Source organism: Pseudoalteromonas byunsanensis (genome assembly GCF_001854475.1).
Lineage (GTDB): Bacteria > Pseudomonadota > Gammaproteobacteria > Enterobacterales > Alteromonadaceae > Pseudoalteromonas > Pseudoalteromonas byunsanensis.
The window spans coordinates 1-57,671 of record NZ_MNAN01000007.1; the positions used below are offsets into that span (position 1 = coordinate 1).

Genomic DNA, 57,671 nt, shown 5'->3' on the forward strand with positions numbered 1-57,671 from the left:
GACTCAGTTCGATTTGCTTAAGTTGCTTAGCGCTCCGTGTCAGTGGGGTCGCATTATAGGGCGATCCTTTTTTTGATCAAGCTTTTTTTTCAAAAAACAACTCACCTGCCTACTTTATGAACAAAACTATCAAAAAAACGATTTTTTGCTTATTTTTAATGCAATTTCCTGTGCTATATCTATTTTTATTATTGCGAAGTTTATTAATCTAGTTAAGATAGCTTCTTTATTTGTTAAATTAATGTATATCCTCTGTTTATTGGTAACTCTATTATGAAATCATCGTCCCAAAAGTCTTTTCTTATTACAGCAGTACTCGCCGCTGTGGGGTTTGTCGTGATGCAATTTTTATTTTCTAGCATCCAGATCAACGCACCACTACTATTCGCACTTGGTATTGTTATAGGTGGCTTAGCCGTTATCTTTGCAAGCCCAAAACAAACACAAGATGACAAACTCGAAGTAGCAACCAAAACGCTTTATGTTGGTAATTTGCCATATAAAGCAAATGAAGGCGTTGTTCGCGATCTTTTTTCTGAACAAGGACAAGTTTTTAGCGTCAGGCTATTAAAGGATAAAAATACCGGAAAACGACGTGGCTTTGGCTTTGTCGAAATGGCTGAAAAGGATGCAGATCATGCCATTACTCAACTAAACGATAAGGAATTCCAACAGCGTACTCTTAAAGTACGTGCAGCAAAGCAAAAGCAGTTCGATAACGAAGAAGAAAATACTAACAGCTAAGTTCGATAGCCTTAGAGGCTATTCCTTCTTTGTTGGTCATTCCATTGGGTGCCGTTGCAAAAAATTGTAGCGGCATTTTTATATCATGATCATTGTGGTCTTTATCTTTTAGCAGAAATTGGACTCTCTGGGCTATCGCATGACCCGAGTCAATCAACTCAACCTGTTGACCATAGTATTGCGCTAGTTGCGCTCTAAGAATTGGGAAATGAGTACAACCTAAGACAATACAATCAACTTGTTTATCGATATTTATGTATTCTAGCTCACGGTTTAACTTATCGAGATCCAATGTTTGCTGCCAGTAATATTGCTCAGCCAAAGCTACCAAACGCGTCGATTTGTGTAAATCAACTCTACACCCTTGGGCATACTCTGCAATTAAGGCGTTAGTATATGCATTATTTGACGTAGCAGGCGTTGCTAGCAACGCGATACGCTTGCTTTTACTCCTTGCGGCAGCGGGTTTAACCGCAGGTACCACACCAACGATTGGTATAGATGTCAACATTCGCGTAGCGGCAAGAGCCTGAGTAGAGGCTGTATTGCAAGCAATAACGATAAGATCAACTTTACGCTCAAAGCAATCAATCCTCTTTATCAAACATGCAAGGCGAGATTGAATCGTTTGTTCTGATTGCAAACCATAAGGGAGTAGTGCGTTGTCCATTACATAGCTATATTGGGCATTGGGAAGTAAAGACTGAATATGGCTAAGTACGCTTGTACCACCTACCCCTGAATCAAAGACCAAAATGTGTGGCAAAACACCGCGACCCCTCTAATAAACTTGAGTCGCAGTGTGCCATGGAGAACACGAAAAATAAATTACTTATTAGCTGTCTTTATCACTATTTAGTTTGTTAAAGAACCCTTGAATATAATCCATAAACTCGTTTAGACGACTTTGTCCTTCATTTATCCATGCCATGATATCTGGTAACTGTTTCTCAATACCCAATTTTTTCCCTTGTTCGTGGATATTCTCCAACTGCTTATCCAGTGGCTGTAGTGATTTTTCTAAATCTTTGAGGGGATTAGACTGTTGATACTGGCTAATCGCCGCCGATGTTTTTGTTTGACGCAAGTCCATCGTAAAATTAGCAATCTGATCATTGTCTATGTTTAGTTCTTTTGCCTTTTCAAAAGCGTTGTCATATGCGCCTGAGAAGAAGTTATCACTTACATCGCGCACATCCTTCATCATTTCATTGATTGCTTGCTGCTCTTGTTGGTTTAATTCACCATTGATAACGATAGAGAAGCTCACTTCGTGCTGAGTATGTTGACCGACAGCTAAACCATGGTCATTACCTTTTTGACTGTAACTTGCAGCATTAGTTTGTGAACGAGCATCACTAAACGTGATCTTAACTTCATCACCTTCTGCAGTCGTGAAACTATATTCAGCCTGATTAGACAGACTCGCAAACTGAGCTTCGCTAACCTGCACTGATTCTGGCTTGGGATCAAACAACGACTTCTCAAACTCATCAAGCCCTTTGAAAATACCTTCTCTGGCTTTTTCTATTCCTTGTCCAATTTCATCATTAAACGCATTAACGCCTTTAAGTTCCTCAGTCGCCTCATCGATGCCCATTTGAACTCCCTTACGGGCAGCACCAAGCATCTCACGCAAGGTATCATCATCCTTACCATTTACCTTTGCTTTGCTGACCGCGGCCGTAACGAAATCCAACACATTTTTGGTAATAGCTTCGAAATCAAACAGAGGTTTTTCTTTCTCTTGTTTTTTTTCGATTCCCAATGCCTGTGCAAGTTTATCGTCAAGTACCATTGCTGCCAGCTTACTCTTGTCACCAGAGTAACTGTCTACATTAAATTTTGCACTAGGGAGTAACATCCCATGTTTATTTGCTTTGTTAATCAATCCTGGATTAAGTAGTTGATGTATCTGTCCGATTTTCATGTTCTGGCTCCAAATATCGCGTTCAGCCGGCTGTCATTACAGCTATTCGTTCTTAGTTATCGGCTAAAATCTGCAAAGCTGTAGTATATGTAGTATAAAAAAGAAACAATTTTTATGCGATAAACTGGACAAATCCGCAACGCTCCCTAAAATAGCGCGTCTCTATTTTGTAAGGTACTTTCTAATTATGGCTGTCATTCAAATCGATACTTCCACTTATACACAGCAACTGAACGAGAAACAGCAGCGCATCAGCGAGCAATTTGCCCGTTTTAACGCACCGACGCTTGAAGTATATGATTCGCCAACCACACAGTACCGCCAAAGAGCTGAATTTAGAGTGTGGCACGAAGGGGAAGACCTATTCCACATCATGTTCGATCAGCAGACCAAACAAAAGATCCGAGTTGACAAGTTTGACCCTGCCGCGCCATTAATTTCAGAACTTATGCAAGTCATGATGGATAAGTTACGCCATAACGAGGTGTTACGTCGCAAGCTATTCCAAATAGATTACCTCTCTACGCTAAGCGGTGAAATCTTAGTGAGCTTGCTGTATCACAAAGCGTTAGATGATACTTGGCAAGAGGCGATGCAACAGCTGCGCGCAGAACTACAACAGACGTACAAAATAGATTTTATTGGTCGAGCAAGGAAACAAAAGGTCGTTTTTGGCAGTGACTTTGTCACAGAAATTTTAAACGTCAATGGCAAAGAATATACCTATCAGCAGGTAGAAAATAGCTTTACCCAGCCTAATGCTAAGGTGAATGAGAAAATGCTTGCTTGGGCGCAGTCAATTTGTGCTCCCTTAGAAAATGATTTACTGGAACTTTATTGCGGTAACGGTAACTTTTCAATCGCACTAGCTGGAAGCTTTGATAAGGTACTGGCAACAGAGATATCCAAATCTTCAGTGCACTCAGCACAATATAATATTGCAGCGAATAAAGTTGAGAACCTTGATATCCTTCGTATGTCAAGTGAAGAATTTACGCAAGCTATGAAGGGAGAGCGCTCTTTCTCAAGACTCAATGGCATTAACCTGCAAGATTATAACTGCCAAACCATTTTGGTTGATCCTCCCCGAGCAGGGATGGATGAGATGACTTGCAGACTAGTTGCCAACTACGACAATATTATTTATGTCTCATGTAACCCAGACACATTAGAACGTGATTTAGAATTACTTTGTGAAACACATCGCGTATCACGAATGGCCATTTTTGATCAGTTCCCTTACACCCACCATGTCGAGTCTGGCGTATTCTTAGAGCGTAAATAGTCGCTCACTCTTTTTTGCAAAGGGCGTAAAGTTCCCTTTGCAAAAAAAAATTGTCACATTTTTGATTTTCCTGTGCCTTTGTAAGTAACATTTAAAACAAAGGTTTCGGTAAATGCACATATCAACCCAACATTCCTCCTTAAATATGGCGACGCGCCGTTTAGCATATGTGGACAAAAAAGTATCACTTGTGCACACTACTTACTTGCATCAGCACAAGGAGAACAAATGAACGTTTCTAGTTTCGAGCTTAAACTGATGGAGCAAGTAAACAAAGCACAGAGCGGTGACAAAAATGCTTTTGCCGAGCTTATGCAAAATACTTCAAGTGCCGTTCATAGCATCGCATTAGCGATGACTAAAGATTTAGATGCTGCACAAGATATTAGTCAACAAGTTTTTTTAAAAGTATGGCAAGACCTAGCCACACTAAAAAGTAGCCACAGCTTTTTACCTTGGCTTAGGCAAATAACTCGCAATACAGCATTGAATTTTATGCGGGAGCATAAGCGTTCATCTTATATTTTTGAAGATGAGTTGCAAACACGATTACAAGAACTGGTCGCTGATCCATATTCTCAAGAACTCACACTACTAAAATCAGAGCAGCAACGCCTCATTCATACACTCGTAAACAACTTACCTGATGAAAGTACAGAAGTCGTGATCTTGTACTATCGCGAAGAGCAAAATAGTAAAACCGTTGCCACTTTATTGGGGATCACAGACACAACGGTTCGTAAGCGTCTGCAAAGAGCTCGAGATATGTTAAAAGAGCAAGTACTGGCCAAATATGGGCAAATATTGCTATCAGCAGCCCCGATTAGTACTGCTAGCTTGCCGAGCCTGACTGCTTCATCAACCTCTACTACAGCAAGTCTGGGCATTAAGTCTGGCTGGTTCAGTAAAGCTTCATTTATTTTTTCAGGCGCTTTTTTAGGAGGTCTACTGGCACTTATGGCCAATGCTATTGCCACTCGCTGCACAGCAGCGTTATGCCATGAAGAGCAGACAAAACAGGCCGTTCAACAAACTGGCATGCTAAGCTCCATCTCAATTGCTGCTTGTTCACTGCTTATGATTTTGGGCTACATACTTACACAGGGATGGCTTATCCCCGTCACGGCATACGTGTTCTTAGCTATAACATTAACCATAAAACAATACAAAATTCATCAGTTGTTGTATCAAAACAATCAGGCAAACATAAAGGGACAAATATTGGGTGCGTCTGGCTTAGTTTTAGGAATGATATCTGGCGCAGTGGGCTTATTCTATGGCCTGCTTAATAGCGGTCGCTTTACAAGCCTTCTATAAAAGCTAAAAGCCTCACTGTATTGAAGTGAGGCTTTTTAATTTACTGAACGTGATTTACTTAGCGGCTAGATAATTTATCAAGGCGCTGATCTGTTCAGGTGTTGTGGTATTCGATTCACGTAACAACAGTTGATATTTACCATTAACGATAAATGTAGGCACCCCTGTTAGTGCTCCCTTTTCTTGCATTTGCTCTTGCATACGCGACATTTTTGAAGCTTTTGTGCGCACAGAGAAGCTCTTATAAAGCTTATCAAACTTTTCTGCGTCCACACCTTGTGAAACAAAGATGTCTTTTACATCAGCCACTTCATTAATCTTCCCACGTTTTGTATGAATGTGGGTGAACAGCGCTGAGATGACCGCGTCTTTTTGTGGCAATACCTCAGCAGTTGCCAATGCATTGGCCATCATTTTTTGTATTTCAGGATCACGAGAACCCACGAAATCTACGTGGCTCTTTTTGAACTTGACCCCATCGTCTAGCTTAGCTTTAAATTGTGCTATAAGTGGTTCAAACGCATTACATGCAGGGCAATAGAAAGAAAAGTACTCTGTCACCTCTGGCTTTTTAGTGCCTCTTTCAGACACCACTTTATAATGTACACCTTCTTCGTACTGTGCCGCATTGGCAAGCATTGGCAACATCAGGGCAACTAATGCTGCCTTCACTAACTTCAACATAAAATTCTCCGATTCTTATTTTTGTAGCAGATACTTAACTAACTCTTCCAGCTCAGCCTGGCTTTTAATTTCTTTCATGTTAACTTTGTATTTATCATTAACAATAAAGGTAGGAACACCTTTTAATGCGCCTAGCTTACTAAACAATTCTTGCTGATCCTGCATCTGTTTCTCTTGTGCTATCACCAACATGCTGCTTAGGCTGTCATCAAACTGCTTCTCGCTGATCCCATTAAGTGCAAGCAACTGCTTTACATCTTTAATATCATGTAAGTCAGCCTTTTTCATATGAATACTTTCAAAGATCTGCGCGGCAACTTCTTTTTCTTTACCTGCTTGCTTTGCAATGATGTATGCATAGCTTAGATTGCTTTGCACCTGTGCAGATGCACCGCCTAAAAAGTTTACATGACTTTTTTCAAACTCAGCACCTTCTGGCAAACTTGCCTCTAGTGATAATGCTACTGGCTCAAACTGGTAACAATGTGGGCAGTAAAAAGAGAAAAACTCTGTGACTTTCGGTGTTTCACTTTTTTTATTCTCTATCGTTTGATAGTGCTTACCATCAGAGAAGTCGGCTGCATTGACAGCAAACGCCAGTAAAGGAAGACACATTATCAATAATGATTGTTTTATCGTTTTAAACATGGATATCTCTCAATTTTTCTATGGAATTAATCTAAGCGCAGGCTCATGTAATGTCGCGAACTGTTCTTTCAGTGCCAGAATCTGTTGTTCCCAGTATTTGTCAGTTGCAAACCACGAAAAGTTCCGTGGAAAAGCAGGATCTTGCCACCGCGTTGCCAACCACCCCATGTAATGAACCATACGCATCGCACGCAGCGGCTCAATTAAACTAAGCTGCCGCTGCTCGAACGAATTAAACTCTTCATAACCTGACAGTAAAGTATCAAGCTGTATCACCTGCTCCTGCCTATCGCCATTTAACATCATCCATAAGTCTTGGATCATAGGCCCCTGTCGACAATCATCTAAATCAACAAGCATTAAGCTATCACCGGCCCACAGAATATTGCCAGCATGACAGTCTCCATGCAAACGGATCTGATCAACTTGATGATATTCTTGCTCTGTTTTTGTGATCAGTTGCTCCAGAATCGTCATGAATGGAGTTTCCAGATGCATTGGCACCATCTCACTTTTAACCAATGCTGCTTTAGCATTATGCAGATAATCCTGGCAATTAACACTTGGCCGGTGGGTAAACGAGGTGGTACCTGCCACACGATGCATGCGTCCGATATATCGTCCTAATATCTCCAAACTATCAAGGTTGTCCATTTCAAACTGTCTCCCACCTACACTAGGAAATAGTGCAAAGCGGTAGCCCTGATAGTGGAATAAACTTTCACCACTTATCTTAATTGGTGCAACAACGGGCACTTCAGCTTCTTGTAAACTAAATGCAAACTGATGTTCTTCAAGTATTTGCTCATCGCTCCAACGCCCAGGTCGATAAAATTTCACAACATATCGGAAATTGTCTTCAGCTATAAACTGATACACTCGATTCTCGTAACTGTTCAAAGCCAACAAACCAGACTCGGGATATATCGAAATACTCTCTATCGCGTCTAAAATAAAGTCGGGTGTTAAATTAGCAAAGCTGAATTCGCTCATAAATCTCTCTGTTATAAAAAAAGCGGGAGAACCCGCTTTTAAGTAATGGACCTTAGTGTACTGGACTATTTACCTTTAAAAAAGTTTGTCGCTTGTGTGATCCTAGATTGCGGCTTATCTATCGGATAAATTGCAAATTCAAATTCTGTTACCGGTTTTTTTAGGTCATAAGGGTCAATGATTAAAGACAGCGGCACATCTAATGAGTGACCAGCTTCAACGGTTACTTGCTGCTTACCTAGATACTCAAACTTTGTTAGACCAAGTACTTCAATATGAAATGTCTGTGCCTGTTGCGCCTTGTTAAGCACCTTGAGGGTATAAGTATTCTCAACTAACCCTTCGAAGTTGACCCGATAAAGCTGGTTTCTATCACGAATAATATCCAACTCCATTGGCTTTCGCATCGCAACGTTGGCAACCAATGCGCCAGACAGCACCAGTAAAATACACACATAACCAACTAATTTACCACGAATTGGTTTCGTTTTTTCAGCCGATGCCTCAAGGTTACGCTCAGTCGTATAGGAGATAAGTCCTCGTGGATAATTCATTTTGTCCATCACACCGTCACACGCGTCAATGCACGCACCACAGTTGATACATTCATATTGCAAACCATTGCGAATATCGATACCTGTCGGACAAACCTGCACACACAAATTACAGTCGATACAATCACCCAACTCGAGTTCGCTACGGTCCTGTTTGCGCGAGCGAGGGCCTCGCTCTTCACCACGTTTAGCATCATAACTCACAGTAAAAGTGTCTTTATCAAACATGGCTGACTGAAAGCGTGAATATGGACAAATATGCAAACACATGATTTCTCGCATCCACCCCGCATTGCCGTATGTACACACAGCAAAAACAAGAATACTCACTGTTGCATAGCCACTAGCAGAAAAGGTGAGAAGATCAGGCAATAGTTCGCGGATTGGAGTGAAATACCCTACAAAAGTGATAGCGGTGTATAAAGAAAACAACATCCAGCTACTGTGCTTTGCAGTTTTACGCCAAAACTTATCAAAGTCCATGGCGCGCTGATCAAGCTTTTTGCGCTGATTAGCCGAGCCTTCAAACTTTTCTTCAAACCAAATAAAAATAAAAGTCCAAACCGTTTGTGGGCAGGTATAACCGCACCAAACTCGCCCATAAAAGGTAGTGACTAAAAACAAGGCAAAGGCAGCAATCATTAAAATAAATGCCAAAATGGTCAAATCTTGCGGTAACAATGTCAGCCCGAAAATATTAAATCTCTGCTCGAACAAGTCAAAAAGTACCGCTTGCTGACCATTAAAACTGAGCCAAGGCAACAACATAAACGCTAACATGCCGACGAAACCAATGCGCTTTCGTAACAATTGGTGTAATCCTTGGACCGCACGCACGTATATTCGATTACGCGGGTTAAACCTGTCCGGCTGCAACTGATCAGGTGGTTGGATTTTTACCTCTGAAGGAATATTTTTGACTTTAATTTGTTTGTCCATCGAAGCTCCTTAGGCCGCTATGATCGACAGGTACTTGCTACAAGTAACCTCAACCAGAATAAGGGTATTATACGCAAGCTTGTTAGTTGATTGATACCAACAAATGCCACATTTAGTTCATAAAACGACAAGCTGTTCTAGAGATTTTTGACCACAAAAGCCGCTCGTTACACCAAAGGCCTTTCAGACTTGCTTTTCACTGCGCTATTTTATTACACTCCAAGCGACATTGTATTTAATGAGATCAAAGTTGCTGCGATTATGAAAAAGTTTCTAATATTTGTATTGGTTATTGTCGCACTATGTACAACAGACATCGAACTAATAAAACAACCCAGAGAACAATTAATTACAGATTTGATCTCAGTATTAAGTAAATCAACTAAAGTACAACGCCCAAGTGCGGCCTCCATTGCCCGTGCAAATATAGATGCACAACTCTCGCTTAATGAAGAGCAAACAGAGCATTTAGATGAACAATTGGCCGATGACACAGCTATGAGACAATTTTTTAAACAATATTGTTTAGAAAGAGAAATGAGCTTATATTTTTTCACAGACAAGCTTGAAAGTATTTGTGATATTGTACAGAGCGCTATGGGAAAAACAGGAACTTTATAATGGATTTCAGCCAACTAAATAAGCAACGCGCTGCTTCATTTAACAAACAGAAACAGCTACTTAAAAAACTCAGTGCCGGACAAACAATTTTGTGTGAGCAGTGTCAAAAACCGCTAAAGCTTAATTTAGCTGTTGATGCCGCGCAAAAAGGCCAAGTATGTTGTGACAAGGGTTGTACACTCATCGAACTAGAAATCGCTTAGAAAGCGTCTTCATCATCGTACAACCCACTCGCCACAGCAACTACTTCTATTAGCTGCGCATAGCCTTTTGCAAACTCACAGGCGAGATTGCTTTGTTGAGCAAGAAACTCGACTTCGTCGCAATTAAGCTGATCACAATAATCACTTACCTGAGACTGTGACAACGAGAAAAAAGCAAGTTGCTCGGTTGCAACTTGCAACGCTTCTTTAAGTTCACAGCTTAGAGCATCCGCCACGAGAAGAGCGTCAAAATAAGGTTGCGCCCCTGTTATAAACCCGATACTCCACTGATGACGCTGCTGGTAATCACTGAGCGCTGTCCATGGTAATTGATAGTGACCTGCAAAAACTTGCTCACTAATGTGATGATGTAAAGCCATAAACGCAAATACCACAGACTCATCTATCTTATCATCGGCTGCGCTTACATCATGTAACCATTGCTCTACATCAACCGCATTTGGACCACAGATCAAAGCGAACAAGTACCCTTGAGTCATCGTAAGCGACATTGCTTCGCTGCGCGAAGCTAAATAGTTTGCTAGCAATTTCTCATGTTCGGGTGTAAAACTAAAATCAAGCATAATTAACTTTATAAATTAACCGGATAACGTCCATCGGCATCTGGACGACCGAGAAACTTAACCGCATCATGCACTTCTTTTGGCAGTGACGCATCAGGCTTGATATTACCAGCTACACGAAATTGAAAATTCTCAGCCAATACCGCGTCAGCTTGCAAACCTAAGCGGTTTTCAGGGTCTACGAGTACCGAGATATCTCCTGACTTACAGCTCAAGTCACCAGCTAATTGGCCAATATCAAACCACCCCGTCAGTCCTTCAACCGTAATACCTGGGCTGCTGATCTCACCTTTTAGAGACTCACAATAAGGCATTCCACTTTGATACTGATCGATGTCGAGCAATACTCGCCCCTTGGCATTAACAGGTAGGGGCAGAGTAACCTGCGATATAGCCTGTTCAACACTAAAGCGAATAGACGCATCAGACAAGCTCACTGAGTGATCAAATAACCCTAAAGTGAAATCTCCCATGCCTGATATTTCTGACTTGTCACGTGCATTGCCAAAGCGAACATTACCTTGCATATCTCCCTTGAGCAAAGCTGGTGCATCAATACGCCAGCGTACATTGTTCAATTGCACGTTACTAACTCTTACTTCGCTCATTTGCCCCTGCCACAAAGTGCCCGTTACAGCACCTATCTGTAAGCTTGGTGGGATTTGCTTATTCGCTAACTGCAAAGCAACTGACGCCGGCATGTTATACAAAGTAAATAGGCTAAAAGCGACGATAAAAATGAGTACTAAACTAACTGTTTTTTTCATATCTAATTCTCTAACAACAAGCGGCTAACGCGCACATATCCTGGTGAACTATCTTGTGCCAGATCGAGACTATCAATTTTTACACCATATTTATTGCTCAATTCATCCAACCAAGCGATCAACTTATTGAACTCTACAGAGTCAATGGTCAATCTAAGAGCCTGATCACTGGGTTGCATTTTACTAATATTAATCTGATATTGATTCCGAGTGCGATTCACCAAAGCTGATAGATTGCCAGCTTGCATGGGTTTAGCACCGGGAGCGCTGCTTTTCAGCTTATCCATACTACTGCTAACCCATGCAGCAAGCTCTTGCTGACGCAGCTTATCACGCTCAGCATCCTCTACCGCGGCACTTAATGGCCTGAAAATCCCCATTACCAACACGAAAATGGCAAAGATAACCGCTGCAACAATCAGTAACTTCTGCTCTTGATCCTTAAGCGACTGCCAGTATTTTAATGCCTGCTGCTTCATGCATCACCTCTTAGTCGGATCTCGCCGATCACCACATCGCCATCGTTATTTAGTGAACCTTGTTGTACATCCAAGCCTCTTTGTTCAAGAATTGCTTTCACTTGACCAAAAACTTGGAAACCATCAGCTCTTGCACGGATCCTAAGCTCATTGCGACGACGGTCATAACGCAATGTTTCAGGCGTAAAGTTTTCCACTTCGCTGTATACCGCCACAAGATGGTTAGTTAGCTCCAAAAAGCCACCATGCTCAGTACCACTTAACTTATCCAGCTCACTCTTAATCTGATTTTTCAATAGATGTGGACGAACGACTTTCCCTGGAAAGGCTTGTTGATAAGTTGCTACCGCCTGCGCTTTATATTCGTCAGCCTGTTTTTGTAGCATAACCAACTGAGTGCCCTTCACAACAACAAAGCAACCTACCGCAATGCCTGCAGCAAGCAAACCACTACGCCAATCTTTCCACCATTGCGGCTGCTTTTTCTTCGTAGCAAACACGCCTTGTCTCAAGTTAAATGAAACTTTATCCAACTGTTTTGCAAACAGTGCTAATGGCAAATCATACTCTGCTTCTTTAGCCTCTTTTGGTGCAACCTCAGGCAATCCATCTGCGGGGCTGTAATGCACTATTTTGCTCGGTTGTAATGCATAGAGATAATCAGCACCCCAAGTTTTTTCGATAGCACTGATATGCCATTGTCCAAAACGACATAACCACTGCTGACCGAGCTCAATCATTGAAAGCTCTTTTTCTTGCTGTTCTGGTAATAGCAATGCATCAGGCAGCACTCGAGCAGGTTCAATATCATGCTCTTTGAATAGTGTCAGCCATTCTTCTAGCCAGTTCTTATTGCAAATTGCTACTTCAATACTGTGTTGTTCGCCTTGTAATACCGGCTGGCCAGTCGCAATAAACAGTTCATCAATATCACAAGCGACTTGTTCTTCTAACATAAAAGGCAAAGCCTGCTCTAATTTGCGATTCCATTTTGCGGGCAATGGTACATTCTTTAATTGCACTTGAGATGCGCTCAACAGGAGCGTCACTTCTCGATTCACAGCCTTCTCAGCTAACTGAGGCAGCTGCTCTGCGCTTTCTAATTCTCCACTGGCAATAATTTGCTCATCTATTGATGAGAAAATCAACCAATGTATTGGGTTTTTATGTGACTGACCCGTTCGGATCACTAATTTTTCTGTCACTGTACGCCTCCAAATTTTCGCGCCAGTATGGTTGCTTGACCTTGATTTATTTGAATAATTGAGGTCATTGAAAAGCGCCTGTCATCAAACAATGCTTTTGCGCGTAACTTAAAATAATTACTATCTATGGTAAATAATTCTTCACTTGCTTTATCTATTTGAGCACCTTGGTTTCTCGCCTCGGTGAAAAACTCTTCAACACTATCAAAACCCTTTTCTGGACGGGCTGAAATAATCGCTTCAGCACCCGATGAACTTAAGCCTTCTAACAAGGCACTGAGCAACAGGGCTTGTTCTGGTTTTACTGTGTTGACGTTAACCTTAAGCTCCGTATTTCCAGGGATCACACACACATAAGGCTTGATTTTCTCCATAACCAGCGGGTTGAAGCCCTTAATTACCCGTAACTCAGACTCTGACGCAAGTAGGTTATTAGCACTCAAATAAGGGGTAGTACGTGACATATATTCATCTTCCTCCGCACCTGAGCGAAAGGTGATACTGTCTTCATCCAACCAGTCGTAAACGCTATCCGCCAGCGCTTCTTCGCTTTCATCCAGCGGCAAATCTTCAATATTTGTCAATAATGACAACAGCGCTTTATGCGCAGGGTTCGTGTCGGTACTTGAAGCACCTTGCTTCTTTGGCGCACGTAACGCATTCAAATTTAAACAAGCTTGTAAGTCACTCACTTCACCGCTTAAAGTGCCGTGATCAACGGGATATGGAACCTCACTCAGTGCCCAAGGTTGACCTAGATGCACCTTTTCTGGGTCATCTTTTTTACTTTCAAGCAGAACTTTCTTCACGAGTTCTTCGGCGCCATAGCTATACCATTTAGCTTGCTGATGGGTTTGTATATTCTGTGACCTTTGTACTTGTACCATTAAATTGGCCGCCATTTCCGCCGCCACAGTCGCCGCCAGTGCGACAATGAACAGAACGATAATAAGCGCTGCGCCACGCTGTTGCCTCATCTTCTGCTCCCTCTATCCCGATCATCCTGAGGCTTGTCCTCTACCCCTTGTTGATCACGTCCCGTGCCAGTACTGCTGCTGCTGGGTGCTTGTTGTTCTTTACCATTACCAGGAGTTAAGAACAGGCGTCTGATAGGGGCGGTATCTTTGAGTTGCAAAGTGACTGCGACTGCCAGTGGCAAAGCCTTTTTATTCCAGTCTTCCTGCCATTTTTGCTTATCATCAAGAAACTCAAATTTGAGCTCCTCAACATTTTCTATCACAACTTGTGAGCGCGGTTCTGCGCCATCTAATGCATCAACATACACGCGGTAAATACGCTCTAACTTGTCATCTATTACTCGGTAACCAACCGCCTGTAATTCTGAACGAGGTAAGAGACTAATGGGGTTAGTCCAGCCATCACGAACAAAAGCAATGCCATCAAACTGGCTCTGTAATTCAAAACGCCCATGTAACACATAGCTTGGATTAAGATCTCCAGACTCATTGCGCACTTCTCGCTTCGTCATCTGACTAAAATCTTGATCCATCAAACGAAACGTTGTTTGTAAAGACTCCAACTCTGTAATAGTTTCTTCTGATGCTTCTTTTGCTTTAATGGTTGAATCTAGGATCTGATGTGTCCCCATCACCACAAAAGCCAATATTCCCAGTGCAACCATTACTTCAAGTAACGTAAAACCGCGCTGGCGCATCATGATTTGTCCTTGAGCATAAAGGTTGTCAGGTCATACACGGAATGCTTAAGATCTTCGTCGCTAAATATTTCTATGTTGACTTTCACAAAACTAGGATCTGCTGTTGCTGTCACTTTTTGCTGCCAATACCAGACTCGTTCGGCTAACTCTTCTTCGCCCTTAAGGCCGTTTTTGCCTTTCCAGTCACTGCCTCCAGCGCGCATTTCTACCAGCTTATTCTCCGCAACCCAAGAAGCATACGTTTGTTCCTCCAATGCAGAGATATGAGTAATGTGCTCACCCGTCGCCTGCATAGCCGCGATACCAGCCATCGCGCATATACTCATTGCGACCATCACCTCTAGTAAGGTGAAGCCTTTGGCTGTATTACCTACAACGCTTCTTGCCAAGCCTATTACACGTATCATTCTTCGGGTTCCTTGCGAAGCTTCACCGGCGCCATAAACTCACCTTCGATGAAATAAACAGGCTCGCTTTGCTGTGCTAACTCAACAGTTAACTGAAACGCGCTCACTTCGCCTGACGACAGTATCAATACTTGGGGTACTTTGAGTTTTTTTAGTTCCAGTAAACTCTCATCATCGCTGGTCCCCATTAATTCACGCCAGTTTGCCTGCTCAAGTAAATTATCCTGCGACCAAGATAGATCTTCTATGTTCAGAGCAACCCGATATTCTTCACCAAATTCAATTGGCTTGTATAACTCTTCGGCTTCAAACGTTGCCCATTTATCGCCATCAAATACCAGCATCTCGAGTACATTCTTATCAAGATGAAAGCCCAGTTCAACCTGATTTAATACCGCAAACTCAGATGCCATATTTATCACGCTATGGGTCCGTAAAGCCTGCTTTTCCAACTCTTCCTCGATATCACCGCCAAAGCTGTATGTCACCATCTTGGTGGCAAACGCGATGATCACAATTACCACAAGGATTTCAATTAAGCTGAATCCTCGTGGTTGAGTCGTGCTGGAGTATGAACGTGATAAAGGCTTCATAGGGGCTTAGCGCTGTTCTTCTTCATCCCAGTTACCAATGTCATCATCGGTTCCAACTTCACCGTCTGGACCCATAGAGAAGATGTCTACTTTCCCCATTTCTCCAGGGCTGACTAGCTGATAAGGATTGCCCCATGGATCTTCAGGTAATTTAGAGATAAAACCACCATCTGGAAAACGTTTAGGTACGGGATCAATCGTGGTCTGTGTTACCAGCGCTTCTAAGCCTTGTTCTGTGGTTGGAAAAGCCTTGTTTTTTAGCTTGTACATATTCATTGCATCTTCCAATTGCTGAATATCTAACTTAGCTTTATCCAAAGCTGCTTCTTCTTGTTGGCCCATGATATTTGGTGCCACGATAGACATGATCATACCAATGATAACCAGTACTACCATTACTTCTAGTAATGAAAAACCTGCTTGCTTCTTCACGATATTTTCCCTCAAAAGTTAAACTCTGTGCAGCATGCGATGCACATGCCAAATTGTTTGCTTTGGGCTATAAGCCCACTGCTTTATTCATTGCCATTATTGGCTGCAATATTGCCATTACAATGAACAGTACGATCACTGCCATGCTGGCTATCATAGCGGGTTCCAGTAACTTTAACGACACATTAACCATGCTTTCGAATTCACGGTCTTGGTTATTGGCTGCGCGTTCCAGCATTTGCTCTAATTCACCCGATTTCTCACCACTGGCTATCATGTGCAGCATCATAGGCGGAAACAACTTAGTTTGTTGCAACGCAGCACGTAAGCTGGCGCCTTCACTAACACGTGTCGCAGCCTCCGCAACCGCTGCCTTAATTTTTTCATTCTCCAACACTTGCCCCGAGATTTTCATCCCTTCAAGCAACGGCACTGAACTAGATGACAAAATACTCAGCGTTCGTGCGAATCGGGCAGTATTAATACCCCGGCTCACTTTACCAATTCCCGGTAGCATCAGCATTTTGCTGTCATACCAAAAGCGAAACTTTGGCTGCTGTAACGCGCGTTTAAATGCCACCGCGCTGCCAATTATGACCACAAGACTAACAAGCCAGTAACTCTGTACGAAATTACTAGCAGCCATCACCCACTCTGTAGTCCAAGGCAAAACCTGCTTTGATTTTTCAAATGTTTTCAATATCTTTGGTACAACCGTACCTAGTAAAACCGATACAATAGCAATTGCAAATATCACCAAAATGGTGGGGTATACCATGGCTTGCGTGATTTGGCTGCGCATATGCTGGCGCTGCTCGGTATAATCGGCAAGACGGTTCAGTACCTCATCTAGGTGCCCAGATTTTTCACCCGCGGCAACCATTGAGCGATACAAATTATCGAAAACATGTGGAAACTCAGACATGCCGTCGGCTAGGGTATAGCCTTCTACGACCTTTGAGCGTACCGACATCAGCATCCGCTTAAGTCTTGGCTTTTCACATTGCTCAGCTACAGCCATAACCGCAGCTTCAACAGGTAAAGAAGATTGGATCAATGTTGCCAGCTGACGGGTAATTAGAGCAAGGTCGGCCACCGAAGGTTTGTAACCTTGGAATAGCGTGAACCCACCGCCACCACTTTGCTGTTTATCTCGCTCAGCGGCTGGCGACACTTCTAGTGGCATCATCCCTTTTTCACGCAGCATTTGCCTGACTTGCTTGGCAGTATCAGCCTCTAAGATCCCTGATTTATCTTTGCCTTTTCCATCTAAGGCACGATACTCAAACGCCGCCATAACTAACCTTCCTCACGCGTTACACGTAATACTTCTTCCAGCGTTGTTTGGCCCTTAAGTACGCGAGCTAAACCATCTTGGCGGATACTTGGGCTGTTTTTACGAATGTACTTTTCTACAGCCTGCTCACCTTTACCGCTGTGAATAAGCTCACGAATTGTTTCATCGACAACCAATAATTCATGAATACCAGTACGACCTTTGTAACCATTGAAATTACATTCTTCACATCCTACGGCACGATAAATCATGGCATTTTCACCATGCGGTACACCTAGTAGTTCACACTCACGCTCGTCTGCTTGATGTGCTTCTTTACAATTTGGGCATAACGTTCTTACCAATCGTTGAGATAATACACCCAATAGCGAAGATGACAGTAAGAAAGGTTCAACACCCATATCTTCCATACGGGTGATAGCACCCGCTGCTGTGTTGGTGTGTAACGTAGACATAACTAAGTGCCCCGTCAGTGAAGCCTGTACAGCAATTTGCCCAGTTTCTAAATCTCGGATCTCACCCACCATCACCACATCAGGGTCTTGACGTAGGATCGCACGCAAGCCTCGGGCAAACGTCATATCCACTTTAGTGTTCACCTGAGTTTGACCAATCCCAGGGATCTCGTATTCGATAGGATCTTCAACGGTTAGAATGTTGCGATCTTTTGAGTTGATCTGGCTCATACCCGCATACAAAGTGGTACTCTTACCCGAACCCGTTGGACCGGTTACTAGAATAATACCATGGGGCTTACTGATAATATCGGCAAACAAATCACGATTGCGCTCAGTCATGCCTAAGTCTTCAAGGTTTAAACGGGCATTGTTCTTATCAAGTAAACGCAGTACCACACGCTCACCAAAGCTTGATGGCATGGTTGATACACGCACATCGACCGCACGTCCTGCGATACGCAAACTAATACGGCCGTCTTGTGGAATACGCTTTTCAGCGATATCCAGTTTGGCCATAACCTTGATACGTGATACCAATAGAGAGGCCAGTTTGCGGTTAGGTTTAAGCACCTCTTTTAGTACACCGTCCACACGGAAGCGGATCACCAAAGACTGCTCGAAGGTTTCGATATGAATATCCGAAGCCCCTTCTTTGATAGCTTCACTTAGCATGGCGTTGATAAGCTTAATGATTGGCGCGTCATCATCCGCGGCCAACAAGTCTTCGGTTTGTGGAAGCTCTTCGGCCAATGAGAATAAATCAACCTCATTACCAATATCTTCCATCATTTGTTGGGTTTCTGAGCTATCTCTTTGATATGAAGCTTCAAGCAACAGCTCAAATTTATCGTCATCTAAGTGCTCAAGAGTAAATGCTTCACCCGCGACGCGGCGTACTTCCAATAAAACTTCAACATCTAATTCGCCACGATAGTAAACAACCAAGCCATTTGGTTGTTTACTCATTAACATTCCTTCTCGACGTGCATACGCAAATGGCAGTCGCAACGGTGAATGCGCCACATGCTCTGATTGTTCGAGCACGTCAGCTGGCATCTCTTGCGTAGATAACTCGCTAATAGGCACTTCAGTAACCGCCTCTACCTTGTTATCAGTCATCATTGTTACGCTCATTATTGTTTTGCTCATTCAGATACTCTTCGTACGTAGGCGGCAATACCAATTCGTCATTCCACTCTGGCAATACGGGAGTTTGCTCAAATGGCATCAAGTCAATGCCATCATCTTGCTGAATTTGCTGCTCGGTACGAATGAAGTTGTATTTAGAATGGCTCAGCTTGTTCATGCTGTGGCTATCACGAATGATGGTCGGGCGAATAAATACCAACAAGTTACGCTTACGTTTAGTAGTCCCTGTTGACTTAAATAGGTGTCCAAGTACTGGAATATCACCCAATAGTGGTACCTTAGAGACACTTTCCTGTACATCTTCGTCAATCAGACCACCTAGGATAACCATACCGCCATCATCAGCAATAACCGTGGTGTTAATCGCACGTTTGTTCACCGCAATATCAACCGCTGTAGCACCACTGACACTAGACACTTCTTGTTCTATAGTCAGCTGTACCGCACTGCCATCGTTAATTTGTGGTGTCACTTTTAACTTAATACCCACTTCTTGACGGTCAACAGTCTGGAACGGATTAGAATTGTTATCGCCCGATGTTGAACCGGTGATCACCGGTACTTCTTGACCGACGATCATAGACGCTTCTTCGTTGTCCATGGTTGTCACAGACGGTGTAGCAAGAATATTCGATTTAGTATCGCTAGAAATGGCTTGCACAATGGCACCCCAGTCATTCTTGATGATACCCATGGCTAAACCATTTACACCACCTAGTAACTGACCTAATGGGCCTAAGTCACCTTCAATGGTTTCATCATATTCTTTTAATTCAGTATTTTGACCCGTGATAGTTTTGGTAACGGTCTTGTCTCTTGCCTGCTCCGCAGCAACCGCCAGTGAACCAATGGGTACCGTACTGCCGTTATTAAACTGCAACATGCCGCCTTGCTCTGAGATCCACTGCAAGCCGAAGTTAATACCATCGCTTTCGAATACCTCTACCACTATCGCTTCAACCAGTACCTGAGCACGGCGAATATCTAGCTTTTCAATAACTTGTGACAGTGAACGCATGGTATCTGGCTGAGCGGTGATCACCAAAGAGTTTGAATCTTGGTGTGCTTCAATACTGGTTTCATTCTTGTTGGTGCGGCTACGGGTATTATTAGCGCCACCCTGTGCGTCTTCTTGTAGGGTTTTACTAACACCTTGCAGTACTTTTACCAAGTCATCCGCTTTGGCGTAGTTGAGATAAAACACTTTGGTGTTACCTTGATTTTCTAACTCATTATCAAGGCGTTTGATTAATTCTGTGGCACGACTACGCGCCTGAGATTCACCACTGACGATAATGCTGTTGGTTCGGCTATCAGCGACCACTTTTGGGATTAAAAAGTCAGGAATGGCCCCTTTACCGCTATCTTTGTAGATGTTATCAACAACCGTTACCACATCATCGGCTGTAGCATGGTTAAGTTTGACGATATCAACACGTTTATCGCCAGCTTGGTCAACTGATTTAATAATATCAACCAAACGGTTCACCGACGCGGCATGCCCCGTCAACATCATCACGTTTGCCGAGTTCAAGTTGGTAACATGACCACCATCTTTTTGATCACTGAATTGACGAATAAGCGGACCAAGCTCTTGTACACTTACATTTTTGACGCGCACTACTCGGGTGACCATCACATCGCCGTTACCCATTTCTTCGCCTGCAACTAAAGGAACATTGCCTTTCTTGCCATCTGAGCTGCGTACTACTTTTAGTACGCCACTTTCCATCTCAGTTACCGAGTAACCGTAAACTTCAAGGACGTTTAAAAAGAACTGGTAATATAATGACTCATCCATCAACTCATAACTGCGCACATTAATATTGCCGCGCACGTTCGGGTCAATAATGATGGTTTTATTCAAGTTCTTGCCAACGATATTAATAAACTCATTAATATCGGTTCCTTTGAAGTTGGCAGCATACTCGACAGCAGACACAGAAAGCGACAATCCAGCTGCTAACATCAGAGCCGCATATCTAGCTAACCCTTTTTTGATTTTTGTGAGGTGTAGCTTATTACCCATTATTTTTAAACTCCAAATTTACTATTGTTACAGGCTAAATTGCACGCTCATGATCTGGCCATCACGCTCTATGGTAATGGTCGCATCTGTGCTGTTTCTTAGCTCATTCATGGCTGACATAGCCTGTTTCATGTCCGTGAGTTGATAGCCATTGATAGCAACAGCTAAATCATTATTTTTTAGTCCCATCTTGCTAAACAAGTCGGGGTCTTTGCCCGGACTCAAGCGATAGCCTAATAACTGGCCCGCACTGCGATCTGGCGTAATGCGAATATAATCAAGTAGTTTGCCTGGGTCTTGCAAAAGTTCTTCTTTCGTTTGCTCAAGCTCACTGGGTACCTCACGACGCATCAACTGCGGGCGATTATTTTGCGATGGACGCTCACTGGCTGAAGACTTAGGGGCCACTGGCATAGCGACGCTTGTAGAGTACTCAAGTCCATCAAGCATCAAGGTTTCAAAACGACCGCTCACGTCTAAAATTACTCGGTCGGGTAACACTTGAGCCAACTTGGCACGAGTCCCTTCAATGGCTTGTTGAACTTCGTAAGTAGATTGTCTACCTTGAGATTCGATGATCGCAAGGCCTGCTCTGTCATTTAAGCTCACTGCCACTATTCCCGTTAGGCGTACATTTAAAGCAGTCTGAGGGGCATCGGAAACAATAGCTTGGGGTTGTTCTTCAGGCTTACTACCAGCATCACCAAATAAGTTTTGTTGGATGATTGATTGGCTGTTCACAGCTGAACTGGTTGAGGCATAAACCGACGACATAGAAGGTAACGGCTGCGTTACAGGCTGAGGCCATACCAACCAAAATAGCTGAGACATTAAATAAGCGATATAAACAACAGCTAATAAAACCACTAAACGACTGAGTTTTGCATGGGGTAACCCGAGCAATACTTTTTGTAACTGTTGTATTTGTAATTCCATATCCGTCTTTTCTTATTCTATTGAGCTTCCCAGTGTACCTTTTCAGTGTAAATTCAACAAGCGCACTAACATGACAGTTTGTCTTCACTGAGTGGTCAATGGGTATCCCTTTGAACACAATACATCGCGAGAGTTCCACGACCTTTTTTTGAACATTGAAATATGCTAAATTTGTCGCATTATTCCACATTCTTTATGGTTAATAAATTGTGACTAAAAAATCCTCCGAACAACCACAGCAAAATGACGCCGTCAGGCTAGATAAATGGCTATGGGCTGCACGGTTTTACAAGACTCGAGCGATCGCTCGAGAAATGGTCCAAGGAGGTAAAGTACACTATAACGGGCAACGCTGTAAACCCAGTAAGTTAGTTGAACTCGGTGCCACCATTAAGCTAGCACAGGGGTTTGATGAGAAAGAAGTCACTGTTTTAGTGTTACTCGACAAACGCCAAGCAGCGCCCATTGCACTGCAATCTTACCGAGAATCGGAACAAAGTGTAATAAAACGCGAGCAAAATGCAATAGCGCGCAAGAACAACAGCTTTTTTGCACCACATCCTGTTAACAAACCGGACAAAAAGCAAAGACGCGAACTACTCAAATTGAAATCAAGCTAGGATTTAATAAATGCAACCTGATTTACTCCACCGCTATATTTTCGAAAAACTCGATGTACGCGGCGAACTGGTACAAATTGATCATACCTTTAATGAGATCATTGCCGGACATAACTATCCACAAGCAGTGCAAGCATTACTCGGTGAGTTATTAGTTGCGACCAGTTTATTGACGGCCACTTTAAAGTTTGAAGGTGACATAGCAGTACAGTTACAAGGCGACGGCCCAGTAAAGTATGCAGTTATCAATGGTGATCATCAGCAAAACATGCGTGGTGTTGCAAGACTACAAGGTGACATTACTGGCACAACGGTTCCTGACCTGATGGGTAAAGGCTACATGGTTATTACCATTACCCCCATCAAAGGGGAGCGTTACCAAGGGATCGTGCCACTAACATCCGATTCGTTAGCTGCATGCCTGGAAGATTATTTTACACAATCTGAGCAGCTTAAAACTCGCTTATGGTTTGCCACAAGTACCGAAGGTGAGCGCGTCAAAGCTGCGGGGCTATTTTTGCAGGTACTGCCTGTGGACAAAGAAAAGTCACAAGAGGACTTTGTACATTTAGAAGCGCTGAGCAATACCATTAAAGATGAAGAATTGCTGGACTTAGATGCACAAACCGTGCTGACACGTTTGTATCACGAAGACAACCCACAACTGTTCGAGCCTCAGGAAATTAACTTCGTTTGCGGTTGTAGCAGAGAAAAAACCATTAATGCGTTAGTTAATGTGGGTCAAGCAGCGCTGCTTGCAGATATTGAAAAGCAAGGTGAGATCAATATCAGCTGTCATTATTGCTTGAAAAACTACGTTTTCAGCAAGGACGACATTAAGGCTATTTTTAACTAAATTTGCCTTAGCGAATGTTTCCAATATCAAGCCGTCGAAATGACGGCTTTTTTGTTGTCAAAAAATGACACCGGTATCACAAATTTAGTAATTTTCATGACACCGGTATCATTGAAATTATTTAAGTTTTTTGACGTTTTTATGCCTTTTTAGAGCCTCCAAAAGCTCGAATATCTCAAAACCATCTGGTACTATAAATTCAGCTTAAGAACTCAGAGCTATCCCGTTCAATTCTCACATTTAGGTAATAACATGACTTCAAGCGCTACTCGTTTTGTCGATTTAACTGCAGCCGAACTTGTCGAACACGCCATTAGCCGTGGTGAAGGCACTTTAGCCGCAAATGGGGCTTTCGTAGCTAATACTGGCCGTCGTACAGGCCGTTCACCAAGTGATCGTTTTATCGTAAAAGAGCCAAGCACTGAAAATGACATCCAATGGGGTAACGTTAACCGCCCATTCGATGCTGAAAAATTTAATGCACTATGGGCTCGTGTTGAAGCACACGTACAAAGCAAAGACCACTTCGTCTCTCACTTAGAAGTGGGTGCAGATCCAGAGCACTACTTGCCGGTAGTGGTTACGACAGAAACTGCATGGCACCATATTTTTGCTAAGAACATGTTTATTAAACCTGAACGTTACAATGCATCTGACTTACCTCAGTGGCAAGTAATGAATGTGCCTTCATTTGTTTGTGACCCTGAGCGCGATGGTACAAACAGCGATGGTACTGTGATCATCAACTTTGCAGACAGAAAAGTACTTCTTGCTGGCATGCACTACGCTGGTGAAATGAAAAAATCAATGTTCTCAGTACAAAACTTCCTGCTACCTGCCAAGGGCGTATTACCAATGCACTGTAGTGCAAACGTGGGTGAAGCAGGTGATACAGCTTTATTCTTCGGCTTATCTGGTACGGGTAAAACAACGCTATCTGCTGACCCTACTCGCTTCCTTATTGGTGATGACGAGCATGGCTGGGCACCGGGCAGTGTATTTAACATTGAAGGCGGTTGTTACGCGAAATGTATCGACTTGTCACAAAAGAATGAACCTGTTATCTGGAATGCCATCAAATTCGGTACCATCCTAGAAAACGTGGTACTTGATGAAAACCGTGTACCTGATTTTAAAGATACCAGCCTAACGCAAAACACCCGTGCAGCTTACCCGCTTGAGCACGTAGAAAAGCGTAAAGTAGAAAACCGTGCAGGTGAACCAAAGGCAGTTGTGTTCTTGACCTGTGACGTGAGTGGCGTTTTACCTCCGGTATCTATCCTTTCAGAAGAAGCAGCGGCTTACCACTTCCTAAGTGGTTACACTGCAAAAGTAGGTTCAACTGAAATCGGCTCAACTGCTGACATCGAATCAACATTCTCAACCTGCTTTGGCGCACCTTTCTTCCCACGTCCAGCCGGTGTTTACGCTGAGCTTCTAATGAAGCGTGTACGTGAATTTGGCGCGAAGGTTTACTTGGTAAATACAGGTTGGACTGGTGGCCCTTACGGTATTGGTAAGCGTTTTGACATTCCAACTACACGTGCTGTTGTCGATGCGATTGTATCTGGCAAACTAGCGGATGTTGAAACCGCTCACATTGAATCACTCAACCTAGATGTACCAGTTGCAGTACCAGGTGTAGACAGCGCCTTACTTAACCCTGTAAATACATGGGAAGACAAAGGCAAATATGCTGAGTATGCGGCTAAACTGGCTGCGGACTTTAAAGAAAACTTCGCAAAATACGATGTTTCTGACGCCATCAAACAGGCAGGTCCTCGTGGCTAATTAAGCCGACTCGGTAAACCTATTAGGTGAACCAGTTCCTTTATCAAAAGCGCCCCTCGTTGGGCGTTTTTTTGTTTTGTTTGTTTTTATAATGGTGTAGTAATAACTACACCATAATTTCCCTTTCAGCTACCTAGCACTAACATAACCTTTGTGCTGACGCAAAGCGATTTCTCAGCCCTTGGTAATCTCTATAGAGCTTTGTCTTGGAATAGGCTTGAATACGATAGTCTACAGGTTTAATATTATTAAAATCTGAGTCATGATAAACATAAGTAAGAATACGACATTTACTAGTAATATTCGCCACTTCATCTGTACTGCCAATATACCGAAAGTACTTCTTATACTCTGGTATAGACATTTCAGCTGTAGTATATCCACTTCCTGTGGTGATCTCTCCAAACGAACCAACTACAACTTCATTAGTTTTTTCTGAAGCTGCGAAAACTGAACCGCTAAGCATACCTATAACCAAAGACGCAATAACAATGTTTTTCATAAAAATATCCTTTTACATGAATTAAATTAGCCACCCCATGTGGCAACATTATATAAACACCATAAAAACACCACGTCAACAAAAAAGAAACAGACATTTCTAAGCCGTGCCCGTATCACTTGTATTTATTATTAAAACGATGGCTCTTTAAACTATACTTAGTATCTCGTAAACAATATCGCTCAGCGCAAATGGTAGCAAAGCAGTAACAGATATGGTTTGATTAAGGTTTGCGCATTACCAAGAAAAAGAACATACCATGCTTGAAAATTTATCTTTGAGGAAAAAAATCCTCCTACTCATAGGCGGCACCATTTCAGTGCTGTTGATTATTGCATCGAGCTATTTTGTGAACCACATTGCGACCTTGTCGCGACAGGGTGTTGAACGCGAAGCTCAAAGCTACCTATATGGCGAAAAACTCTCGATGGAGTCGTTTTTTGCTCAATACGGTAAACTGGTTAAGTCATTTATTACCAGCCCATATATGATTGCTTTTTTTGAGCAATACGATACCCGAGAAAGTGATCTATCCACACTGGAGGGTTATGAAGATATCAACAAGGATTTCATTCGTATTAGTAGCGGCGATGAAAATGTCTTATCTGCTTTCTTTGGCTCTGCAAAAACAGGTGAGTACTTTAAAGAAAATGAACGCACCTCCAAGTTCGCCGATGGAAATCCTTATTACGCCTACAAGCGAGGTTGGTGGCAAGACGCTCTAAATAACAATGATTTGTATGTTGGCACACCCACTGTTGATATCAATACCGGTGCTGTATCTGCAGTTGTACAACAGCCCGTACGTAACAGCAGTGGTGAATTAGTCGGGATTGGCGGGGTTGATCTACAAATTAATCGTATCAGTGCGTTAGTTGAAGACATTCGCTTTCATGATCAAGGTTATGGCTTCTTACTCGACAATAACTTTAAAGTTGTTCACTTATCAAAACAAACGGGACATGACCTCTCCATTACCGATGAGGGCCCCAATGGCAAAGAAGGTTTAGAGGCACTGGAACAACGCTTTGCTGATACCCACGGGTTTAGCCAACTTAATCAACAAATGCAAAGTAACAAATCTGGCACCTCTGTTGTTACATTAAAAGGTAAAGAATACTACGTCGTATTCAACACGGTGGAGCTGGAAACCCCAATTTTAGATTGGCGCCTCGGTATTCTCATTCCGGTGAGTTTGATTGAAGAACCGGTAGAGCAGGCTGTTATGACCACAATCACCTCAGTGGTTGTCATTCTTGCAATTGTGGTTGCCATGATCTGGTGGGCAACGCATATGATAGCCAAGCCCATTACTACATTGACGCTAACCATGCGTGATATAGCCTCGGGTGATGGTGATTTAACTCAACGTATTAATATCACTAGTCAAGATGAAGTGGGTCAGCTTGCCCATCATATGAATACTTTCATTGATAAACTACGTGCCATGATGCTTGATACAGCGGCTCAAGCTTCGCAGTTAGGAAATGCAGCCGCACAATTGAGTGATGTCTCAACAAGTACCAATTCTGAAATTCAACAAGAAAAAGAACAAGTAGATAGCGTTAGTGCTGCGGTAACTGAAATGGCCGCCACAGTGACGGAAATCTCCCGCAATGCACAAGAAACTAACCAAGCAGCTGAAACCGTGCAACGTATGACACAAGACGGTGCCACTCGTTCAAATCAAGCGCAACAAGTGATGACCGAGCTATCCGCACATATCGGTGAAGCGGCGAAAGTTGTTTCTGGCTTAGAGCAAGAAACCAGTAATATCGGTGCCGTCATTGACGTTATCAATGGCATTGCAGAGCAAACTAACCTGTTGGCACTGAATGCGGCTATTGAGGCTGCGCGCGCTGGTGAGCAGGGCCGTGGTTTCGCTGTTGTAGCCGATGAAGTACGCTCACTGGCAAGTCGCACACAAGAGTCTACCGATGATATTCGCAACATGATTTCGCGCTTACAGCAGATAGCTCAGCAAGCATCAAGTATGATGCAAAAAGGTCAGGAGCAGGCGCAAAGCACTGTAGAACAAACTCAAGGCGTGCTTGACTCACTACGAGAAATTGCCGATTCAGTAGTGACAGTACAAGATCAAAGTCATCAAATCGCCACATCAACCGAAGAACAAACGGTGGTGGCCGAAGACATTAACAACAGTCTCAATACCATTAATGATTTGGTCAACAGTACGGCTCATCATGCTCAAACACTAGCAAGCGAAGCCAAAGATTTGAATGACCTCGCTAAGGCCCTTAACGGTACGGTTAATCAATTTAAGCTCTAACCCCCTTCGTGATGTGCTCGAAAGAGCGCATCACATCCTTGCGGCAGATCAATACTCAGCATCATGCCTAGTCCTATACTAACACTCCCAACTTATGTGCGAAAAAGTGAGTGCTTAACGTGATTAATTTACCAACTTGGGATGATTCCCTGATAAAAAAGTATAATGTCTCTGGCCCCAGATATACTTCTTATCCAACTGCGTTGTCTCTACAGTCAGGTTATGATGTAGCGGCGCTACGTGCAGCAATTCAAGCTTCGAGTAGTCACTCACTGTCACTGTATGTTCATATCCCATTTTGTCATCAACTTTGCTACTACTGTGGTTGCAATAAGATAGTAACGCGCCATCAGCACAAGGCTGATACGTATTTAGATAATCTAGAGTTAGAGATAAAAGCGCAAGCACCACTGTTTGCACATTACCAAGTTGAACAGTTGCACTTAGGTGGTGGTACCCCCACCTTTTTGAGTCCAGCCCAAATGAGTCGCCTGCTTAGCATGCTGGAACAACATTTTACTTTTACGCCTAAGGCACAACGTAGCATAGAAATAGACCCTCGCTCATTGGCTAACAACATGCTTGAACACTTGAAGACCCTTGGCTTTAATCGTGTTTCATTTGGTGTCCAGGATTTTAATGATCAAGTGCAAGAGGCAGTGAATCGCCCTCAGCATATGGAAGATGTGATTGCATTACTAACACAAGCAAGAGAGCTAGGATTTAAGTCCATAAATGCTGATATGATCTACGGGCTCCCGCATCAAACTCCTGAAAGCTTCGCTCAAAGTATTGAAAAGCTCATCGCACTGAGTCCAGACAGAGTTTCTGTGTTTAACTATGCTCACTTACCCGATAAATTCGCAGCTCAGCGCAAATTAAAAGAAGCAGATATGCCTACTCCTGAGCAAAAGCTAACCATGTTTAAAAATACCCTCGCGCAAATGACGGCGGCAGGTTATCAATTTATTGGCATGGATCACTTTGCTAAAAAACAGGATGAACTGGCTATTGCACAACAGCACGGTAAGCTACATCGCAATTTTCAGGGTTACACCACTCATGGGGAGTGCGACTTACTGGGTCTGGGTGTCTCATCTATTTCACAAATAGGCAATGCTATTTTACAGAATGAAAAAGAACTCAAGGCTTATTATGATGCCGTAAACCAACAGGGGTTTGCCATTCACAAAGGCATGAAACTAAACGATGAAGACAAACTTAGAGCGGCGGTGATCAAGCAGCTGATCTGTCACTTCGAGTTAGATATCTCGCAATTTGAAGCAATACACAACCTAGATTTTAACAGCCACTTTGCGGATGCTCTGCGTGCCCTTGCACCACTGGCTGAAGATGGTTTAGTAGAGATAACTCCAAAAAAAATAACTGTAACTAGTAAAGGAAATCTGTTTATTCGGATCATCTGTATGTGCTTTGATGCTTACTTACAACAACAGTTAAAAACAGCACGTTTTTCGCGGGTCATTTAATGGACCCGCTCGTCTATCAGGACAATGGTGTTTATTTTCAGCGCAGGCTATTCTTCCATGGCTTCTTGTGCAGCTATTTTTGCGGCTATAAAGTCAACGTGAGCGACATATAAAAGCCCCGATATTTTACGAATGATATGATCTTCATGACTGTCTAAGTGACCGTCAGCGAATGCGACAAGCCAAAGTAACTCAATGATCTCGATACGTTCTATATCTGAAGTTTGACGATTTATTTGCTTAACAAATGCATATAAATCTATCGCGTGTTCAACATGCTGTTGGGCTTGGCTTAGCAGTCGTTCAACCTGTTGAGCCGCCAACTGACATCGACTAGTAAGTATGTCTCGAATTTTATCCTGTTCACTTGCCAACGTTTTACCATCAGCACGCATAACTTCAACCAATAATGCTGCAAGTGCAGTATTAAATTCAAGTTCCAGCGGCTTTGGAACCTGCGTTGTGGCGCTTTGTAATAACTTCTTCAGATGATTTAACAACGAGATAACCCTCTGTATGTTAGACTTAATTTGATTTAAAACTTATGGATCAAGCATACATGCTCTCAGAAAGGTTAAATAGCCATAATAACCAATATGTTACAAGTATATTGATTGTATCAAGTATACTGCTACTTAGTGCTTGTCAGCATACCAAAACAGAACAAGGTAAACCCGAAAAGCATTATGACTTTGATCATAAAGTTCACTATGAGCAAACTCAGTATAATAATGCACACTACTTATTACAGATAAAATCGGATAACTATCGGCATTTTTTGCAACAAAGTGTGTTTTTACTACGCCATAGCAAACGCTTATGCCAAGGGAGCACTGCGCAAATTACCTTGCAACAAGGGGTGCAGAGTCTTGAAAAGTTACCAACGTCACCAAGACCATACCAGCCAGATCTCATCGCAGAGGTGCGCTGTATCAAGTAATTTTCAATACGGCTGGTTATCAAATCAGTACGTTCCAGCCGTTTTGCAATGTCACTACTGTCTAAAGGAGTGAGCTTTCATTACATCAACTACAACATGTATAGTATCAACCCAAGCCTGACGTAATTCACTATCCCAATCATCACCTAAACCAACTTTCAGCGTATGTAATAAGGCGTTGCCGACCGGTGTAAAATCTTTTGCTTCTACCCCATAACCAACATGACGTTCAGCTAAGCCCTGAAGTACAGGTATCAGTTTTTCCAAGTCATCTAATCCCGCAACGGCCAGCTTCAATGTCGCCATAAGTTTTTGACCTTGGGATTTGATACTATGTTTGAACAATGGTTTTAACGCTGGATCGTATTCAAATAGGGTCGTATAGAAGATATCAGCAGCTTGCTCTGAGATGGGCTCTACTTTGGCGAAGCTACTTTGTACCAATTTTTTTTGTCTTTCTGTTATAGCCATGGCGCTTCCTTATACATGCAACGTCGAACCAGAACGACGCTTTAGTGACCACATAAAAATAGCCACTAAAACCCAGAAGCGCGAATTTAATTCCGATTATTCATCTTTGTATCCCCAAGGAGCAGCAGGTGGTTTAATCGGTTGTGTCAGGTCAAAGTCGACTCGAAACTCTCTGCCTTCGCGGACCATGCGGTAGCTAAAGCTGTCTTCATAAATAAACATTTGCCATGTGTTGCCGGCAGATTGCGGGATACCTTGGCGAACAAATAACTCTTTGGAATACTGATCTGCCGGAAACGACTGTACATTGTTGTATCCAGCATCAACTGTATGCCCTCCATACATGGTCGATGCATCATCACTACCATCTTGATGGCGGTGATCATGTTTTAAACTCAGACCGCTTCCTGTTTTACTGATTATCCAAGTTCGTGAAGCGTCATCACCGACATGAAACGGCACTTGTAATTGTTGCTCAGTACAATGACGCACGTGCATGATTAACTTTTTGTTCGCAAAGCTACTTGGACCTGAAGCGTTATCTACTGACACTTCTCCTTCAAATGCCTTACCGCAATGTTGAGCAATCTGATTGAAAAATGCGTCATGGGTCGCAATTGAAACCAATGGTGCGGGGCGAGAAAAAACTGTCATACTGGCCAAAGCCAGCGTACTAAGAGCAATATATTTCATTATCTAAGTGCCTAAAATAAAAAACCAAAGAGTAGCCAGCTCTTTGGTCTGTTGCAATCAAATACGTTTAAACTCGACGCTACTCTAACGCCATTACTGCCAAGGTCGCTGTGTTTTTAGCTGCTGTTCAAATGCATCTATTTGATTATTAAGCTGTTCAGTTTCACCAATAAAATCTAGGCCACTAAGTAACCGAGCTTTAATGTCTGGGCGTACTTCAAAGTCAATTGCATCAAAATACTGGCTGCGCAACTGCTGCTGTGCCAAGTCCACTTCCACTTGAATATCGTCATGCTTTTGAGTCAATTCAAAAAGCGCATCCAATGTACTGGCTGGCAGCGCAATACATAACATTTGATTGTTGCCACAGTTATTAAAGAAAATGTCAGCAAAGCTTTGCGCTAGGATAACCGTAAAGCCATATTGCTTGAGCGCCCATGGGGCATGCTCTCGAGAAGAACCACAACCAAAATTATCGCGTGTAAGTAGCACAGAAGCCCCTTTATAACACGCTCGGTTCAACACAAAGTCTGGATTTTCCTCACCACTATCTAAATAACGCCAATCATAAAATAACGCTTTGTCAAAGCCCTCGCGACTGGTCGATGTTAGAAATTGCTTAGGAATGATCTGATCCGTATCCACGTTGTTTTTGTCTAGTGGTGCCAATAACCCTTGGTGATAACAACTCATTAAGCTTGTCCTCGAATATCGGTAAAATAACCCGCAATGGCAGCAGCAGCCGCCATCGCTGGACTAACCAGGTGCGTTCGACCACCACGACCCTGTCGCCCTTCAAAGTTTCTGTTAGATGTTGACGCACAACGTTTACCCGCCTCAAGCCGGTCATCATTCATTGCCAAACACATTGAACAGCCCGGTTCGCGCCATTCAAAACCTGCGGCTTTAAAAATATCAGCTAACCCTTCTTGCTCAGCTTGTTGTTTCACCAAGCCTGAACCTGGCACAATCAGCGCTTCAACACCTTGAGCTACATGTTTACCTTTTACGATCTCGGCTGCCGCACGTAAGTCCTCTATACGGCTGTTGGTACAAGAACCAATAAACACCGTGTCAACTTTCGCATCCGACAGCTTTTGCCCCGCTGTAAGCCCCATATATTTTAGGGCATTGCGAATAGCATCCGCTTTTATCAAATCAGTTTCAAGATCTGGGTCTGGTACCACTTCATCAATACCAATCACCTGCTCAGGACTGGTTCCCCATGTCACCTGAGGCTGAATATCCGCAGCGTCCATTTCTACTACAAAATCAAACTGCGCGCCCTCGTCTGAATGGAAGGTTTTCCAATACTCTACGGCAGAAGTAAAATCTTCTCCTTGAGGCGCAAAGGGACGCCCTTTTAAATATTGAAACGTGATTTCGTCGGGCGCGATTAAACCAGCCTTAGCACCCATTTCAATACTCATGTTACACAGAGTCATCCGAGCTTCCATCGACAAGGCTTCTATCGCGCTACCACAAAATTCGGCAACATATCCGGTGCCCCCCGCAGTCCCCAATTTACCAATCACCGCCATAATGAGATCTTTCGCGGTGACCGTTGGACGAAGTAACCCATTAATTTGAATTTTCAGTGATTTGGCTTTTTTCTGTTGGAGGGTTTGAGTGGCCAGCACATGCTCTACTTCAGAAGTACCAATACCGTGAGCCAGTGCACCAAAAGCCCCATGAGTTGAGGTATGACTATCACCACAAACAATGGTTGTGCCAGGTAAAGTTATCCCCTGCTCAGGCCCCATAACATGCACAATTCCTTGATTAATCGAGTTCAAATCGTACAGAACTATGCCAAACTCTTCACAGTTTTGTGCCAACGCCATAAGCTGGTTTTTAGACACATCGCTTGCGGCATCTAACGAGCGACTTTTGGTCGATACGTTGTGATCCATGGTTGCAAAAGTTTTCTCAGGGCAACGTACCACACGGTTCTTCTCGCGCAGTCCAGCAAAGGCCTGTGGAGATGTCACCTCATGTACTAAATGCCTATCAATGTAAAGCAAATCGGTTTGTTCATTAATTTTCGCAACCACATGAGATTGCCAAATTTTGTCGTATAAGGTTTGTGCCACTTGCTACATCCTCAACTTCGCTGACCGCCTGACGAAGACTGTCAGCTCAAATTAACATTAAATTCTTGCGACGATTGCCTGAGCTACATCTTGTGTGGTGTAGCCAGCGCTTGGAAAAATATCAGGTGTGCCAATTCCAGATGCCACCGCTTCTGCAACCGCTTTTTCTATACTGCGTGCGGCTTCATCCTGACCAAGAGAATATCTGAGCATCAACGCCGCACTGAGAATTTGTGCGATAGGATTCGCAATGCCCTTGCCAGCGATATCAGGAGCTGAACCACCAGCAGGTTCATACAAGCCAAAACCTGATTGATTCAAACTCGCTGAAGGCAGCAACCCCATAGAGCCGGTGATCATGGCACATTCATCAGATAGAATGTCGCCAAATAAGTTGTCACATAGCAGCACATCAAATTGCTGCGGCTGCTTAACTAACTGCATCGCTGCGTTATCAACGTAAATATAATCAAGCTTTACTTCGGGATAGTCTTTGCTGACTTCCGTGACTACTTCACGCCATAATACGCTAGAAGCCAATACATTCGCTTTGTCTACAGATGTCACATGATTACTGCGTAACTTTGCCGCTTCAAATGCAAAGCGCGCAATGCGCTCAATTTCAGCTCTTGAATAACGTTGAGTGTCATAAGCTGACTCTTCCAATCCTGTACCTTCACGGCCTTTCTCACCGAAATAGATACCTCCTGTCAGCTCACGCACACATAAAATGTCAAAGCCTCGCTCGCTAATATCAGCACGCAGTGGTGATGCCTTGCTTAAAGCCGGGAGTAACTGCGCAGGACGTAGATTACAAAACAGACCAAAATGTTTTCTAAGCGGTAAAAGTGACGCTCGTTCTGGTTGCTGATCCGGTGGTAAGCCTTCCCACTTTGGGCCTCCTACAGAGCCAAACAAAATAGCATCAGCCGCTTCGCATGCTGCTAATGTTGCGCGCGGCAAGGCTTGACCAAACTCATCAATGGCGGCCCCACCAATGGCATGATGTTCACTCAACAGCGTAAAATTAAACTTGTCACTTACCGCATCGAGTACACTCAGCGCTGCTGACATCACTTCAGGGCCAATGCCATCTCCTGCGAGTACGGCAACTTGGTAACTTGTTTGGCTCATCCTGCTTTCCTTTGTTGTTTTAAACTAGAGACTTTTTGCGCTCTATCAATTAGATTGTAAACGCGGATCATCGCCCGCACTGAGGCTTCAACAATATCGGCGGCAAGACCCGCACCGTGATACTGTCGACCATTGTATTTAGCAATAATGTCAACTTGGCCAAGTGAACTTGCCCCTTGTCCTGTCGCATCTAAGTTATACTCAATCACTTCGACAGCCATGCCTGTGATACGCTCAATCGCCAAAAATGACGCCTCAACAGGACCATTTCCAGTAGCCGCTTCTTGTTTTGATTGTTCACCTACGGTCATACCGATAGTAGAGCTGGCCACAGACTGTGAATTAGAGGTGGAATTGACGAATTCCAACTTGTAGTGATCTTCGTCATCATTGATCTGGTTAAAATAAATCATGGCTTCCAGATCATAGTCATACACAGTTCCCTTTTGATCGGCTAACACCAGAAAGCTTTCGTACAAGCTGTCCATATCATAGTCAGACTTTTGATAACCCAGCTCGGTTAAACGGTGCTCAATAACATGTCGCCCCGAACGCGAAGTCATGTTCAATTGGTTATTTGGTACACCGACGCTTTCTGGTGACATGATTTCATAGGTATTTTGGGCTTTTAAAACACCATCTTGATGGATGCCGGAACTGTGAGCAAAAGCATTCTCACCCACAATCGCCTTGTTTGGCTGCACGGCCATGTTACAAATTTTTGCGACCTGACGAGAGGCACGGTAGATTTCTTCGCTGTGGATGTCGGTACGTACTTTTAAGTGGTCTTGACGCATTTTCATGATCATTGCCACTTCTTCTAGTGAACAGTTACCTGCTCGTTCACCAATGCCATTGACGGTACACTCAATTTGTCTAGCCCCCGCTTGCACCGCAGCAATGGAGTTGGCTACCGCCAAGCCTAAGTCGTTATGACAATGCACACTTAAACGCGCTTTATCAATATTGGGCACATTGTTCATCAAATGATGGATCATCGCAGCGTATTCATCCGGAGTCACATAACCCACCGTGTCCGGCAAATTAATGGTCGATGCCCCCGCATTAATCGCTGATTCAACGATACGACATAAGTCACCATATGGTGTGCGACCTGCATCTTCACAAGAAAACTCGACATCATCGGTATATTTCCTCGCCAGCTTAATAGACTTCACCGCCATAGCAGTCGCATCATCCAAGCTCATTCTCAATTTATGCTCAAGATGCAGTGGACTGGTGGCGATAAATGTATGGATTCTGCCTCGTTGTGCAGGTTTGAGTGCTTCACCGCACGCTTCTATGTCCTTGCTGATAGCACGCGCCAAACCACAGATTATGGGATTACGCACCTCTGTGGCGATACGCTGTACCGCTCTAAAATCCGCAGGACTCGAAACTGGAAAGCCAACCTCCATTACATCGACATTCAAACGGCTTATGGCATGTGCTAACTGCAATTTATCATCTTCGGTTAGGCTTGCTTTTAAAGCTTGCTCACCATCACGCAACGTAGTATCAAAAATCCAGACTTTATCCTGCATTACTTATTCCTCATCCCCAAAAATAAAAAAACCCCGCAATGTGCGGGGTTCAAAGTAGTTGCTCAATTACGCGCACTACACCCCACTCTCACAGTTAATCAGTAAGAGGTTAAGCAGTAGTGACAAAAGCGTGATTTTATTCATTGAGCATAATCGTCCTGTTGATGGATTGGCTATGTTTTAACATGGGAAACAAATCCAGATCAAGCATAAAAATTCCACGAAACATTAAATATTGAGACAGAAAAAGAAAAACAAAGCCAAAAAAACACAAAAAGCCACAAAATTAATTCACCATTACACTCCTAATGCAGAAATTAACTAGAGCTTAAGGTATTACTGAGTAAATTTGTTAAATGAAATTTTTCTCAAAATCACACTAAATAAACACAACAGCAGTATAAAACAAAGCGGTCCACCACTGCTGTCAGCATCATCAGTAGGTTGTTCTGGTTCTGCCGTGTTATCACTGTCATCTTGTTCAGTGACAGTAACATGTACACTTTGCTCAGAAATAAGCGTTTGTTCAAACTTCGCTTGGAGGGTAATTTGATATGAACCGACTTGTTCTGGCGTAAAAATAAACTGACTTCCCTGATAACTAGCGCCATTGGATAGAAGCCAGTAATACTGTAGATCCAACTCTGCTTTAGCATTCAAGTCAACGAGATAGGTCAAATCCTGCCGAGTCTTTCCAGTGCTTGGTCCAAGGATATTTATAGCCGACACGTTAGGGGTGATCAGATCAACAACTTTGATTTTTTCGGCGATTTGTTTACCATTTTGGTAAGTCAGTTTTCGCACCTGGTAGATGCCAGGCTTTTGATACTGATGTAACGGCTGTGCTTCGTGAGAATAGCTTCCATCTCCAAAGTCCCAAAAGTACTGTTCAGAGGCATTGTCTGCGGCACTCCCATGCCAAGACAAAAACATACAGAATGGGACGACTATCATCCATAATTGCTTAAACACTTAATTACTCCTTATCTACATTGAGGTTGGTTAGGGTCCGCAAAACAGCTAGACCGCAAAACTTCCATTTCCTCTAAATTAACCTTTGCCGCATCGAATTGCGCTTGGGCATCTGGTTGTTCATCCTCAGTTGCTACGGCTAAAAATGCTTCTGCGCGCTGCACATCTCGCACAGCTTTGCCATAGCGTTCATCAATAGCTAACCATACATCCGAATACTGTTCGCTACTTTGCATACCTTGTAGCGATGACAGTTCATAATGACCCGAATCTTGATAGGATTCTATCATGATGCTTCGAGTTATTTTTGGCAAATTATTCAGCTCCGAACTTAACGGACCACCAAAGGTATAATCCGCCAGCTTTTGTAATGTATCTAAACATGGCGTGATATTATTGCCTCGGCAATGTTTCGGGTTATTTGCCATAAGCTGCTCTAACCCAGCTGGTAATGCACCATTGGAGTTAGCATCTATCGACAATACCGCGTTAGCCGCAAACTTTTCGATTTCTTTTATCTTGGTTTTAGTTTTCTTGAAAAACAGCACTCTGATTTTGATCTTGGTCACAAACTTTTTGTAATCTTCTTCCGTGCGAAAATGTAACCGCGCATTTAGAAATAAGTCTCTACCATACCTAACCTGATAGACAAAATCGTTCCCACAGGATAGATCTTCGTATCCGGCAACCACTTGACGCTCTTCCAGTGCGCTGTATCCTTGCTCCAACTTCAAATGCAGTTGTGATGTCAAACTCAAGGTATCGGTCGCATTTCGATGTGTCATGGATGTCGATACGCTACCGGCAATAATGAATAGATTAACGCCACCGTGCAGTTCACCAAATGTACGTCTGCGAATTTGCGTTTCATTCTGACGTTGTAAGTAATCTAACTCCCCTGAACTTACCGGCGTATGAACAACCGTTCCAGTTAAACATTTGTCACCAACTTTATGAGTTTGCACAGCAAATGATTTTCCCAAGTCCTGCTCAGAAAATAGTTCGCTGTAGTATCGCTGCGCCGATGCGCCTACACTGAAACACACTAGCGCCCCATACAGTATCGCTCTCATATTCACTCCTTGAAAGAGCCAAAACGCATACACGTTCTGGCTCATAATGGTATTAACCCGCGTTAAACGCACTGCCATAGGTACTCAAAGCAGCTTCACATAAACGCCAATTCAAAACACCTCTGGCTGGTGCACTTGCATCAATAAATGTAGGTGCCCATCTCATGTTACGATACTTAACGCTTTCATCTTCAATCACTGCGCCTGAACGAACAGCTTCTTGGCGTGCAATTTCACACTGTTTCCAGTCAAGACGATCCGATTGCGGTAACTGTAGCTTGGTTGCATCATAATTTGCAGGACACGTTTTTCCGCGACGTATACAGTCATCTTTCATCTTCTGAAGTTCATCTTCACATGATGTACCAAATGGATTGTCCCTACAGAACTTAGCTGCGTTGTACAGGAACCAAGCATTGTCATAGGCAAGATCTTTTATTTGCTCCACTGAAGTGCGCTGTTCTTCTGGCAAATACGCGTAGTAACTAGTGAGTAAGTTAGTCGCACGCTGCTCATCTAGTACAGCCTGTTTGAATTCATCTTCAAGCTCAGTGATCAACCACTTAGTGGCATTACGAATAGTAAGATACTCTGGTACCAGTGGACGTAATGCTAACGACGAGCTGTCATAACGAGTGGTGTAATAACGCACTACGTTGTAGTCACTTAACGTATTCAACTGACTTCTAAAGCCGTCTTTGGCATATTTAACGGCTTCATAAAACATATCGAAACACGGCTTAGGATTATCCAAAGAACAGGTAATAATGTTGTTTGGAATAATTGTTAGTAGCTGCTTAGGATCACCACCATGCTGGATTGCACGCACGGTAATTTTTACTGATGATTTAGTGTCATCTTGTAAATACTTCAGCTGACCGCCGACATTAAATACGCCGCCATATAGGTCTACATCCAAGTAACCGCCAATTTCAGATTTATCACGGTTGCTACCGTAATCGATCTTAAGGTTAACCATAATGTTTGCGCCGTATTCAATTGCCGACACGAATTCATCACCCGCTAACTGCTGCAACTTTGCCTGATGATTTGTTGCAATATCGCTACCCGCTTGCGATAGGGTATAACCTACATTGCTATCTTCAGGTAAAAACAGTCTCTTTTTTGGAGTGCTGCTTGCACTGAATGTATAGGAGCTTGAGTAAGTACTTGATGCCATCTCCTTCGCCAAGCTCGCTCCAGCAGAGACGCGCACAACGGGGAAGTTTACATCAATATCAACACTACCATTTAACGTGCTTAGTAGATCGTCATAGCTCATATCAATGCCAGTTTTAAATTTCAGTTCGGTATTGCCAAACGTTTCATCAATACGCCCTGCTACAGGTTGTACATTTAAGAATCGCTTTAGCTGGCTGTCATAAGCCGTACCAATCGCAACATGATCATTGATTAGACCAGAGATTGTTGAGCCTGTGTTTGCTGCTTTAATGTCATTCGCTACTGCCGCCGAGCTGCTAAGTCCAAGCAGTAACATGTATGAGTAAATAGGTTTCATTGCTTTGTCCTTAACGAATTGTCACCAAATAATCTTCCACTTCACCGTACAAGGTGCGCTTACAGGCATCATCTGAGCCACCACCAGCATCACTGGCAACGCGCATCAGAGTCACCCCTTCTGGGGCATCTGTCGGTACATCAAAAGTGAACTGAAACGGTGCATCAGAAGCCGACTTATAGACGATTTCATTTGCGCCAAGTTGACCATCTTGGTTCCAATCAATCCACACTCTTAGTGCAACATAAGATGGGTATTCAGGCTCTTTGTTGCCCGGTGTTACGGACATCTTGACGGTGCGACCCGCTGGTAGGGTAATGACTTTACCTGACACCGCCGTGTAATCATGGCTAAGTGACTCATGTACAAAGTCTTCCACTGTCACTTTCTCAATCCATTCCCATTCATTATCAAAGCTCTTATTAGCGCAGTACTCATGAGTAAGTTGAGTTGTTTGTAATGCTACGGGAACATATTCAGGCGGCATTGTGCTGCAAGCTTCAGCTTCGCTGTTACCCGCCTGCCAACCATATGGATTGGTGAAATCGCTATTTGCGAATGTCAAATATTGCGCCTTGTTTGGAGTTAACCACAGCGCCTTTAGCTGATTGAGCTTTTGCTCTTTAGGAACAATGTCTGTGGTGTTATACATCTGTTCCCAGATTTCCACTAACAAACCATCGTAACATTTAGCCAGCCACTCAAAGCGACCTTCAGCCTGAGATACGGTGAGTAAGTCACCCAGTTCATTATAATTTGCTTGCTGCGCTACATCTTCGTTAGCGTGTCCATGCATTGCAACCCCCATCATTGAGGCTGCGACGAATACGAATTTATTCATTGTTATGTCCTTACTTTAATACATCACTGTAGACGCTGTAATCACGGTAGTAAGCCATGTTGGCAGCTTCATAATCAATACAGTAGTTTCCTTCTGGATTAGCCTCACAGTAATCCACCATGTCTGCAAACAGGTTGGCGTTATTGCGGCTGAAAGATTCGATCTCACTTAATTGATCTAACTGCTCTGTTGTAAATTGCGCGGCATAATAACGCTGAAGGTTTTTCGCTCTACGATATGTTAAGCGCTCTTCAATCCAACGTGCGGTAAGCTCTTTTACCACTAGCTTGGTTAGATAATTTGCCTGTACGTAGCCCGTGTCTGGTACTAATTGTTGAAGGCCTGGACCTGCGTCCGTGTAATCACTGATGTAGGTTTCTGTAACGTTGTAGTCATCCAGAGAATCAAACTGATTGATGTAATCTTGTTTGAGGTAATTAACCGCAGCTTCAAACAAGTTGAAGCATGGCTCTGGGTTAAGCAACGTACACTGCATGATGCCGTTTGGAATAATGCTTAATAGGCGGTTAGGATCACCACCACTTTGATAGCCACTGATGGTAATTTTGACCGATTGACGCTTTTCATCATCAATCTTCTGTAATTGGCCATCAACTTTGACTTTACCTATCCAATCAACGCTCAAATAGCCACCAATTGCACGTTTATCCTGCTCATCTCGATAATCAATTTTCATATTAATCACGACGTTTGAGCCATACGCGAAACCAGCAACAAAGCCTTCACCTAAGTTGTTTGCTTTGTTACCAGGCTGAGCGTTTGCTAAGTCAATAGCGGCTTGTGTTGGTTGGAAGCCACTAGCCGACGATGGCATGAGAATTCTAGATTTAGGCTTAACAGACGAATACACCGTATAGGTTCCTGTGTATTTGTCAGCACTAATGTCTTTTGCATAGTTAGCCCCAGCATCAACACGAACCGCTGGAAATTTAAAGCCGATATCTACTTTACCATCGATCAGTTTCAATGCCTGCTCGTAGGCCAAGTCTACGCCTACACGAAAGTCGATATTGGTATTACCCAAGTGCTCAGCTTCCGTGCCCAACACAGATTGTAAACCTAGATACGAATCTCCCGCTCGCTTATAAGCAGTACCCAAAGGAACTGCGTCAATCATTTCTGCCATTTGGGCATTTTGCTTACTTTGCGGATCATCTTGCTTATCTAGGAAGTCGTAGGGGTTCTGCGCTGCATGACTTGATGTCGCAAATAATGCGCACATAATGCCGCTATAAATAAAAGTTTTCATATTTTCACTCCGTGATATGGCCCCGAAGGGCCAGTCCAACTTATCGTTTACTATTTAGGTAATCTTTGTGCCAACTCTCTGGCAGACGGATAAGCACATCTTGTTCAGTTTCAACGATTTCTTTGAACTCGTTAGCGCTTTGTGTTGCTAAATCACCAACCTGAACACTGTTTGCAAACATGCTGAACGTTTCATTCACACGATGCTTAGGATCATCTTTAGTACGACCAAGTTTGAGGTTATATACTGCGTCATTGTATTTCACACGCTCAACCTTAGTGATGAAGCCGAAGCCGCCATGCATCTGAATTTGATCAGCCACTTTGATATCTTTCGCCCATACTGGCTGACCTGCTTGTGTGATCACTGGGTGAGATTCTGTCAACAATAACGTTTTACCTTCACGCGTTGTTAGTTTCACCATAGGGATCGCTTCAACACCAATTGAGATGTCTTTGATTTCAAGTGGCAAGCGAATATTAGGACTGTACTGACTAGCACCTAATACGGTGTCGCCTACGCTAAGTTTTTCGATCGGCATTTCTGAGCCGTCAGGTAGTAGGATCATGCTGCCCTTCGCCAAACAGCTATACACGATTTGCATTGGAGGGTGATCTAAGTCTTCCCAAGTCCCCATTCCTGTTGAACCCACAACGATAGTTTCGATTCTTGGCGCTGAACCTGGGCGAGGTTCGTTAGCAACCGCAATGTTCATGATCCAGTTTGCATCTTGGTAACGGCCATACAGTGTTGCATCGCCAAATACACCTTCATTGCGAGTAATGTTCCAGTGCAACCTAGTCAATGTACGAGTGCGATAAGGGATATATTCAACTTCGATACGATCAGCAAAGAAGTTGGCAATTTCGCTGTAAGGATTACCCGCAATTTCTGTTGCGCCGCCACCCTCTTTTGTTTGAATAAAGATGTTTGAACCACGCTCTGCCTCAGTTGGTTTTACTATCTTCTCACCAACTTCTAACGACAACGAACCATCCGTATTTTCTACGACATTAAGTTCCGTCCAGTCTGGGCGGTAAATCGTTTTCACTTTACCCATGATCACGTACTCACCAATGAATGGTACTTTTAACTTCATGTCACCATTTGGCGTATTAGACGGATAAATATTTTCATAGTCACAGTCACCATAGTTTCTGTTCAAACATACGATGATCTTTGGCTCTTCCTCTGTACCAGTCGCAATATCCGCTGGGTGAGTGACATTTGAACCAATTGGAATGCTAGGAGTTGGCATTTCAGCAAACGTGCCAATACTGGCAGTTGACTGAAGCTCTGACTGGCTCATGAGCGTTTCATCAGGTTCAATGTAACCTAACACCGCAAGTAATGTGTCTCGTGGATATTCTACTTTTGTGTTTCTGTCTTCAATTACTTCATTGCCGTTGGCATCTTCATATACCACAGTAACCCAAGCGTCAGCATAAACACGCTCCGCTTTTTTGATAGACTCAATGGCGCTCTCTACTTTAACCGCAGAATAGATAGATTTGCGTTTTTGCTCTGGGCCATCACCGAAGAACTCAGCATAACGTGGCAAAGTGATCGAACGACCATTTTGATCCACCAGCGTAATATCAATGAACGTATAGTTAGTCGGTACTCGCTCACTGTTAAGTGCTGATACAACTAGGTATTTTTCAGTTGTTCCCGGTAATGTTGCGACTTCAAAACCCATGTGCTTGAAGAAAGAACATACATTCGAAGGGTGAGTATTACAATTTTCAGAAGTCGCACTATAGCTCAATTTATCCGCATTGGATAACTCAACCTTTTCACCTTGATAAAGCTGCTTATCAATTAGGTTATACAGGTGTGGACGGTTCTTTTTGGTTAAACCGTATTTAGCCAAGCGTGACTTTAAACGATTGCTTTGAGCTTTATTCATCAAGTTCGATGTAGCGTATGATGTAGGCTCGCCTTTTACATGAGCCTGCTCAACATTAATCGGATTAACAGGATGAGATACAGAGGTCTGAGCTAGCGCTGAACTTGCCCCAAGCGCCAAAGCTATTGATAAGCTTAAGATTTTCATCGGTATTCCTTTTGTTTATATTTGTTGATCATATTTTTTGAGCGCGCGCTCAGGAGTCCCATGTATCCTATACATGGGAACCCTTACTGCGATTTATAAAAATGATTACTGAATAAACAGTTTTAGGTCGGTAACTTCGCCATATCGGAAGTCCTTGCATCCATCAGAGCCAAGTGCATAACTGGGTAGCTCTTCCAGTTTGGCTCTGAGTATCGTATCGCCCTTAACAATTTCGCTAGCATTGAGCGCTATAGACTGACTTGCTTTGATGCGACATGTCCATGTTCGATATGAGCAGGTTTTTGTGTAGTTCCAAGTCGGGTTAGAAATGTTGTTTTCACCCGCTTCGAATATGCCATTTTGGTTTTTGTCCAACCAGATGGTGAAACGCAAGTTCTCGTTCACGTTTTCTAAGTACCAGTTGGCAGTGCCCCAAGCTATTGAGTTGCTCTGAATATCAATATTCAGTTCATTACCTGTATTGAATCTCAAGTTAGTATCGATTTCATCGTAACCCTCAGCGTTATATCCTGATGCAGGGTTATCAAAGCTATAGCTCAATCCACCAGCGCGAATAGAAAGCTTATCAACAAAAAACGCCGCAGGATCTCCTTGTGGTATCACTTTTGAAGTACAACTTGGTACTGGAACAACAACTGTTTGCGTAGTTTCCTCGGAGGTATTAGTCCCATCGTTATAGGTTACCTTCAGTGTTACATCATAGCTTTTGCCCGCTTGTGAATAAGTAACCACTCCAGGGTTTTCATCGCCAGATGTTTTGCCTGCTTCACCAAATTGCCAGAAGTAACTTGGCAGACGAGCGCTATTAACGGTGGAGATATTAGTAAATTTAACTTGGTTTCCTTCCAACACTTCGTAGCTGAAATCAGCCGCTAAAGGTAGCTCTGGCGTTTCAATATTGACTTTAACATCGAATGCCTGTGCGCCTCTTGCGTACCCACATGTATCATAGAACGCATAATCAGTCCCAACAGCCACACGAATGAGGCTTACACCATCGGAGATGCTATCTGGTACATTGAAGGTTACCGTGCCAGTAGTCAAAGTTTGATTATCTACCACCATTTCTTCTGCACTGAAAACGCCATTACGGTCAACATCAACTAAAACGGTCACTTTTTTATTGATGACGCTATCGCCCAACTCAATGCTATGCTGGTTATTTCTGTTAAGGGTAAGGGTATTGTCCAACAAGCTTTGGTAGGCCTGTTCAGCCAACGTAAACTGCTGCTCATTGATGGCTACTGATGTTGTATGAACACTGGCAGGGCTAAACTGTGGACCACAAGAGGCTTTAACCTCGCGACTATAGAAGTGGTTATAACCGTGTAATACGTCACCATTTGTTTTCTGAACTTGCAGATTTAAACGCAGTAGCTTGCCGGGCAGTACTTGCAACTCCCTTTGCAAAAACGGGTAAATCGCTGTGCCACTGCTGCGCTGCCATGTTTCAGGAGCCACATCTGTGTCACCCCAATCGACCATTATCGATTCAATGCTATCAGCTTGGGTAGCACTTAAATCATAACTGACTGTGTCGTATTTAATTTCGCTACCAAAATCCAATGTTGTTAAATCAGAGGATTGCGCAACGATGCCCACAGAATGTAGTGTTTCATCGATTTGCTTACGTACCTCTTGAGCACTACTTAGGTGTGCAAAGCTGTCCGCTTGCTCCAACAAACAGTAGCCCGCATCTTCAACCTTTGCACCCGCAAAGAAACAGTTGACGTTAGCCTTAAGAAACAATTTAAAGGCATCTTGAATAGACCACCCTTGTCTTTTCACCAGCTCATAGAACGCTTTTCTCAGTACACCTGCGGTTGCATAGATTGACTGGCCCGCTTCGTAATCTTTAAAGTGGTCAATACTTTTCCCATCCCACGATGGCATCTCAAAGAATCTCGTTCCAGAACCTTGGTAGAGTACATCCCAGCCATACCACCATTTGCGGTTTGCACCGTAACCGCTGTTATCATCGCGAGTCCAATCCAAATAAGGGGTCGTTGCGGTAAAGTTACCTGAAGCATGTAGAGACAAGTAGTCTAATAACGCCACGCTAGCCATATCAGAAAATGCTTCGTTAATAGCCCCGTCTTGGCCATTCGCGCCTAAACCACTGTTCCAGTAAGTGATTGCGTGACTGGCTTCATGGGCAACAATACTCAATGTGGTATGGTAGTAGTGAGTCGCACCATAGTTGCCTGTGCCATAGTTTACGAACTCATTATCCCAACTAGCCTGAATATTGCCAAAACTATTGTTACCGACTTTTTGTTTCAACTGACGTAAACAATAACTACCAGACTGACAGTCTGGGTCTTGGTTAAATAACTCTTTGAGTAATGTGTGGTAATACTGCATGACCAAACCGCCGTTAAAATGGGCGTCATTCACACCTGAATAGCTGAAATAATTTAGGTATGAGTCATCTATCGTATTTTTATCAAAATTCTCATTTCCAGTGGAACAAGTATAGCTAGCCGCTTCAGTTTGATTACTCATATAATCAATAGTTTGTACGTATGGGTTTTCTAAGAAGCATGTGTCATTGGACTTTGTCACGACAAAGGGATAACCTGAGAATTCGCTAAAGATAGCGCTGTCTGTATCATTAAAAACCAATTCCTGCGGCTTGTCGGTATTGCTATCAAATTGATACTGCAAACAGCTTGTCATGCTATTGGGTGAAGGCGAGTAACATATACCACCTAACTTTTCGTTACCACCAATACCACCACCAGAGACAAGCGTATCATTGGCTAATCCATTTAGAGCATTTTCTCTTTTGAGTGTTTTTAACGTTTCAGCATCCAACACATAATGATGAATCTTGTCAGCATGTTTGGCCCGCACTTGAAGTACCGGTTTGAGCTCGTCAAAAACCAATTGATATGCTCTGTCAACGCTGACACTTGCATCGTCTAATTGTAATTGAGAAACCACTTGCTGTTTAAGTGCTAAATCACTTTGATGAAAACGCTTCGGAACCGTTATTTGTTCATGCTGTTCGGCAACGATTATTTGGCCCAAGCCTTGAGTAACTTTACCCTGCTCGTCCTTAATCACGACAAAGCGGCTATCCAGTACAGGCCACTGGCCGACATATACTTGATAGTGTAAAAAGCGCTGTTTAGTACCCTTAGCACTTAAAAGCTCATAACGCAGCTTTGCTGCATCAAGGCGTGCATTGGCTATTTGTAAGCCTTCATTTGTTGAGGATTGGAACTTAAGCAAGGGCCAATTTTGACTTTGATTTGCTAGCGGGTACTGCTGGGCAGCTTGAGCACTGCCAACTACACAAACAACACCACTTACAAATAAAGCTGTAAGCTTGTTCATATCTACTCCTTGAAACGAAATGTTGTGATTTCCTTAATCACACCATTCATTGAATTATTGTCGGGTTTAGAGTAATACATCGAACTTTACAATTAAATAACAATAAAGTGCGAAGTTGTTTACCTTATTCCCACAACTTTGAAATGAATGGAATTTTTAATTCCTATGAATTTGAACCGCAAATAAAAGCCCTAATTAAGGAACGTTAACTTGGTTAATAAGTATGAGTTGTTTACCACACTAATGTGAAGAACCGAGCGATTATATTATACCGCCAGTCGGTATTAATTAGTTACTAAGCACCATAATGGTTGGCACCACGAGCAATATAGCGTAATTGCCAGATCAGTCTTTCTGTCAATTCGCCACGCTGCTGAGCATCTTGATCAAGCGCCTCCGCACCTGCGTTAAATACTAACGTAACCATGGCTTCTGACTGCATATAAGCATGATGTTTATCACAGGGTGTTTCTGTTTCAAGATAGTGCGCTAACTCTAGAATAAAGTGTTTTATTTCACGCGCTACCGCTGCGCGAAACGCTTTTGATGTGCCTGAGCGCTCTCTCAATAATAATCGGAATTGGTTGCTGGAGGTGTCTATAAACTCCATAAAAGTTTCAACGGACGTGATGATCACACTCCCTCCACTGGCTATACGCCTGCGAGCTTGGCGCATGAGCTGTCGCAAAGTCAGCCCAGCCTCATCAACCATAGTTAGTCCTAACTCGTTCATATCCTTGAAATGTCTATAAAATGACGTTGGTGCGATGCCTGCCTCGCGCGCGACTTCACGTAAACTAAGGTTAGAAAAGCTGTGTTCTGCACTGAGTTGATTAAAGGCAGCTTCAATTAACGCTTGCCTAGTTTTTTGTTTTTGCTGTGCGCGAACACCCGACATCCTGAACTCCAATCGCGATTTTTTGAAACGATCTCAAGTCTAATACTTGACGGCGCTAGAATGAAATATTATTTTAGCGTACAACTGTACGCTGAAATTAACTAATCATGAAAAAACCACCCTTAATTTGGACCAATGTCTTATTTTTTAGTCTGTCATTTCTGGCGGCAATCACTTTAGTACCTTGGTATGGCTTTACCTATGGCTATACCAACACTCACTGGATAGCTTTTATCGTTTGTATGTTCTACGCAGGTTTATCAATCACAGCAGGCTACCACCGCCTATGGGCACACAAAGCTTATGATGCACACCCTGCAATACAATGGATTTTTGCATTAGGCGGTGCGTTTGCGCTGCAAAATAGCGCGCTGCACTGGAGTAGCGATCACCGTATTCACCATGGACAGGTTGACGATCCTGTTAGGGATCCATACGCCGCAACAAACGGCTTTTGGTACAGCCACATTGGCTGGATGCTCAGAGATTACCAAGGCGAGAGTTATGGTGACTACACCAATGCCCGAGACTTACAACGCAATAAAATCGTGATGTTTCAGCACCGCCATTACCTTACATTGGTACTGCTTACAAATATTGGTATTCCTTTAATATTTGGAGCTATTTTCTCAAATAATTGGCTGGAAGTATTGGGAATGCTATTACTGACAGGAGTATTACGTCTAGTACTGAGTCAACATTTTACCTTCTTCATTAACTCGCTGGCGCATATTTGGGGCACCCGTCCCTACACGGAAAAAAATACAGCTCGAGATAACGGTTTCTTAGCACTATTCACTTATGGCGAAGGATATCATAATTTTCACCATATTTTTGCCAGTGACTATCGCAATGGCGTTCGTTGGTACCACTACGACCCAACCAAGTGGATGATACGCAGTTTGGCCGCTGTAGGACTCGCAACCAAGCTAAAGCGCACACCAATTGAGCGAATCGAGAAAGCCAAAGCAGAAACTTTGCTATTGAAAACTAAAGTCCGCCTAGCAAAATTGCCTTTAGCGCAAGATAAGCTTACATTGTTACATCAAGAGTATGAATTGCTTCTAAAAAAGCTTCAAACCTTTTGTTCTGTACAAAAACAGTTAATCGAAGCGAAAAAAGACTCCATGCTTGAACACTGTGACAAGTCCGCGCTCATGAAACAATATCAAGAGCTAGAAGCGGCTTGGCAAACGCAAAAACAAGCTTGGTTAGCATTAAATGCGAGGCTGCTGAAACCCTCTTTTAGCTAGAAGTTGGCGGCCTCTTAAAAGAATGAGGAGAGGCCGTGGCTAAGCCAAAAAATAAGTCTGCAAGTACCGCTGATACAGCCGCAGACACATTTCAATACGATGCTATCATAATTGGTACAGGCCCCGGAGGTGAAGGGGCCGCAATGAACTTGTCAAAGAGTCACAAAAAAGTGGCTGTGATTGAGCGTCAGCAGGCTGTCGGTGGAGGTTGCGTGCATTGGGGAACGATTCCTTCCAAAGCGCTGCGTCATTCAGTCAGCCGCCTTATTGAGTACAAGGCAAATCCACTCTATCGGTTTACTGAAAAACCACAACGTCATACTTTTCAGGACATACTCAATCACGCCAGTGCCGTTATCTCGAAGCAATCAAATTTGCGCAGCAGCTTTTATGAGCGTAACCGCATTCACCTCTACCAAGGTGACGCTAGCTTTATAGATAAGCATACTATCAAAGTGCAACATATTGATGGCTCACAAGATGTGCTCACCGCTCGCACTATAGTGATCGCCACAGGTTCTCGCCCCTATCGGCCACCCAGTGTTGATTTTTCACACCCGAGAATTTACGACAGCGACACAATTTTAAGTTTGCAGCACAATCCACAGCGCGTGCTAATTTATGGCGCGGGCGTAATTGGTTGTGAATACGCATCTATTTTCAAAGGGTTAGGGGCAAAAGTAGATTTAATCAACACCCGCGATAGATTACTGGCGTTTATGGATGCAGAAATATCTGATGCTTTGAGCTATCACTTTTGGAACAGTGGCATCGTGATCCGCCACAATGAAGATTTTGCTAAAGTTGAAACCCGAGATGATGGTGTTATCTTGCATCTAAAATCAGGTAAACGCGTTAAAGCAGACTGTATTTTATTCGCCAATGGTCGTACCGGTAATACAGATGGTCTTAACTTAGAAGCTATTGGCCTACAAGCGGATGGTCGCGGGCAATTAAAAGTAAACGAAAATTATCAGACATCTGTTAAGAATGTATATGCTGTTGGCGATGTTATCGGTTATCCAAGTCTTGCAAGCGCAGCATTTGATCAAGGCCGTATAGCGGCCGATGCCATCGCCCATGGTGAATGTGCCGCCAAGCTGATCATTGATATTCCAGCGGGAATCTATACTATTCCAGAGATGAGCTCTGTAGGTAAAACTGAGCAGCAATTAACCGCAGCTAAAATCCCTTATGAGGTTGGCAGAGCACAGTTTAAACATCTCGCTCGTGCACAGATCACAGGCACTGAAGTGGGTAGCCTAAAGCTTTTATTCCATGCTGAAACCAAAGAGCTCCTTGGCGTGCATTGCTTTGGAGAACGTGCTTCTGAAATCGTCCATATCGGCCAAGCTATTATGGAACAAAAAGGTCCTGGTAATAACATTGAATATTTTGTCAATACTACCTTTAATTACCCGACCATGGCCGAAGCATATCGAGTCGCGGCACTCAATGGCCTTAACCGTTTGTGTGATTAAAAAAACAAAGCGCCAACTCGGCGCTTTTTTTAAAATTGATACTGAGCACTTATTCGCCAAACTTGCTCACTCAAACCTAATGGCAGATAGGCTACTGGGCGAGACTGCGCTTCGTAGTCAATAAATTGAAATTCTGCACCCACTTGCCATGCCTCAGATATAGTTTTGCTCACATTCAACGTAACCCCATTTGTCAGGCTGGCATTTGGGTCGAATGTCCAAGTATCTTTATCCATCACTTTTGACTGCTCGACTCTGCCGCTGACACGATAATCACTGAATGTATGGCTTAACATGGCATACCAACTGTAAAAGTCATTATTAACACCACGCCTTGGTCCCATTGCCGTGTTTCCGTAAAGAGCCTGTGCAATAAACTGAGTTTGAGAAGATACTTTAGAGCGCCAAGCCAAAGACCAAAACTTACTATCCCAAGCGTACTGCTTAGTCGTGTAGTTAAGCGCACCAGGGTCCCCATTGTTATCATACCAATAGGCTCTTAGGCTATGACGTTTAAGGTAACTCCAGTGCACCCCGACGTAATATCCAAAGCGGCCATCAATCTCACTAAATGGTTCGACATATTGGCCTTGAAACCTGAGCTGTCTTGCATAGAGTGATTTAACCCGTGCAAATGCAACACGCTCATTAAACACCGATTGCCTATCATGAGGTATAAACCCCCGCCATGCTATGAGTGTCCCAGCAGGGTCATTGCCTTTAAACAATGCTCCAACAAAACTCACATCATGCTTGGAGCGAAACCGTCTCGCAGCACGCTTTAATTCAAATTCCGCACCAAATGTACGTATTTCCTCTGCCAACCAAGCATTAAGACCCGAGTAGTGGAGCGTATAGGGAGAAGACCAGCCAATAGCTGGGTTTTCTAAGGACATACGAGGATAAAAGCCCCCTATTCGTGCACTAAACTGATAACCCTGAGCCAACGGTTGGTATTGTATATAGGCTTCGGTGAAACCCAGTTTATGGTCTGGTTCGGGCACATATTGCGCAACGGCATGAGCCGACCACGCCGAGCTGAAATCCATTCTGCCACTTAATACAGCTCGACTTACGCCAAGTACATCGCTATCGGCATCAAACCTCGTAACTCCCCAACCTTGTCGCAACCATGACTTTTGTTCACTGGTGTTGGTAGCGGTGATCTCAACCAAGCCATTAAGTTGTCCCGTGACTTCTTGAGCCTGCGTGCATTCACTTAACAGTGCTACTGCAAAAGCTATGACAACTAGCTTACTCATATTCGTCTGTATCATCCGTTAAAAACTCCATTTTATCGAGCAGTGTTTGCTGAATTTGATAGTCCACCACTTGAGTTGTCTGAGTGATAGTAATCGATTTGCTTTCAGGACTATCTAAGTTTTCAAAGCGCTCATGCCATACATTTAACTGTGCGTTTCCTAATTGTGAGCTATCCAGCGTTAGTTGCACTATGCCTTGCTCATCGCTTACCCCATACACGCCTGAATTTACGACTAATATGTAACCTAACATCCAATCATGAATGTTACAGCCGAGCTCTACCACACCCGGCTGAGAAAAACTCACAGGCGCCAGAGGCTTGTCTCTATATAGTTTTAATTCAAACGACTTAGCCTTTGAAAAAGAATAAACATGATGAAGTATTGAGTCGAAGTTTGGAAACTCCACTAACGTGCCACTGGGAACGATTAGCGTATGAGGCACGAAAGCGCGATCTTGTTGACCCATGCTATATACTTTGTTTTCCTGCAGCTCCGTAGCCTGCCATTTAGAGCCTGTAAGCCATACAGCAGCCCCCACTATCGCATTGCCCCGTTCGTCACTTATTCTTACATCAAGTGCCTGACTAGAAAAACAGATAAAACCCAACCAAATAAATATTTTTTTCATGAGCAGTCCGTACGCATTCTTTGTTGTTCAGTATAGAGCATGGCTAAAAATAGCCGCAGTTAATCAATGAGACCGATAATATGTATCATCACTTTCACAATGAATACGTATGCAGATATTTCCGCCTTCCGTGTTCATCGCAGTATGCTAGTAATGCACCACTCACCAACACTAAATTAGGGACCCCATGCGTTTACTAAGCTATCTTATACTTTCAAGTGGCCTGTTTTGCTCTGTCATCCAAGCTGCAAGCTATTCGGTTGGCTCTCCTGATGGCGCTATCAAATTTACTATCTCTGATAGCCAACTTCAGCCTCACTACCAAGTCACATTTAATAACAAACCACTGCTGAATGCTTCTAAACTAGGCTTCGAATTCAAGCATGCAGCAGCGATGAAAGAAAACCTTGAGATAAGCTCTAGCGCCACCAGCGCTTACCAACAAACCTGGCAGCAACCATGGGGCGAAGCTCGACTAATCAACGATCATCACAATGAGCTAGCGGTTACGTTCCGTGATAAAGACAGCAAGCAAACTGCATTTGTATTGAGAGTAAGGGTCTTCAATGATGGCTTAGGGTTTCGTTACGAGGTAAATCATGCCAGTGCCCTTTACATAACCAAAGAGTTAACCGAATTCAATTTTGCCGACAGCAACAATAGTACTGCTTGGTGGATCCCTGCACGTGGCTGGAACCGCTATGAATATACTTACAATACAACACCGTTGCAGCATGCTGCCCATGTACATACTCCGTTTACGCTAAAAAACGCTGATGGTGTGCATGTGAGTGTACATGAAGCGGCTTTACTTGATTACGCGGCTATGACCCTAAACCAACGTCGCCCAGGGATATTTGAGGCGGATCTCACACCTTGGTCAGACGGGATTCGGGTCAAGACTAATGGCCAATTTAAAACTCCGTGGCGCACACTACAAATTGGTGATGAAGCCGTAGATTTACTGAATTCTCATTTGATCCTCAACTTAAATGAGCCAAATAAGCTAGGTGATGTTTCATGGGTTGAGCCGGGTAAATACTTGGGAATTTGGTGGGGTATGCACATAGGTAAAAATACATGGGGTAGCGGCGAGAAACACGGTGCCACAACTGAGCACACAAAAGCTTATTTAAGCTTCGCTGCCGAACATGGTTTTGATGGCGTGCTCGTCGAAGGCTGGAATACAGGCTGGGATGGGGACTGGTTCTTCAATGGTGATGTATTTAGCTTTACTGAGGCTTATCCTGATTTTGATATAAAAGCGATCAGCGATCACGGCAAACAGGTTGGTGCCCGCTTGATAGGACACCATGAAACCTCAGGCAACGTCAGTAACTATAGAAAACAGATGAAAGATGCTTTTTCACTTTATCAAACCTATGGCGTGCGACAAGTTAAAACAGGCTATGTAGCTGATGGCGGCAATATAAAACGCATCGATGAACAAGGTTATGCCCGCTATGAATGGCATGATGGTCAGTTTATGGTCAATGAGTATCTTGATAATGTAAAATTAGCAGCACAGTATCAAATCAGTATTAATACCCATGAACCAATCAAAGATACCGGACTACGTCGCACCTATCCAAATTGGTTGAGTCGAGAAGGAGCGAGAGGTCAGGAATTCAATGCTTGGGGAACCCCTCCTAACCCCCCAGAACATACGCCCATGCTTGCCTTTACCAGAATGTTGGCGGGCCCTATGGACTTTACCCCTGGTATATTTGATATGAGTTTTAATGGGTTAGGAGACAAAACCAATCGACCACAAACCACGCTAGCCAAGCAGCTTGCCCTTTATGTTGTACTTTACAGCCCAATCCAAATGGCAGCAGATTTACCAGAAAACTACCTAGCCAAACCGGATGCATTTCAGTTCATTAAAGATGTCCCCACTGATTGGGAAACCAGTATTGCTTTGGCAGGAGAGGTTGGTGATTACGTTGTATTTGCTCGCAAAGAGAGAAAACGTGGACAATATACAGGCAATGACTGGTATTTAGGGGCTATCACTGATGAGCATGCACGTAGTATTGAAATTAAACTGGACTTTTTGGATGCCAACAAAAAGTTTGAAGCTCATATTTATCAAGATGGTAAACAAGCAGAATGGAAGCATAACCCTTATGACATGTCGATCAGCAAGCGCATTGTCACCGCAAAAGATAAGTTAACCCTAAAGCTCGCCACTAGTGGCGGTACAGCGATTCGTTTTAAAGCTATTTAAATGCCCCTTGAAAGGCAGTACTGGAGTGCTGCCCTTCATTTTTTAACTTCCTAAACCTATTGTTTTAGCTACACATTAATTAGCATAATTACTTAACTGTTGGTCAATATCACTAATTACACTTTCCAGCCAAAATCATAACTACATGATATTTATGATATAAATAATTGGTTCAGTAATTGCTTTCAACGTAGTACTCTCTTACTCAATATGTTTTAAGGAAAATACAATGCCAGTTCCAATCAATGACAGACCTTTAGAAACGGTACGTGAAGAAGTTATCGATCAGCTTATTTTAAATTACAGCCATGGCGAATTATCTGCTGATGCTTTTGAGCGACGGTTAGACAAGGCTTATCAAATTGATGAACAAAGCCAATTACAACAACTCGTTGCAGATTTACCGCTACAATCAGATCCTCGCTACTACAGCGAAAAGCAAGCGCGTATGCAACCTAAATTTACAGCATCACACCCACATCAAGACTCTCTTACTATTACGTCAATTCTAAGTTCAGACCATCGTAGCGGTGAATGGGTTGTACCGAAACATATTAGCTTAAACAACTATCTTGGCAGCATAGAGTTAGATTTTAGAAACGCAGTTTTTACTCATCCCGAGGTTATCATCGACGTCAACTGTATCATGGGCAGCGATGAGATCATCATCCCCGAAAATATTGATGTTATAACCAGTACAACTAACATCATGGGTCATGTCAGCAACAATCGCTCACAATTATCCTCCAATATCGTCACTCAACAGCGTCCTAAGTTATATATCCAAGGTAAGGTGATTTTAGGCAGTGTCGACATTTTCGTGAAAAAAACCATGCAAGAGAAAATGAAGCAGTTTGCCACGAACTTAAAATCAATGTTTGACGAAAGTAAGCTTGGGTAATTAGTCGTTCTATGGTTATGGGGGATGTCCCCCCACCATTCTACTCATCTCGACACAGACCGTAATAATAGGCATCTGAGCGTTGCATACTCAGTTGAAAGTGACTACGTAAGTGCCCTTCTCTTTGCATTCCTAGCTTTTCCATTAACTTCCAAGAAGCAATGTTTTCGATAGCGCACAAGGCAGTTATTTTCTTAACCTCCAGCTCGACAAAAAGACGCTCGACGAACATAGATACTGCCTCATACGCATATCCTTGCCCGATAAAATCTTTATGCAGTCGGTAACCTATTTCACCAATGAGACTAGCTTTATTAACGTACTTAAACATCAGCTCGCCAATTAAGTGATCATTGTTTTGCAATGTGATGGCCAAAGCCAAACGTTCATTTTCCAGTGCCAGCCATGGCTGACAGCCCTCCAATAAACGCTCTTTAGCCTGCTCATAACTGGCTGGCTCACCAATATATCGGGAAGTAAGCGGGCAACTTCGATGCTCATAGCTTGCTGCGAGATCATCTGGGGTCACCGGCCTTATAGCCAATCGCTTCGTATAAAATCGCATTAAATATTCCTTACTCGTCTTGCTAGTAAAAATCTATTCCATGAGCGCTTGTTTGAAAACAAGGTCATCCACGCCCAACCAAGTAACATTGCCATGAACCAAGTAACCCATGCCATATCACTAGGTTTGTCGATAAAATAACTGTTACATGCTACCGCTAACAAAGAGAACAGCAACAGCTCACATGCGCCTATCAGTGCATTAGCACTACCAGCTTGCTCGGGGAAATACTCACTTAGCATTTGAATATAGATGGCAAAATATCCACCAAACATTATCATAACTAGTCCGTAAGCCAGTAAAGCATTCAATAGCGTAAACGGCATAAACATGTAACAAACACCGCTTAGCACAAGTAAAGGCCAAAACAAACCCGTCACCCAAGCCATATTCAAATGCCGATGCAACTTGCTACTGAGCAAACTGCCCAACAGCAAGCCAGCCATGGGTAACATCATTACACTGCCAAATTGTGCTTCGCTCAACGCGAATTGCCTTTGTAATACAAAAGGAAAATATAGCTGTGTGGTCATGTAGATAAATGTCGGTGTCCATTTAAATAGGGCAATAGCCACAAACTTAGGCGCACTGAATAGTGTTTGATATTGTCTAAACAGATGATGAGGATACAGCGACCCTGTCGCACTAAGACTTGATCCAGACGGTAATAGCCAATACCCGATAAAGGCCACGATTATCAAATAAGCACTCAACATCCAAGCCAAAAATTGCCAATCAGCCCAACTCGCTAACACCCCTCCAAACCACGGCGCAACGATGGCCACACAACTTGCAACCATCGCTAGACTGCCTAGCGCCTCTCGCAATTGAGCACCACGATATACCGCACCTAAAATAGTACGGCTGATCAGCAAAGGAGCTGCTGCACCCAACCCTTGAAATAATCGTCCCAGAGCAAACCACTCGGTGCTTGTGGCCAATGCACAGCAAATACTGCCTACCACAAACACCGTTTGCCCAGCTAAAAAGACTTGCCTGT

The 57,671-nt window shown here is 43.2% G+C and carries 54 protein-coding genes (1 of these 54 running past the window's edge); 15 read left to right on the top strand and 39 right to left on the bottom strand.

The window, feature by feature from the left end:
• Positions 1 to 273: 273 nt before the first annotated feature.
• Positions 274 to 744: an RNA recognition motif domain-containing protein gene (locus tag BIW53_RS00370; RefSeq protein WP_070989544.1), complete on the top strand. Its 471-nt coding sequence runs from the start codon at positions 274 to 276 to the stop codon at positions 742 to 744.
• Here the strand turns inward: BIW53_RS00370 and murI are convergent.
• Both murI and BIW53_RS00380 read right to left on the bottom strand, forming a co-directional pair.
• Complete coding sequence (gene murI / locus BIW53_RS00375) at positions 734 to 1,510, bottom strand: glutamate racemase (protein ID WP_070989546.1); 777 nt, start codon at positions 1,508 to 1,510, stop codon at positions 734 to 736. The genes BIW53_RS00370 and murI overlap by 11 nt on opposite strands.
• A gap of 69 nt (positions 1,511 to 1,579) precedes the next feature.
• On the bottom strand, positions 1,580 to 2,674 hold the full coding sequence (locus BIW53_RS00380) for a DUF5610 domain-containing protein (protein ID WP_070989549.1): 1,095 nt from the start codon (positions 2,672 to 2,674) through the stop codon (positions 1,580 to 1,582).
• 187 nt (positions 2,675 to 2,861) lie between these two features.
• Here BIW53_RS00380 and trmA point away from each other — a divergent pair, with 187 nt between their 5' ends.
• Both trmA and BIW53_RS00390 read left to right on the top strand, forming a co-directional pair.
• A complete protein-coding gene (trmA, locus tag BIW53_RS00385; protein ID WP_070989550.1) occupies positions 2,862 to 3,959 on the top strand; it encodes a tRNA (uridine(54)-C5)-methyltransferase TrmA in 1,098 nt (365 codons plus the stop codon).
• A gap of 228 nt (positions 3,960 to 4,187) precedes the next feature.
• The gene (locus BIW53_RS00390) at positions 4,188 to 5,276 is read left to right on the top strand and encodes an RNA polymerase sigma factor (protein ID WP_070989552.1); all 1,089 of its coding nucleotides are present in this window, start codon (positions 4,188 to 4,190) and stop codon (positions 5,274 to 5,276) included.
• A 54-nt stretch (positions 5,277 to 5,330) separates the two neighbouring features.
• Here the strand turns inward: BIW53_RS00390 and BIW53_RS00395 are convergent, their stop codons facing one another.
• The 4 genes from BIW53_RS00395 to ccoG all read right to left on the bottom strand — a co-directional run bounded on the left by BIW53_RS00395 (position 5,331) and on the right by ccoG (position 9,094).
• Complete coding sequence (locus BIW53_RS00395; RefSeq protein WP_070989554.1) at positions 5,331 to 5,960, bottom strand: thiol:disulfide interchange protein DsbA/DsbL; 630 nt, start codon at positions 5,958 to 5,960, stop codon at positions 5,331 to 5,333.
• Positions 5,961 to 5,975: 15 nt separating this feature from the next.
• Positions 5,976 to 6,608 carry a thiol:disulfide interchange protein DsbA/DsbL gene (locus BIW53_RS00400; protein ID WP_070989556.1) on the bottom strand — a complete coding sequence of 211 codons (633 nt, stop codon included), beginning with the start codon at positions 6,606 to 6,608 and terminating at the stop codon, positions 5,976 to 5,978.
• Between the two features lie 18 nt (positions 6,609 to 6,626).
• Positions 6,627 to 7,601 (bottom strand): serine/threonine protein kinase, encoded by a 975-nt coding sequence (locus BIW53_RS00405; RefSeq protein WP_070989558.1) that lies wholly within the window; start codon positions 7,599 to 7,601, stop codon positions 6,627 to 6,629.
• Between the two features lie 65 nt (positions 7,602 to 7,666).
• On the bottom strand, positions 7,667 to 9,094 hold the full coding sequence (gene ccoG / locus BIW53_RS00410; protein WP_070989560.1) for a cytochrome c oxidase accessory protein CcoG: 1,428 nt from the start codon (positions 9,092 to 9,094) through the stop codon (positions 7,667 to 7,669).
• A 261-nt stretch (positions 9,095 to 9,355) separates the two neighbouring features.
• On the opposite strand from ccoG, the gene BIW53_RS00415 reads away from it, so the two are divergent.
• Positions 9,356 to 9,715 (top strand): hypothetical protein, encoded by a 360-nt coding sequence (locus BIW53_RS00415; RefSeq protein WP_070989654.1) that lies wholly within the window; start codon positions 9,356 to 9,358, stop codon positions 9,713 to 9,715.
• The gene (locus tag BIW53_RS00420; protein ID WP_070989562.1) at positions 9,715 to 9,918 is read left to right on the top strand and encodes a hypothetical protein; all 204 of its coding nucleotides are present in this window, start codon (positions 9,715 to 9,717) and stop codon (positions 9,916 to 9,918) included. Before BIW53_RS00415 ends, BIW53_RS00420 begins: the two co-directional genes overlap by 1 nt.
• Here BIW53_RS00420 and BIW53_RS00425 read toward each other — a convergent pair.
• The 13 genes from BIW53_RS00425 to gspC form a co-directional block, all read right to left on the bottom strand.
• Positions 9,915 to 10,502: a UPF0149 family protein gene (locus BIW53_RS00425; protein ID WP_070989564.1), complete on the bottom strand. Its 588-nt coding sequence runs from the start codon at positions 10,500 to 10,502 to the stop codon at positions 9,915 to 9,917. The two genes, BIW53_RS00420 and BIW53_RS00425, sit on opposite strands and share 4 nt — an antisense overlap.
• 8 nt (positions 10,503 to 10,510) lie before the next feature.
• Positions 10,511 to 11,269, bottom strand: coding sequence for a type II secretion system protein N (locus tag BIW53_RS00430; RefSeq protein ID WP_070989566.1), 759 nt, complete (start codon positions 11,267 to 11,269; stop codon positions 10,511 to 10,513).
• Between the two features lie 2 nt (positions 11,270 to 11,271).
• Entirely contained in the window at positions 11,272 to 11,748 is a 477-nt protein-coding gene (gspM, locus tag BIW53_RS00435; RefSeq protein WP_070989568.1) for a type II secretion system protein GspM, read from the bottom strand.
• Positions 11,745 to 12,953, bottom strand: a complete 1,209-nt coding sequence (gene gspL / locus BIW53_RS00440; RefSeq protein ID WP_070989570.1) for a type II secretion system protein GspL — start codon at positions 12,951 to 12,953, stop codon at positions 11,745 to 11,747. The genes gspM and gspL overlap by 4 nt, the downstream gene beginning before the upstream one ends.
• Positions 12,950 to 13,930 carry a type II secretion system minor pseudopilin GspK gene (gene gspK / locus BIW53_RS00445; RefSeq protein ID WP_070989572.1) on the bottom strand — a complete coding sequence of 327 codons (981 nt, stop codon included), beginning with the start codon at positions 13,928 to 13,930 and terminating at the stop codon, positions 12,950 to 12,952. Before gspK ends, gspL begins: the two co-directional genes overlap by 4 nt.
• A complete protein-coding gene (gspJ, locus tag BIW53_RS00450; protein WP_070989656.1) occupies positions 13,927 to 14,628 on the bottom strand; it encodes a type II secretion system minor pseudopilin GspJ in 702 nt (233 codons plus the stop codon). The genes gspK and gspJ overlap by 4 nt, the downstream gene beginning before the upstream one ends.
• Positions 14,628 to 15,038, bottom strand: coding sequence for a type II secretion system minor pseudopilin GspI (gene gspI, locus BIW53_RS00455; RefSeq protein WP_070989574.1), 411 nt, complete (start codon positions 15,036 to 15,038; stop codon positions 14,628 to 14,630). Before gspI ends, gspJ begins: the two co-directional genes overlap by 1 nt.
• The gene (locus tag BIW53_RS00460) at positions 15,035 to 15,631 is read right to left on the bottom strand and encodes a prepilin-type N-terminal cleavage/methylation domain-containing protein (protein ID WP_070989576.1); all 597 of its coding nucleotides are present in this window, start codon (positions 15,629 to 15,631) and stop codon (positions 15,035 to 15,037) included. Before BIW53_RS00460 ends, gspI begins: the two co-directional genes overlap by 4 nt.
• 6 nt (positions 15,632 to 15,637) lie before the next feature.
• The gene (gspG, locus tag BIW53_RS00465) at positions 15,638 to 16,063 is read right to left on the bottom strand and encodes a type II secretion system major pseudopilin GspG (RefSeq protein ID WP_070989578.1); all 426 of its coding nucleotides are present in this window, start codon (positions 16,061 to 16,063) and stop codon (positions 15,638 to 15,640) included.
• A 67-nt stretch (positions 16,064 to 16,130) separates the two neighbouring features.
• Complete coding sequence (gene gspF, locus BIW53_RS00470; protein ID WP_070989580.1) at positions 16,131 to 17,360, bottom strand: type II secretion system inner membrane protein GspF; 1,230 nt, start codon at positions 17,358 to 17,360, stop codon at positions 16,131 to 16,133.
• 2 nt (positions 17,361 to 17,362) lie between these two features.
• The gene (gspE, locus tag BIW53_RS00475) at positions 17,363 to 18,874 is read right to left on the bottom strand and encodes a type II secretion system ATPase GspE (protein ID WP_245699321.1); all 1,512 of its coding nucleotides are present in this window, start codon (positions 18,872 to 18,874) and stop codon (positions 17,363 to 17,365) included.
• A gap of 55 nt (positions 18,875 to 18,929) precedes the next feature.
• Complete coding sequence (gene gspD / locus BIW53_RS00480; RefSeq protein WP_070989582.1) at positions 18,930 to 20,996, bottom strand: type II secretion system secretin GspD; 2,067 nt, start codon at positions 20,994 to 20,996, stop codon at positions 18,930 to 18,932.
• Between the two features lie 27 nt (positions 20,997 to 21,023).
• Positions 21,024 to 21,932, bottom strand: coding sequence for a type II secretion system protein GspC (gene gspC, locus BIW53_RS00485; protein WP_070989584.1), 909 nt, complete (start codon positions 21,930 to 21,932; stop codon positions 21,024 to 21,026).
• A 209-nt stretch (positions 21,933 to 22,141) separates the two neighbouring features.
• Here gspC and hslR point away from each other — a divergent pair, with 209 nt between their 5' ends.
• From hslR to BIW53_RS00500, 3 genes are all read left to right on the top strand, one after another.
• Positions 22,142 to 22,552, top strand: a complete 411-nt coding sequence (hslR, locus tag BIW53_RS00490; RefSeq protein WP_070989586.1) for a ribosome-associated heat shock protein Hsp15 — start codon at positions 22,142 to 22,144, stop codon at positions 22,550 to 22,552.
• A gap of 10 nt (positions 22,553 to 22,562) precedes the next feature.
• Entirely contained in the window at positions 22,563 to 23,408 is an 846-nt protein-coding gene (hslO, locus tag BIW53_RS00495; RefSeq protein ID WP_070989588.1) for an Hsp33 family molecular chaperone HslO, read from the top strand.
• Positions 23,409 to 23,660: 252 nt separating this feature from the next.
• Complete coding sequence (locus tag BIW53_RS00500; RefSeq protein ID WP_070989590.1) at positions 23,661 to 25,199, top strand: phosphoenolpyruvate carboxykinase; 1,539 nt, start codon at positions 23,661 to 23,663, stop codon at positions 25,197 to 25,199.
• Positions 25,200 to 25,338: 139 nt separating this feature from the next.
• Here BIW53_RS00500 and BIW53_RS00505 read toward each other — a convergent pair whose 3' ends face one another.
• On the bottom strand, positions 25,339 to 25,701 hold the full coding sequence (locus BIW53_RS00505; RefSeq protein WP_070989592.1) for a hypothetical protein: 363 nt from the start codon (positions 25,699 to 25,701) through the stop codon (positions 25,339 to 25,341).
• 259 nt (positions 25,702 to 25,960) lie between these two features.
• On the opposite strand from BIW53_RS00505, the gene BIW53_RS00510 reads away from it, so the two are divergent.
• The gene (locus tag BIW53_RS00510; RefSeq protein WP_070989594.1) at positions 25,961 to 27,991 is read left to right on the top strand and encodes a methyl-accepting chemotaxis protein; all 2,031 of its coding nucleotides are present in this window, start codon (positions 25,961 to 25,963) and stop codon (positions 27,989 to 27,991) included.
• 119 nt (positions 27,992 to 28,110) lie between these two features.
• Positions 28,111 to 29,481: an oxygen-independent coproporphyrinogen III oxidase gene (gene hemN / locus BIW53_RS00515; RefSeq protein WP_070989596.1), complete on the top strand. Its 1,371-nt coding sequence runs from the start codon at positions 28,111 to 28,113 to the stop codon at positions 29,479 to 29,481.
• Positions 29,482 to 29,528: 47 nt separating this feature from the next.
• On the opposite strand, the gene BIW53_RS00520 is transcribed toward hemN, so the two are convergent.
• The gene (locus BIW53_RS00520) at positions 29,529 to 29,981 is read right to left on the bottom strand and encodes a tellurite resistance TerB family protein (RefSeq protein ID WP_070989598.1); all 453 of its coding nucleotides are present in this window, start codon (positions 29,979 to 29,981) and stop codon (positions 29,529 to 29,531) included.
• Between the two features lie 59 nt (positions 29,982 to 30,040).
• On the opposite strand from BIW53_RS00520, the gene BIW53_RS00525 reads away from it, so the two are divergent.
• Complete coding sequence (locus BIW53_RS00525; protein WP_070989600.1) at positions 30,041 to 30,421, top strand: hypothetical protein; 381 nt, start codon at positions 30,041 to 30,043, stop codon at positions 30,419 to 30,421.
• Positions 30,422 to 30,475: 54 nt separating this feature from the next.
• On the opposite strand, the gene BIW53_RS00530 is transcribed toward BIW53_RS00525, so the two are convergent.
• The 14 genes from BIW53_RS00530 to fabR form a co-directional block, all read right to left on the bottom strand.
• Positions 30,476 to 30,892 (bottom strand): globin family protein, encoded by a 417-nt coding sequence (locus BIW53_RS00530; RefSeq protein ID WP_070989602.1) that lies wholly within the window; start codon positions 30,890 to 30,892, stop codon positions 30,476 to 30,478.
• Positions 30,893 to 30,988: 96 nt separating this feature from the next.
• Positions 30,989 to 31,585, bottom strand: a complete 597-nt coding sequence (locus BIW53_RS00535) for a hypothetical protein (RefSeq protein WP_070989604.1) — start codon at positions 31,583 to 31,585, stop codon at positions 30,989 to 30,991.
• 93 nt (positions 31,586 to 31,678) lie between these two features.
• Positions 31,679 to 32,278: a 3-isopropylmalate dehydratase small subunit gene (gene leuD / locus BIW53_RS00540; RefSeq protein ID WP_070989606.1), complete on the bottom strand. Its 600-nt coding sequence runs from the start codon at positions 32,276 to 32,278 to the stop codon at positions 31,679 to 31,681.
• Positions 32,278 to 33,678 carry a 3-isopropylmalate dehydratase large subunit gene (gene leuC / locus BIW53_RS00545; protein ID WP_070989608.1) on the bottom strand — a complete coding sequence of 467 codons (1,401 nt, stop codon included), beginning with the start codon at positions 33,676 to 33,678 and terminating at the stop codon, positions 32,278 to 32,280. The genes leuD and leuC overlap by 1 nt, the downstream gene beginning before the upstream one ends.
• A 57-nt stretch (positions 33,679 to 33,735) precedes the next feature.
• Positions 33,736 to 34,812: a 3-isopropylmalate dehydrogenase gene (gene leuB, locus BIW53_RS00550; protein ID WP_070989610.1), complete on the bottom strand. Its 1,077-nt coding sequence runs from the start codon at positions 34,810 to 34,812 to the stop codon at positions 33,736 to 33,738.
• Positions 34,809 to 36,356 (bottom strand): 2-isopropylmalate synthase, encoded by a 1,548-nt coding sequence (leuA, locus tag BIW53_RS00555; protein ID WP_070989612.1) that lies wholly within the window; start codon positions 36,354 to 36,356, stop codon positions 34,809 to 34,811. Before leuA ends, leuB begins: the two co-directional genes overlap by 4 nt.
• 336 nt (positions 36,357 to 36,692) lie before the next feature.
• Positions 36,693 to 37,328, bottom strand: coding sequence for a PKD domain-containing protein (locus BIW53_RS00560; protein WP_070989614.1), 636 nt, complete (start codon positions 37,326 to 37,328; stop codon positions 36,693 to 36,695).
• A gap of 11 nt (positions 37,329 to 37,339) precedes the next feature.
• Complete coding sequence (locus BIW53_RS00565; protein WP_070989615.1) at positions 37,340 to 38,401, bottom strand: hypothetical protein; 1,062 nt, start codon at positions 38,399 to 38,401, stop codon at positions 37,340 to 37,342.
• 52 nt (positions 38,402 to 38,453) lie between these two features.
• The gene (locus BIW53_RS00570; protein WP_070989617.1) at positions 38,454 to 39,920 is read right to left on the bottom strand and encodes an internalin; all 1,467 of its coding nucleotides are present in this window, start codon (positions 39,918 to 39,920) and stop codon (positions 38,454 to 38,456) included.
• Between the two features lie 10 nt (positions 39,921 to 39,930).
• A complete protein-coding gene (locus BIW53_RS00575; protein ID WP_070989619.1) occupies positions 39,931 to 40,761 on the bottom strand; it encodes a GEVED domain-containing protein in 831 nt (276 codons plus the stop codon).
• A gap of 10 nt (positions 40,762 to 40,771) precedes the next feature.
• On the bottom strand, positions 40,772 to 42,031 hold the full coding sequence (locus tag BIW53_RS00580; protein WP_070989621.1) for a hypothetical protein: 1,260 nt from the start codon (positions 42,029 to 42,031) through the stop codon (positions 40,772 to 40,774).
• A 40-nt stretch (positions 42,032 to 42,071) separates the two neighbouring features.
• On the bottom strand, positions 42,072 to 44,087 hold the full coding sequence (locus tag BIW53_RS00585; protein WP_070989623.1) for a Hint domain-containing protein: 2,016 nt from the start codon (positions 44,085 to 44,087) through the stop codon (positions 42,072 to 42,074).
• A 105-nt stretch (positions 44,088 to 44,192) separates the two neighbouring features.
• Complete coding sequence (locus BIW53_RS00590) at positions 44,193 to 47,450, bottom strand: M4 family metallopeptidase (RefSeq protein WP_070989625.1); 3,258 nt, start codon at positions 47,448 to 47,450, stop codon at positions 44,193 to 44,195.
• Positions 47,451 to 47,745: 295 nt separating this feature from the next.
• Positions 47,746 to 48,348: an HTH-type transcriptional repressor FabR gene (fabR, locus tag BIW53_RS00595; RefSeq protein ID WP_070989627.1), complete on the bottom strand. Its 603-nt coding sequence runs from the start codon at positions 48,346 to 48,348 to the stop codon at positions 47,746 to 47,748.
• A 107-nt stretch (positions 48,349 to 48,455) separates the two neighbouring features.
• Here fabR and BIW53_RS00600 point away from each other — a divergent pair, with 107 nt between their 5' ends.
• Positions 48,456 to 49,601, top strand: a complete 1,146-nt coding sequence (locus BIW53_RS00600) for an acyl-CoA desaturase (protein WP_070989629.1) — start codon at positions 48,456 to 48,458, stop codon at positions 49,599 to 49,601.
• A gap of 35 nt (positions 49,602 to 49,636) precedes the next feature.
• The gene (gene sthA / locus BIW53_RS00605) at positions 49,637 to 51,082 is read left to right on the top strand and encodes a Si-specific NAD(P)(+) transhydrogenase (RefSeq protein WP_084228018.1); all 1,446 of its coding nucleotides are present in this window, start codon (positions 49,637 to 49,639) and stop codon (positions 51,080 to 51,082) included.
• Positions 51,083 to 51,111: 29 nt separating this feature from the next.
• Here sthA and BIW53_RS00610 read toward each other — a convergent pair whose 3' ends face one another.
• Together BIW53_RS00610 and BIW53_RS00615 are read right to left on the bottom strand one after the other, a co-directional pair.
• On the bottom strand, positions 51,112 to 52,344 hold the full coding sequence (locus tag BIW53_RS00610; protein ID WP_070989631.1) for a hypothetical protein: 1,233 nt from the start codon (positions 52,342 to 52,344) through the stop codon (positions 51,112 to 51,114).
• Entirely contained in the window at positions 52,337 to 52,975 is a 639-nt protein-coding gene (locus BIW53_RS00615; RefSeq protein WP_084228020.1) for a methylamine utilization protein, read from the bottom strand. Before BIW53_RS00615 ends, BIW53_RS00610 begins: the two co-directional genes overlap by 8 nt.
• 187 nt (positions 52,976 to 53,162) lie before the next feature.
• On the opposite strand from BIW53_RS00615, the gene BIW53_RS00620 reads away from it, so the two are divergent.
• Positions 53,163 to 55,205 carry a glycoside hydrolase family 97 protein gene (locus BIW53_RS00620; protein ID WP_070989635.1) on the top strand — a complete coding sequence of 681 codons (2,043 nt, stop codon included), beginning with the start codon at positions 53,163 to 53,165 and terminating at the stop codon, positions 55,203 to 55,205.
• A 229-nt stretch (positions 55,206 to 55,434) separates the two neighbouring features.
• Positions 55,435 to 56,106, top strand: a complete 672-nt coding sequence (locus BIW53_RS00625) for a DUF1707 SHOCT-like domain-containing protein (RefSeq protein WP_070989637.1) — start codon at positions 55,435 to 55,437, stop codon at positions 56,104 to 56,106.
• 40 nt (positions 56,107 to 56,146) lie between these two features.
• On the opposite strand, the gene BIW53_RS00630 is transcribed toward BIW53_RS00625, so the two are convergent.
• Complete coding sequence (locus BIW53_RS00630; RefSeq protein WP_070989639.1) at positions 56,147 to 56,671, bottom strand: GNAT family N-acetyltransferase; 525 nt, start codon at positions 56,669 to 56,671, stop codon at positions 56,147 to 56,149.
• Positions 56,671 to 57,671, bottom strand: partial view of an MFS transporter gene (locus BIW53_RS00635; protein WP_070989641.1) — the 3' portion only. The gene runs 190 nt beyond the window's last position; 1,001 of the gene's 1,191 nt are visible here — the last part of the coding sequence; the start codon falls outside the window, past its right edge; its stop codon occupies positions 56,671 to 56,673. The genes BIW53_RS00630 and BIW53_RS00635 overlap by 1 nt, the downstream gene beginning before the upstream one ends.

Bases quoted from the DNA above. Each gene is read 5' to 3' on its own strand.
- ccoG (WP_070989560.1), bottom strand. From the start codon at position 9,094: ATGGACAAACAAATTAAAGTCAAAAATATTCCTTCAGAGGTAAAAATC.
- leuA (WP_070989612.1), bottom strand. From the start codon at position 36,356: ATGCAGGATAAAGTCTGGATTTTTGATACTACGTTGCGTGATGGTGAG.
- BIW53_RS00405 (WP_070989558.1), bottom strand. From the start codon at position 7,601: ATGAGCGAATTCAGCTTTGCTAATTTAACACCCGACTTTATTTTAGAC.
- fabR (WP_070989627.1), bottom strand. From the start codon at position 48,348: ATGTCGGGTGTTCGCGCACAGCAAAAACAAAAAACTAGGCAAGCGTTA.
- gspI (WP_070989574.1), bottom strand. From the start codon at position 15,038: ATGATACGTGTAATAGGCTTGGCAAGAAGCGTTGTAGGTAATACAGCC.
- BIW53_RS00525 (WP_070989600.1), top strand. From the start codon at position 30,041: ATGCTCTCAGAAAGGTTAAATAGCCATAATAACCAATATGTTACAAGT.
- leuB (WP_070989610.1), bottom strand. From the start codon at position 34,812: ATGAGCCAAACAAGTTACCAAGTTGCCGTACTCGCAGGAGATGGCATT.
- gspC (WP_070989584.1), bottom strand. From the start codon at position 21,932: ATGGAATTACAAATACAACAGTTACAAAAAGTATTGCTCGGGTTACCC.
- BIW53_RS00510 (WP_070989594.1), top strand. From the start codon at position 25,961: ATGCTTGAAAATTTATCTTTGAGGAAAAAAATCCTCCTACTCATAGGC.
- gspK (WP_070989572.1), bottom strand. From the start codon at position 13,930: ATGAGGCAACAGCGTGGCGCAGCGCTTATTATCGTTCTGTTCATTGTC.
- gspM (WP_070989568.1), bottom strand. From the start codon at position 11,748: ATGAAGCAGCAGGCATTAAAATACTGGCAGTCGCTTAAGGATCAAGAG.
- BIW53_RS00380 (WP_070989549.1), bottom strand. From the start codon at position 2,674: ATGAAAATCGGACAGATACATCAACTACTTAATCCAGGATTGATTAAC.
- BIW53_RS00430 (WP_070989566.1), bottom strand. From the start codon at position 11,269: ATGAAAAAAACAGTTAGTTTAGTACTCATTTTTATCGTCGCTTTTAGC.
- BIW53_RS00630 (WP_070989639.1), bottom strand. From the start codon at position 56,671: ATGCGATTTTATACGAAGCGATTGGCTATAAGGCCGGTGACCCCAGAT.
- BIW53_RS00505 (WP_070989592.1), bottom strand. From the start codon at position 25,701: ATGAAAAACATTGTTATTGCGTCTTTGGTTATAGGTATGCTTAGCGGT.
- trmA (WP_070989550.1), top strand. From the start codon at position 2,862: ATGGCTGTCATTCAAATCGATACTTCCACTTATACACAGCAACTGAAC.
- BIW53_RS00425 (WP_070989564.1), bottom strand. From the start codon at position 10,502: ATGCTTGATTTTAGTTTTACACCCGAACATGAGAAATTGCTAGCAAAC.
- BIW53_RS00610 (WP_070989631.1), bottom strand. From the start codon at position 52,344: ATGAGTAAGCTAGTTGTCATAGCTTTTGCAGTAGCACTGTTAAGTGAA.
- leuD (WP_070989606.1), bottom strand. From the start codon at position 32,278: ATGAGTTGTTATCACCAAGGGTTATTGGCACCACTAGACAAAAACAAC.
- hslO (WP_070989588.1), top strand. From the start codon at position 22,563: ATGCAACCTGATTTACTCCACCGCTATATTTTCGAAAAACTCGATGTA.
- BIW53_RS00600 (WP_070989629.1), top strand. From the start codon at position 48,456: ATGAAAAAACCACCCTTAATTTGGACCAATGTCTTATTTTTTAGTCTG.
- BIW53_RS00580 (WP_070989621.1), bottom strand. From the start codon at position 42,031: ATGAAAACTTTTATTTATAGCGGCATTATGTGCGCATTATTTGCGACA.
- gspD (WP_070989582.1), bottom strand. From the start codon at position 20,996: ATGGGTAATAAGCTACACCTCACAAAAATCAAAAAAGGGTTAGCTAGA.
- gspF (WP_070989580.1), bottom strand. From the start codon at position 17,360: ATGGCGGCGTTTGAGTATCGTGCCTTAGATGGAAAAGGCAAAGATAAA.
- BIW53_RS00530 (WP_070989602.1), bottom strand. From the start codon at position 30,892: ATGGCTATAACAGAAAGACAAAAAAAATTGGTACAAAGTAGCTTCGCC.
- BIW53_RS00390 (WP_070989552.1), top strand. From the start codon at position 4,188: ATGAACGTTTCTAGTTTCGAGCTTAAACTGATGGAGCAAGTAAACAAA.
- gspE (WP_245699321.1), bottom strand. From the start codon at position 18,874: ATGCCAGCTGACGTGCTCGAACAATCAGAGCATGTGGCGCATTCACCG.
- BIW53_RS00625 (WP_070989637.1), top strand. From the start codon at position 55,435: ATGCCAGTTCCAATCAATGACAGACCTTTAGAAACGGTACGTGAAGAA.
- BIW53_RS00590 (WP_070989625.1), bottom strand. From the start codon at position 47,450: ATGAACAAGCTTACAGCTTTATTTGTAAGTGGTGTTGTTTGTGTAGTT.
- BIW53_RS00395 (WP_070989554.1), bottom strand. From the start codon at position 5,960: ATGTTGAAGTTAGTGAAGGCAGCATTAGTTGCCCTGATGTTGCCAATG.
- BIW53_RS00570 (WP_070989617.1), bottom strand. From the start codon at position 39,920: ATGAAACCTATTTACTCATACATGTTACTGCTTGGACTTAGCAGCTCG.
- BIW53_RS00420 (WP_070989562.1), top strand. From the start codon at position 9,715: ATGGATTTCAGCCAACTAAATAAGCAACGCGCTGCTTCATTTAACAAA.
- gspJ (WP_070989656.1), bottom strand. From the start codon at position 14,628: ATGCGCCAGCGCGGTTTTACGTTACTTGAAGTAATGGTTGCACTGGGA.
- BIW53_RS00415 (WP_070989654.1), top strand. From the start codon at position 9,356: ATGAAAAAGTTTCTAATATTTGTATTGGTTATTGTCGCACTATGTACA.
- BIW53_RS00565 (WP_070989615.1), bottom strand. From the start codon at position 38,401: ATGAGAGCGATACTGTATGGGGCGCTAGTGTGTTTCAGTGTAGGCGCA.
- BIW53_RS00585 (WP_070989623.1), bottom strand. From the start codon at position 44,087: ATGAAAATCTTAAGCTTATCAATAGCTTTGGCGCTTGGGGCAAGTTCA.
- BIW53_RS00500 (WP_070989590.1), top strand. From the start codon at position 23,661: ATGACTTCAAGCGCTACTCGTTTTGTCGATTTAACTGCAGCCGAACTT.
- BIW53_RS00535 (WP_070989604.1), bottom strand. From the start codon at position 31,585: ATGAAATATATTGCTCTTAGTACGCTGGCTTTGGCCAGTATGACAGTT.
- BIW53_RS00370 (WP_070989544.1), top strand. From the start codon at position 274: ATGAAATCATCGTCCCAAAAGTCTTTTCTTATTACAGCAGTACTCGCC.
- BIW53_RS00620 (WP_070989635.1), top strand. From the start codon at position 53,163: ATGCGTTTACTAAGCTATCTTATACTTTCAAGTGGCCTGTTTTGCTCT.
- BIW53_RS00400 (WP_070989556.1), bottom strand. From the start codon at position 6,608: ATGTTTAAAACGATAAAACAATCATTATTGATAATGTGTCTTCCTTTA.
- BIW53_RS00575 (WP_070989619.1), bottom strand. From the start codon at position 40,761: ATGAATAAATTCGTATTCGTCGCAGCCTCAATGATGGGGGTTGCAATG.
- BIW53_RS00460 (WP_070989576.1), bottom strand. From the start codon at position 15,631: ATGAAGCCTTTATCACGTTCATACTCCAGCACGACTCAACCACGAGGA.
- BIW53_RS00615 (WP_084228020.1), bottom strand. From the start codon at position 52,975: ATGAAAAAAATATTTATTTGGTTGGGTTTTATCTGTTTTTCTAGTCAG.